Here is a 42,982-nt window from a genome sequence, read left to right on the forward strand (position 1 = left end):
CAAGGGGGGGGGGGCGGGGGACCCCCCCCCCCCCCCCCGGCGGCCCCCCCCCCCCCCCCCCCCCCCCCCCCCCCCCCCCCCCCCCACGTCTCTGGCGGCAATGTCGTGTACGCGTCATACTCCCGCGCATGGACCTGGACCTGAGCCGACGCAGCTTCCTCGCGGCCACCGCCGCCCTGTCCGCCACAGCCCTCCTGGGCACCCCCGCCCGCGCCCGCACCCGGGTGCTCGGCACACAGGACTGGATGGCCCGCTTCCCCGGCGACACCCCGCTGCGGACGCTGACCATCCCCGGCACGCACAACTCCGGCGCCCCCGCCGGCGGGCTGTGGGTCGCCTGCCAGAACACCGGCGTCGCCCAGCAGTTGAACAGCGGCATCCGCTTTCTGGACATCCGGTGCCGGGTCACCGGCGACTCCTTCGCCATCCACCACGGGGCCTTCTACCAGAACCAGATGTTCGGTGACGTCCTCATCGCCTGCCGCGACTTCCTCGCCGCGCACCCTTCCGAGACCGTGCTGATGCGCGTCAAGCAGGAGTACTCCGAGGACTCCGACGCCTCCTTCCGCCGCATCTTCGACCTCTACCTCGACGCCAAGGGCTGGCGCCCCCTCTTCCGCATCGGCGACGGCCTGCCGACCCTCGGCGAGGCACGCGGCAAGGTCGTCCTCCTCGCCGACAACGGCGGCCTGCCCGGCGTGCGGTACGGGGACGGCGCGCTGTTCGACATCCAGGACGACTACATGGCCGAACCCTTCGCCAAGTACCCCAAGATCGAGGCCCATTTCCGTAAGGCCGTCACCCAGCCCGGCAAGCTGTACGTCAACTACGTCTCCACCGCCGCGCTGCTCCCGCCCCGCTGGAACGCCGACCGGCTCAACCCGCGTGTCCACGGCTTCCTCGACGGGGCGGAGGCGAGCGGCTGGAAGGGCCTCGGCATCGTGGGGATGGACTTCCCCAACACCCGGGCCGGGCTCGTGGAGTCCCTGATCCGCCACAACGCATGAGTTTTCCCGGCCCGGGGTTCCCCCGGCAGGCGGTGAAAAACGTCATGGCGTACATCGGCCACTTCGGTTTGCGCCACCCGATCGTGGCCGGATAGCTATGTATGTGCACGTCCGGCCGGGGCCGAGGGGGAACCGGCCCCGGCCGGACGTCTCATGCCGTGTCCGGTGCCGACGGTGACGGTGACGAGGGTGCCGACGGAGACGGTGACGGTGGCGGCGGCGTCGGCGCCCCCGGCAGCCGGATCACCGCCCGCGTACCGCCGCCCCGCGCCGCCGTGAGCGCGACCTCGCCGCCCGCCTGCCGTACCGTCCGCGCCACGATCGACAGACCGAGCCCCGACCCGGGCAGACTTCGCGCCGACGGTGACCGCCAGAACCGTTCGAAGACGTGCGGCAGCTCCTCGGGCGCGATGCCCGGGCCGTGGTCCCGCACGGACAGCTCGCCGTCCACCAGCGCCACCTCCACCGTCCCGCCCGGCGGGGAGAACTTCACCGCGTTGTCCAGGACGTTCACCAGCGCGCGCTCGAGCCCCGCCGGCTCCGCCCGCACGTACCAGGGCCGCACGTCGTCCGCCACGATCACAAGCTCAGGGCCCCGCAGCCGCGCCCGGTCCAGCGCCGTGCCGAGGATGTCGTGGAGCCCGACCACCTCCAGCCGCCCGGGACCCGCCGCGTCGGGCCGGGACAGCTCCTGCAAGTCACCGATCAGCGCCGCCAGTTCCGTCATCTGTGCCTTCACCGACGCCATCAGGGCCCGCCGGTCCTCCGGCGGGATCGCCCGCCCCGTCTCCTCACTGCGCGCCAGCAGCTCGACGTTCGTCCGCAGGGAGGTCAGCGGCGTACGCAGCTCGTGCCCCGCGTCGGCGATCAACTGCGCCTGCCGGTCCCGCGAGGAGGCGAGCGCGGCCGTCATGGCGTTGAACGACCGTGACAGGCGGGCGATCTCGTCCTCCCCCTCGACGGGGATCCGCACGGTCAGGTCCTCCGTCCGCGCCACGTGCTCCACCGCCCCGGTCAGCCGGTCCACCGGCTTCAGCCCCGTCCGCGCCACCCACAACCCGGCGGCGCCCGCCCCGACGACACCGATGCCGGCCAGCACGGTCAGCACCAGCGCCAGGCGGCTGAGCGTCGCGTCGATCTCGGCGAGCGGCCGGGACACCGAGGCGGTGACCGGCACCCCGCCGACGGTGGTCCGGTAGCTGTGCACCCGCACCGGGGCCCCGCCGTCCGTCGTGCTGTCGTGCACCGAGTCCTCCAGCGCGCCGGCCAGCACGTTCAGGTCCTGCGGCTGCACCCGGACCGGCGGGTAGTACGGCGCGACACAGCGCCGGCCGCCGGGCAGCACCAGCTGGACGTAGGCGAAGTTCGCGCTCTTGGCCGACGGCTGCGGCGGCCGGACGGCGCACGCCCCGAACGCCTCCCGCAGCACCTCGTCGGGGGCGCTGGTGTTCCGCAGCGAGGTGTCCAGCTCGTCCCGCATCTGGGCGCGGGTGAAGAACCAGCACGCCACCGACACCGCCGCCACCGCCACCGCCACCGCCGTCGCGGTGAGCAGCGCGAGGCGCGAGCGGAGCGGGAGCGCGCGGAAGCGGCCGAACGGTCCGGTCACTCGACGGCCCCGCTGCGCAGCACGTACCCCACGCCCCGCACGGTGTGCACCAGCCGGGGCTCGCCCGCCGCTTCCGTCTTGCGCCGCAGATACATCACGTACACGTCCAGGGAGTTGGAGCTCGGTTCGAAGTCGAAGCCCCACACCGACTTGAGGATCTGCTCCCGCGTCAGCACCTGCCGCGGATGCGACAGGAACATCTCCAGGAGCGTGAATTCCGTGCGGGTCAGCTCCACGAGCCGCCCGCCCCGCGTCACCTCGCGCGTCGCCAGGTCCATGCGCAGGTCCGCGAACGTCAGCACGTCTCCCTCGGGCTCCGCGCCGCCCGAGGCCGCCGCGTACGAGCTGCGGCGCAGCAGTGCCCGGATGCGCGCGAACAGTTCGTCCAGCTCGAACGGCTTCACCAGGTAGTCGTCCGCGCCCGCGTCCAGGCCCGTCACACGGTCGCCGACCGTGTCGCGAGCGGTGAGCATCAGGATCGGGACGGTCGAGCCGGCGGCGCGGATGCGGCGGGCGGCGGTCAGGCCGTCCATGCGGGGCATCTGGACGTCGAGGACGACGAGGTCCGGGGCGTGCGCGTCCATCTTCGCGAGCGCGTCGGCGCCGTCGACGGCGACGTCCGTCCCGTACCCCTCGAAGGCGAGGCTGCGCCGGAGCGCCTCGCGCACGGCGGGCTCGTCGTCGACGATCAGGATGCGGTCGGCGTCAGTGTTCATGGGGTCAGCGTCGCACGCGTCAGGATCCCGACCGGAGGTTGTCCAGGTCGGCCTTGAGGGTGTTGACCGGGATGGCGAAACCGAGCCCGACGCTGCCGGCCGTGGAGCCGGTGGCGGCGCTCGGCGAGTACATGGCGCTGTTGATGCCGATGATCTCGCCGTTCATGTTGATCAGCGCGCCACCGGAGTTGCCGGGGTTGAGCGAGGCGTCGGTCTGGATGGCCTTGTACGTGGTCCTCGAGTCACCCGTGTCGCCGTTGAACTCCTGCCCGCCGAACTCGAAGGGCCAGCCCTGACGCGGGTCGGGCCGCTGCCCGCCGCCCTCCTTGGCCACCGTCACGTCGCGGTCGAGCGCCGAGACGATCCCGCTGGTGACGGTGCCGGTCAGGCCCTCGGGCGACCCGATGGCGACGACCTCGTCACCGACCCGGACCTTTCCGGAGTCGCCGAGCGTGGCGGCCTTCAGCCCGGAGGCGCCCCGGAGCTCGATCAGCGCCAGGTCCTTGCCCGGGTCGGTGCCGACGACCTCGGCGGGGTAGGACCTGCCGTCGCTGAGCCGGACCGTGATCTCGGAGGCGCCCGCGACGACGTGGTTGTTGGTGACGGTCTCCCCGTCCGCGGTGATGATCACCCCGGATCCGGTGGACTTGCCGGAGCCCGTCGTCGCGCTGATCTCGACGATGCTCGGCGACACCGCCCGGGCGACCCCGGCGACGCTGCCCTTGTCGGACCGGGACACGTTGGTGCCGGTCACCCCGCCGGTGCCGGCCGGTGCCGTGTCCGGGCGGGCCAGCTCCTGGACCAGCGCCGAGGCGCCCCCGCCGATCAGGGCGGCGGCGACGGCGACGGCGACCAGCAGTCCGGCGGGGCGCCCGGCACGATGCCGCACTGTCGGCGGGTACGCCGGGGGCGGCGGGTAGGCGAACGTCTGCTGCGGGTCACCGGGGGTGTAGTCCGTCATGGATACGACTCTGGGAGCCGTACATGAGAGCCGTCTGAGGACGCCCTGAGAGTCCGGGAAAAGTCTTGTACGCCCTCGATGAGGACGCGGGGGGCTACTGACCGTCGCAGCCGCAGGACCGGCGCACTATCAGCGCCGACGGGAACTGCTTGACGCGCTCCCGGCGCGACCCGGCCACCCGAAGTCCGTCGTCCAGGACCAGGTCCACCGCGGCGCGGGCCATCGCCGGACGGTCGGAGGAGACCGTCGTCAGCGGCGGGTCCGTCAGCGCGGCCTCCTTGACGTCGTCGAAGCCCGCCACGGCCAGGTCGCCCGGCACGTCCAGGCGCAGCTCGCGGGCCGCGCGCAGGACGCCGATCGCCTGGTCGTCCGTGGAGCAGAAGATCGCCGGCGGCCGGTCGGGGCCCGACAGGATCTTCAGGGCCACCTGGTAGGCGTCGTAACGGTTGTACGGGGCCTGGAACAGCCGGCCCTCCACCGAGCGGCCTGACTCCAGCATCGCGCGGCGCCAGCCCTCCTCGTGGTCGGCGACCGGGTCACCGACGGCGGGGGTGTTCTCGACGCCGCCGAGGCAGGCGACGTACTCGTGACCGTGCTCCAGGAGGTGGCGGGTGGCGAGCTGCGCGCCGCCGATGTCGTCCGTGACGACCGCGACGTCGTCGAGGGCCTCGGGCCGTTCGTGGAGCAGCACCACGCGCGCGTCCCACGCCTCGATCTCCTGGGCGGCCCGCTCGCTCATGCCCTGGCTGACGAGGATCAGACCGGCGACCCGCATGCCCAGGAAGGCCCGCAGGTAGTGGATCTCCCGCTCGTCGCGGTAGTCGGAGTTGCCGACGAGGACCATCTTCCCGCGGTCGGCGGCGGCCCTCTCGACCGCGTGCGCCATCTCGGCGAAGAACGGCTGCCGGGCGTCGGGGACGATCATGCCTATGAGGTCGGTGCGCCGCGAGGCCATGGCCTGCGCGACGCGGTCGGGCCGGTAGCCCAGCTGTTTGATCGCTGCGAGTACCCGCTCGCGCGTGGCCGGGGCGACCGGCCGGGGTCCGTTGTTGATGACGTAGCTCACGACCGCGGTCGAAGTACCCGCAAGTCGTGCCACGTCGTCCCGCGTCACCTTGGCCACGCGCGGCAGTCTACGCGGGGTGACCTACCTCTGGGCAGGTCGTACGGCGGCTTCCTCCACCTCTTCGGTGTCCTCCGTACGGGTGACGGCTGTCGCCTTGGCCGCCTTCGTCTCCTTCGTCCGGGCCTCCTCGGCCGCGCGCTCCACCTTCTCGGGCGTCACGAAGCGGTAGCCGACGTTGCGGACGGTGCCGATGAGCGACTCGTGCTCGGGGCCCAGCTTGGCGCGCAGCCGCCGTACGTGGACGTCGACCGTGCGCGTACCGCCGAAGTAGTCGTACCCCCACACCTCCTGGAGGAGCTGGGCGCGGGTGAAGACCCGGCCCGGGTGCTGGGCCAGGTACTTGAGCAGCTCGAACTCCTTGAAGGTCAGGTCCAGGACCCGGCCCTTGAGCTTGGCACTGTAGGTTGCCTCGTCGACCGACAGGTCGCCGTTGCGGATCTCCATGGGGGAGTCGTCGGCGGTGATCTGCTGGCGGCCCATCGCCAGCCGCAGCCGCGCCTCGACCTCGGCCGGACCGGCCGTGTCCAGCAGGACGTCGTCGATGCCCCAGTCGGCGGTGACGGCCGCGAGGCCACCTTCCGTGACGACCAGGATCAGCGGGCAGCCCGGCCCGGTGGAGCGCAGGAGCTGGCACAGCGACCGCACCTGCGGCAGGTCGCGGCGGCCGTCGACGAGGATCACGTCCGCGCCGGGGGTGTCGACGAGGGCCGGGCCCTCGGCGGGGGCCACGCGCACGTTGTGCAGCAGCAGTCCGAGGGCGGGGAGCACCTCCGTCGACGGCTGGAGGGCATTGGTCAGGAGCAGCAGAGAGCTCATCGCGCCCCCCGTACCCGGGTCGTCGTCCTATGGTCGTGCACGGTTCGCTGGCCCATAACGTCGGTTCCTCCTCGGTCCCTGCGAGGACGTTGCGGCACTGCTTCGTACGAGGCTCCCCGCGCCCTGAGAGCCTTTGTTCACCTGCCTGTAACAACGGGTGGAAAACACAAAAGGATCCGGGGGCTGCGTTGCCCGGATCCTCTGCGAAGCACAATAGCCCACATGAGATCCGAGGAAGAGGGCGCATTTCACATCGTGGATGTTCCCTCGCTCACGCCCCGCCCTCTGCGCGCAACGTTGCGTACATCCGACGGGGTCCGGATCGAAGCGGTCCATTCGCCGCTCGCGGCACCGCCTACGGACAGTGTCTCGGACACGGCGATCGTTGTCGCCCATGGCTTCACGGGCTCGGTCGACCGGCCGGCCGTGCGGCGCGCGGCGGCCGTGTTCGCCCGCCGGGCCGGGGTCGTGACGTTCTCCTTCCGCGGGCACGGCGGGTCGGGAGGCCGGTCCACGGTGGGGGACCGTGAGGTGCTGGACCTGGCGGCGGCCGTCACCTGGGCGCGGGAGCTGGGGTACGCGCGCGTGGCGACCGTCGGGTTCTCGATGGGCGGCTCGGTGGTCCTGCGGCACGCGGCCCTGTACAAGGACGCGGGCCGGGCGCGGACGGACGCCGTGGCGGCCGTGAGCGCTCCCGCACGCTGGTACTACCGGGGTACGGCTCCGATGCGGCGCCTCCACTGGGTGATCACCCGGCCCGCGGGGCGGCTGGTGGGCCGCTACGGGCTGCGCACCCGCATCCACGACCGTGACTGGGACCCGGTGCCGATGCCGCCGGTCGAGGCGGTGCCGCTGATCGCCCCGGTGCCGCTGCTGATCGTGCACGGCGACAGCGACCCCTACTTCCCGGTCGACCACCCGAGGATGCTGGCGGCGGCCGGGCCGGCCGAGCTGTGGCTCGAGGAGGGCATGGGGCACGCCGAGAACGCCGCGGACGACGCCCTGCTCGCCCGTATCGCGGACTGGCTGTCGGCGCCATAGCTCATGATGGATGCCGACGAGGCCGACGAAAGGAGTGCCGCTATGGCAGCGGGGACCATCCGCTACTGGGCCGCGGCCAAGGCCGCCGCCGGGATCGCCGAGGAGCCGTACGCCGCGGAGAACCTGGCCGAGGCGCTGGACGCCGTGCGCGAGCGGCACCCCGGCGAGCTGGTCCGGGTGCTCCAGCGGTGTTCGTTCCTGGTCGACGGTGACCCCGTCGGGACCCGGAGCCATGAGACCGTACGGCTTGCCGAGGGCGGCACGGTCGAGGTGCTCCCGCCGTTCGCAGGAGGGTGAACCCCACAGCATGAGCAGCGATCAGCAGTATCCGTACGGAAACGGGTACCAGGACCCGGACGTCGCGCAGACGTGGGAGGGCCAGACCTGGGACACGCAGTACCAGCCGGCCGTCCACCCCATGGCGTACCAGCAGCAGCCCGCCCAGCCGCCGGCCGCCGCCGACACCGCCCACCTCCCGGTGCAGGGGGCCGCGGGCCCCGGCGCGTACCCGCTGCCCCCCGAGGCTCCGTACGACACCCCCACCACGTCCCTGCGCCCGGTCGGCCAGGAGCCCGTCCCGGCCGCCGCTCCCGGCAGCGCGGCCCCCGGGAGCGCCGCGCCGCAGTACAGCGCGCCCACCACCGCGGGGCACGTGCGGCTGACCGACGCCCAGCGGGCCCGCGCCGAGGGCCGCTCGCCGATCATCGACCCGGGCATGCAGCCGGCCGTGCTGACCGCCGCTCTCGGCGGCCTCCTCGCCGCGGGCGCCGCCCTCGGGCCGTACGGTCTGCTGGTCCCGCTGATCCTGCTCCAGGCCGTCACCGCCGCCGGCTGGTTCCGGCTCAACGGCATGTGGCCCGCCCGCCAGGGCATCGCGCTCGCCTTCGCGGGCGGCCTCACCGCGGACGTGGCCCTGCTCGCCGCCGGCGAGGAGCACGCTCCGGCCGCGATCCTCGGCACGCTCGGCGTGTGGGTCCTCCTCGTGCTGGTGCTCCAGCTCCGCAGCCACGCGGGCTCCGACGAGCGGCAGTACGGCCTGATGGCCACCGTCGCCTCCTCCGCGCTCGCCGTCATGGCGGCCGGGCACCTGGCCGCCGCGTCCGACGCGGTCGTCGTGGGCGGTCTCGCGGTCGCCGTCACGGTCGTGGCCCGCGCCCTTCCGCTGCCCGGCGCCGCGTCGCTCGTGGTGGCACTGCTCGCGGCCGCGGGCGCCGGTGTCGCCGCCGGCGGGATGACCGGCCTGGGGACGCAGGGTGCGCTGCTGGGGCTGGGTGCCGGGGTGTGCGCCCTGGTCGGGCACCGGGTGGCCGCTTACGACTACCCCTCGCGTTTCGTCCACATGACGGCCGGGGTGGCGCTGCCGCTCGCGCTCGCCGCGCCCGCTGTGTATCTGCTGGGGCGTGCGCTGGCCTGAGTGACGCATGTGGGGGAAGGGGAACCAACGGGTAGCTTCGCGCGTCGATCATGACGTGACGGGGGCCGGTCGCCGACAGTGTGGGGGAACACCGAGCAATGCGAGCACTGCGAATACTGCTGATCACCGCTGTGATCCTCGGTGGTCTCTTCACCATCGCGGACCGCTTGGCGGTGAACTACGCCGAGGGTGAGGCCGCCGAGCGCATACGGGCCAACCAGGGCCTGACCGCCACACCGGACGTCTCGATCAAGGGCTTCCCCTTCCTGACCCAGGTCATGGGCAAGGAACTGGACCAGGTCGACGTCACCCTCACCGGCGTCGAGGCCTCGGCCGGCGGGCGCAAGGTCCGCGTCACCGAGATGAAGGCCGCCCTGAAGCAGGTGCGGCTGGAGAACAACTTCTCCACCGCCGTCGCCGCCTCCGCGTCGGGCACCGCCCGCATCTCCTACGCCGACCTGGGCAAGGCGTCCAGCGAGGACGTCACCGTCGGATACGGCGGCAAGGGCAAGGTCAAGGTCACCGGCTCGGTCGAGATCCCGGTGCTGGGCAAGGTCACCCGCAGTGTCCTGTCCTCGGTCAGCCTCGTCGGCGGCGACACCATCCGGGTGCGCGCCGACAAGGTACCCGGTGAGGGCCTCCCGGGGGTGGAGGAGCGGATCCGTGAGCGCACGGACTTCGACCGGCAGGTCGGCGGGCTGCCGGCGGGGCTGAAGCTGACGAAGGTCGAGGCGACGCCGGACGGCGTGGTGGTCACCGTCACGGGTGAGAACGTCGTGCTGGCGGGCTGAAGCGACCGCTGTGCCACCCTCGTAGGAGCTCCGTACGACCGCGGGTGCGACCCCTCGTAGGAACTCCGTACGGCCGTGGGTGACCCTCGTGGGAACCCCGTACGGCCCGTACGGCCGCGGGTGCAGTCCTCGTAGACCCCGTACAGCCGCTGGTGCGACCCGCGTAACACCCCCGTACCGCGACTGGTGCGACCCTCCCCACGGCCCGTACGGATTGATTCGGCCACATCGTGAGACGAGGGCGTCCGCTCCGCAGATGGCGAGCCCCGACGGTCCCCGCGCCGGGCGGCCGTCACCCTCTCGGGCGACTTCGCGTCCCACATCCCGGACGATCGTGTCTCACGATACGACACGCCGGTGACACGGCCGCCCGTCCGTCCCTACGATCGGCGTCATGAAGCGACAGGCGGACCTCACGAAGCGGCGGGCAGTAGACCTGTGCCGCGTCGCCGCCATGCTCTGTCGCTCCGTCTGAGCGGGAGCCCGACCTCCCGTATCCCAGGGCCCGTCGTCCATCGAGGCCCACCCCTGTGCCGCATCCCCGTAGACCCGTACCCCCGTACGCGACGACGCGAAGAGCAGCCGGCACCACCCCGCAACACCCCGCCGCACACTGCCCCGGAGGAGAAACAGCATGAGCCGCAGCGACGTCCTGGTAGACGCCGACTGGGTCGAGGCCCACATCGACGACCCGAAGGTCGTCATCGTCGAGGTCGACGAGGACACCTCGGCCTACGACAAGAACCACATCAAGAACGCCGTCCGGATCGACTGGAAGCAGGACCTCCAGGACCCGGTCCGCCGCGACTTCGTCGACCAGGAGGGCTTCGAGAAGCTCCTCTCCGCGAAGGGCATCGCCAACGACGACACCGTCGTCCTCTACGGCGGCAACAACAACTGGTTCGCGTCGTACGCCTACTGGTACTTCAAGCTGTACGGCCACGAGAGCGTCAAGCTCCTCGACGGCGGCCGCAAGAAGTGGGAGCTCGACTCCCGCGACCTGGTCGACGGCTCCGAGGTCCCCAACCGCCCGGCCACCGAGTACAAGGCCAAGGCCCAGGACACCTCCATCCGCGCCTTCCGCGACGACGTCGTGGCCGCCATCGGCAACCTGAACCTGGTCGACGTGCGCTCCCCCGACGAGTTCAGCGGCAAGCTGCTCGCCCCGGCGCACCTCCCGCAGGAGCAGTCGCAGCGCCCCGGCCACGTGCCGAGCGCCCGCAACATCCCGTGGTCGAAGAACGCCAACGACGACGGCACCTTCAAGTCCGACGAGGAGCTCAAGGCGCTCTACGCCGACGAGCAGGTCGACCTGTCGAAGGACACCATCGCCTACTGCCGCATCGGTGAGCGTTCCGCCCTGACCTGGTTCGTCCTGCACGAGCTGCTCGGCCAGGAGAACGTCAAGAACTACGACGGCTCGTGGACCGAGTACGGCTCCCTCGTCGGCGTGCCGATCGAGCTCGGCGCCAACAAGTAGTCCCGGACCTCCCGTCCTCCCCCTCCCCCGAAGACCCCTCAGGAGTACCCATGTGTGGAGCACAGGCCGGCGGCCCGGACGCTTCGACGATCAAGCCCGGTGAGACCACGATCCAGGGCCAGGTGACCAAGGACGGCGAGCCCGTCGTCGGTTACGTGCGCCTGCTGGACTCGACCGGTGAGTTCACCGCCGAGGTCCCGACCTCGGCGACCGGCCAGTTCCGCTTCTACGCGGCCGAGGGCACGTGGACCGTCCGCGCCCTCGTCCCGGGCGGCACGGCCGACCGCACGGTCGTCGCCCAGCAGGGTGGCCTGGCCGAGGTCGCCATCGCCGTCTGACGGCAACGGCACGCATACCGGCCGAAGGGCCGCACCTCCTGGGGGTTGGACGCTTACCGGGACCGAGGTGCGGCCCTTCGGTCGTTCCCGTCCTACGCTGGACGTATGTACGCCCGGCGTCGGCACGTCTACTTCGTGATGATGACGGTCTGCCTGGTGCTCTTCGTGGGCGCCTGGGCCGTCGTACGGCTGTGGTCGACGCCCGCCGCCATCGCGATGTGCTTCGTCGCCATGGTCATCCCCCCGGTCGCCGCGATGATCGCCAACCGGCGCGGGCCGGAGGACCGCTGGTGGGACGATCCGTCCGGCGACCCGACGTCCGACGAGTGGTGGGACGAACTCGACGGCAAGAAGCGCAGCGACTAGTACACGAGCGCCTGCGTACCGTCCGCCAGCGCCTCGCTGACGAAGACCTGAGCGCCCGCGATCCGCACGCCCTCCAGCACGTCCTTCTCGGTGATCTCGCGCCGCGCCGCGCACTGGGTGCACAGCGTGATGCGCCCGGCCGCCAGGATCGAGTCGATCAGGTCCGGCAGCGGTGCCGCGTGCGGCAGCTCGAACTCCGCCGCCCGCCCCGGCAGCGCGAACCACGAGGACTCACCGGTCAGCCACAGCGAGACCTCCACCCCGCTGGCCACGGCGACCGCGGCCACCGTGAAGGCCTGCGAGCAGCGTTCGGGGGCGTCGGCCCCCGCGGTCACCTTGATCACGAGCTTGTTCGCCATACGCCGCACTGTAATGCGCGGCGGGGAACCTCACACGGAGGGCCGCGCCCCCACCCATTACGCTGGGACTCGGCCCTTTCTTCGCCCACACCGCTCACCGAGGAGCACCCTGTGCTTGAGGCTTTCTTCTCCGCCCTGCTGATCCTGGTCTGCGTCGGCGTGCTCGGCTTCGCCGTCCTGACCGTGAAGAAGCTGTACCAGGGCCAGCGCTGACCACTCCTACAGATCGACTGAGCTGCTCATGATCGAGATCCCGTCCGACCTCAACCCGGACCTCGTCCCCCTCGCGTTCCTCCTGGGCACGTGGGAGGGCGCGGGCGTCTCCGACTTCCCCGGCGCCGAGAAGTGCAACTTCGGCCAGTCCGTGACCTTCAGTCACGACGGCCGGGACTTCATCGAGTACACCTCCCGCACCTGGGTCCTGGACGCCGAGGGCAACAAGGTCAAGCCCCTGGAGTCCGAGAGCGGCTACTGGCGCATCGACAAGGAGCGCAAGGTCGAGATCGTGATGGTGCGCGACCAGGGCATCGTCGAGGTCTGGTACGGCGAGCTCGCCGACCAGAAGCCGCAGATCGACCTGGTCACGGACGCCGTCGCGCGCACCGCCGCCTCAGGGCCCTACAGCGGTGGCAAGCGGCTGTACGGCTATGTGAAGGGCGACCTGATGTGGGTCGGCGAGAAGTCGACTCCCGAGGTCCCGCTGCGCCCCTACATGTCGGCCCACCTGAAGAAGGTCGTCACCCCCGAGCAGGTCGAGGCCTGGGCCAAGGACCTCGGTGATCTGCCGGACGACGGCATCGCGTTCTTCAAGTAGCCCTCGGGTTCCCCGGTCGGTGCTCCTACACTGGAGCGCGTGGTGAGCACCGACTGGAAGAGCGACCTACGGCAGCGCGGCTACCGGCTGACTCCCCAGCGCCAGCTTGTCCTGGAGGCGGTGGACGTGCTGGGGCACGCGACGCCCGACGACATCCTCGTCGAGGTCCGCAAGACCGCCTCCGGTGTGAACATCTCCACCGTCTACCGGACCCTGGAGCTCCTGGAGGAGCTGGGTCTGGTCAGCCACGCCCATCTGGGGCACGGCGCGCCCACCTACCACCTCGCCGACCGGCACCACCACCTCCACCTGGTGTGCCGGGACTGCACGAACGTCATCGAGGCGGACGTCGAGGTGGCCGCCGAGTTCACCGCCAAGCTCCGCCGCACCTTCGGTTTCGACACCGACATGAAGCACTTCGCGATCTTCGGGCGCTGCGAGGAGTGCACCGCGAAGGCGGAGGAGGCCCCGGCGGCCCCGGAGGGGGAGGCTTCGTCCGGCGGCGAGTCGTAGGCTGATCACATGCTGCGACAATCACCGACCAGCCCTCTGTTGTCCCTGCCCGGCGCCGTGCCCGCCGAGGGGCGGGACGAAGGTGTCGCCGCGCACTACGGCGACCTGTTCCGCGAGCAGCGCGCGCTCGCCGCCGGCCGGGGCCTGGTCGACCTGAGCCACCGAGGTGTCGTCACCGTCAGCGGCGCCGACCGGCTCGGCTGGCTGCACCTGCTGCTCACCCAGCACGTCAGCGAACTCCCCGCCGGCCAGGCCACCGAGGCGCTGGTCCTCTCCGCCAACGGCCACATCGAGCACGCCCTGTACCTGGTCGACGACGGCGAGACGGTCTGGGCGCACGTCGAGCCCGGTACGCAGGAGGCGCTGATCGGCTACCTGGAGTCGATGAAGTTCTTCTACCGGGTAGAGGTCGCCGACCGGACCGACGACATCGCCGTGGTCCACCTCCCGGCGGGTTCCATCGCCGACGTGCCGGAAGGCGTCGCCGTACGGGAGACCCCGCACGGCCGGGACGTGTTCCTGCCCCGCGGCGACCTGGAGACGTACGCCGAGGACCACGGGCCGCTCGCCGGGATCTGGGCCTACGAGGCGCTGCGCGTCGAGGCGCACCGCCCCCGGCTCGGTTTCGAGACCGACCACCGCACCATCCCGCACGAGATCGGCCTCATCGGCAGCGCCGTCCACCTCCAGAAGGGCTGCTACCGGGGCCAGGAGACCGTTGCGCGCGTCCACAACCTGGGGAAGCCGCCGCGCCGGATGGTCTTCCTGCACCTCGACGGCAGCGAGGTGCACCTGCCGCCGCACGGCACGCCGATCCGGCTGAAGGCGGACGGCGAGGAGGGGCGGCAGCTCGGGTTCGTCACCACGTCCGTACGCCACCACGAGCTGGGTCCGATCGCGCTCGCGCTGGTCAAGCGCAATGTGCCGGTGGACGCCGAGCTGATGGCGGGAAGCACCGCCGCCGCCCAGGAGACCGTCGTCGAGCCGTGACGTCGTCGAGCCGTGAGCCCCGGGGGACCGTGAGCCCCATGGGGCCCGTGGGGGTCCGACGGCGTGCGCCTCAGACCGTGCGCCTCAGACGTCGACGACGATCGTGAACGGGCCGTGGTTGGTGAGCGACACCCGCATGTCCGCCCCGAACCGGCCCGTCTCCACCGTCGCCCCCAGCTCCCTGAGCCGCGCCACCACCTCGTCCACCAGCGGCTCGGCGACCTCGCCGGGCGCCGCCGCGTTCCAGGTCGGACGGCGGCCCTTGCGGGCGTCCCCGTAGAGGGTGAACTGCGAAATCACCAGCAAGGGCGCATTCACGTCCGAGCAGGACTTCTCGCCCTCCAGGATCCGCACCGACCACAGCTTCCGGGCAAGCTGCGCCGCCTTGTCCGGTGTGTCGTCATGGGTGACGCCCACCAGGACGCACAACCCCTCGCCGACGATTTCGCCGACCGTCTCTCCCGCGACGACGACCTTCGCCCCGTCGACCCTCTGTACCACTGCACGCATACAGACCAACCTATCCGCGTCCGAACGGGTGCAGGCGCCTGCATTGACACTGGCACAACTGGCACCATGCCTCTCAGGCGGTGCTTCCCCTCGGCCCTTCGGGCCCGGGGAGACCTCAAGCACCGGTCGAGGGGACGGATTCCTATGAGCACATCTGGCGCCGGGCAGACGCCACATCCCGTATCGATGACCTGCGCCGGTGGCAGGGGGGCGATGCGGCCCCCGGTGCAGCGGAACGGAGACGCCGTCCTGCCGGAGACCCGGCAGCACGACCTCGCGACCATGCGGCTGCCGGAGCTGCGCGCGCTGCGCCGGGACTCCCACGGCGACGAGGCGGACCTGAGTTACGTACGGCGGCTCCTCCAGGGCCGGATCGACATCCTGCGCGCCGAGCTGGCGCGCCGGGGAGGCACGGAGGTCCCGGTCGTGGACCGGCTGTCGGAGATCCTCGCGGACACCCCGTCGCGCCACCGCTCCTCGGCCCGTCACGTGACGGTCACCACGCCCCGCGGCGAGGAGTACCGGCGGCTGGCCGCCGACATGCTGGCGGACGTCGAGCTGTCGGACCTGACCGCCCGAACGGACGAAGAGCTGCACGCCGCGATGGGGCGGCTCGCACGCTACGAACAGCAGGTCTCACGGCGCCGGCAGCAGCTCCAGCGGACCGCCGACGATTGCAGCGCCGAGATCGCCCGCAGGTACCGTGAAGGCGAAGCACAAGTAGACGACCTGCTCCGCTGAGTCCGTGGGGAGACAGGTCACCGTCCCGGAAGGCCGGCCGTCATGACCTCCTCCGCCACCGCCGTCATACCCCCGGTCCTCGCCGAGGTCGTCCGTTCCGGCTTCGTCGAGGGCCATCACCGGGGGTCGCTCGTCCTGCTGGCCCCGGACGGCACCGTCGAGATGTCGGCCGGCGACCCGACGGCGCCGGTCTTCCCGCGCTCGTCCAACAAGCCCATGCAGGCCGCGGCGCTGCTGCGGGCGGGCCTGGACCTGTCGGGGGAGCGGCTGGCGCTGGCCGCGGCGAGCCACTCGGGCGAGCCGTTCCACCTCGACCTCGCCCGCAAGATGCTCGCCGAGCACGGGTTCGCCGAGTCCGACCTGCGCACCCCGCCGGACCTGCCGCTGGACCCGGCGGAGGCCGAGGCGTACCTGGCCGCCGGCAACGCCCGCGAGCGGATCACCATGAACTGCTCCGGCAAGCACGCGGCGATGCTCGCCGCCTGCGCGCTGAACGGCTGGGACCCGGCCTCCTACCTGGACGCGCAGCACCCGCTCCAGCGGCTGATCCTCGACGAGGTCCAGGCCGCCTCCGGCGAGACCGTGCCGGCCGTGGGCGTCGACGGGTGCGGCGCGCCGCTGATGGCGATCAGCCTGGTGGGTCTCGCGCGGGCGTTCCGCTCGTACGTGCTCGCCGAGCCCGGGACGCCGCAGCGGCAGGTCGCCGACGCGATGCGCGCGCACCCGGAGTACGTGGCGGGGACGCGGCGCCCGGACACCTGGCTGATGCGGGAGGTGCCGGGGGCGCTGTCGAAGATGGGCGCCGAGGCGGTCCAGGCGGTCGCCCTGGCGGACGGCCGGGCGCTCGCGTTCAAGATCGATGACGGTTCGGGGCGGGCCATGGGCCCGGTCCTCGCCCGGGCGCTGGGGATCCTCGGCGTCGACGGGCCGGTGGTCGGCCGCATCGCCGACGCGCCGCTGCTGGGCGGCGGCGAGCGGGTGGGCGAGATCCGCGCGGCGTTCTGAGCGAGGGGCTCGCGGGCCGTCGGGCCGGGCGGGGGCCGGGCGGGGACGCGGGACCGGAGGGCGGGTCCCGAAATCCGGGTGCGCCCACCGGAGGGCGCCGCCTAGCGTGACGCCCATGAGCGTCGACGTCCGCACGGTCACCGAGTCCGAGTTCCCCGACTGGCTGCGCGCCCGCCGCGTCGGGTTCATGCAGCCGCCCGTGGTCCCTGACGAAGAGGTCGCGCAGAAGCGCCCGTACGTCGACTTCGCCCGTACCCAAGGGGCCTTCGACGACGGGCGCTGCGTCGCCACCTTCCGCTCGTTCGCGCAGGAGCTGACCGTTCCCGGAGGCGCCCGGGTCGCGGCGAGTGCCGTGTCGAACGTGACCGTCTCGCCGACCCACCGGCGGCGCGGGCTCCTCAGCCGCATGATGGCGACGGACCTCACGGCGGCCAGGGAACGCGGCGAGGCGCTCTCGACGCTGATCGCCGCCGAGTACCCGATCTACGGGCGGTACGGGTACGGTCCGGCCGCCTGGACCACCGAGTGGACCGTCGACGTACGGCTCGCCGGCCTCGACCCACGCTGGTCCGGGCCCGGCGACGGCGGCCGCGTCGACCTGGTCGACGCGGAGGAGATCCGCAAGCTCGGCCCCGGCCTCCACGACCGGCTCCGGGCCGTCCGGCACGGCATGGTCAGCCGGGACCAGCGCGTCTGGGACGTGGGCACGGGAGCCGCGCGCCTGCCCGGTCAGCCCTGGACGGAGCCCTTCTACGCGACGTACCGCGGGGCGGACGGGGAGGTGGAGGGGTACGTCTGCTACTCCACCGACGACACCTGGGAGGGCAAGCGGCCGCTGTGCTCCGCGACCGTGCGCGACCTGATCGCCGTGACCCCGGCCGCGGAGCGCGCGCTGTGGCACTTCGTCTGCTCCATCGACTGGATGACCACGGTCACCAGCGGTTTCCGCGCCCCCGACGACCTGTTGCCCCTGTTGTTGCCCGACCCCAGGGCGGCGCGCGTCACGACCCACGCCGACTTCCTCTGGGTGCGGATCGTCGATGTCGTACGGGCCCTGGAGGCGCGTGCGTACGCGGGGCCGGGCACCCTCGTGCTGGAGCTGCACGACCCGGGCGGCCCCGCGGGCGGCCGCTTCCGGCTGGACGCCTCGCCGGAGGGCGCGTCGTGCGCGCCGACCACCGCGTCGCCGGACCTCACCATGGACGTGGCCGAGCTGGGGACGCTGTACCTGGGCGACGAGTCGGCGGTACGGCTCGCGGCCCTCGGGCGGGTGGAGGAGTCGACGCCGGGTGCCGCGTCGACGGCGGACGTACTGCTGCGCACCTCGCGCCGGCCGTGGTGCCCGGACGTGTTCTAGGCGGGCACGGGGCCTGTGCGGACCACCGGTGATCTGACACCCTCGTCCTACCCCTGATCCCGACCCTCCGGGCGGCTGCTGTGCACGACGACCTCATCGACGCCATCGGCGGTACCGAGCACGTTCTCTTCGGCTTCGACGGACCCCTCTGCCGTCTCCGCGCCGCGGCGACGGCGTGGCCCACGCCGTATGCCGACCCACTGGTCCGCACCCTGCACGCGGTCGGCACCGGCCTCGCCGTCGTCGGTGACACCTCCCCGGCCGTGGTGCGGCGCTACCTCGCGGGCCGGGGTCTGGCCGGCTGCTTCGGCCGGCACGTCCACGACCGGGTCGACCAGGCCCTCGCCGCGCTCGGCGCGGCCCCCGGGGCGTCACTGATGATCGGTGCCACGCCCGCCGACGTGACGGCCGCCCGGGAGGCGGGCGTGCCGTTCCTGGGCTACGGCCGGGACGAGGGGCACGTGGAGGTGCTGCGCCGGCTCGGTGCCGAGCGGGTGGTGACGTCGCTGGAACCGGTGCTCACCGCCGTACGCGCCGCCGCACACCGTTCAGCGCGTACGTACACGGAACAGCGCCCCTGACAGGCCGGCCGCCACCGCGAGGAGCCCGGCGCACCAGGCGAGGGCGACGACGGGGGCGGTGCCGACCGGCTGGTCGAGGAGGAGGCCGCGGAGGGATTCGATCACCGGGGTGACCGGCTGGTGGTCGGCGAAGCCGTGGAGCCAGGCCGGCATCGTGTCGATGGGGACGAAGGCGCTGCTCGGGTAGGGCAGGAACATCATGAGGAAGGTGAAGCCGCTCGCCGCCTCCGGCGTACGGGCCAGCAGGCCCACCGCCGCGGAGAGCCAGGAGATGGCGAGCACGAAGGCGAGCAGGATGCCCAGTGCGGCGAGCCAGCCGGCGGCGGAGGCGGCGGGCCGGAAACCGATCAGGAACGCGACGCCGAGGACGAGCCCCGTCGACAGGAGGTTGCGGGCGGTGCTCGCGGCGACGTGCGAGGCGAGGATCGGGGTCGCGCCGACGTCCAGGGAGCGGAAGCGGTCGACGATGCCTTCCTTCATGTCCTCCGAGACGCGTACGGCGGTGGCCGAGGAGCCGAAGCCGGCGCAGAGCAGCAGGACGCCGGGGACGACGTACGTCACGTAGTCGGTGCCGGTGTTGATCGCGCCGCCGAAGAAGTAGACGAAGATCAGCATCAGCATCACCGGCAGGGCCAGCGCGGTGATGACGGCGTCGACGTTGCGGCGGCTGAGGCGGATGCCGCGGCCGGTCAGGGTCAGGGCGTGGGTGACGGTGTCAGACATGGGCCGGCTCCTTGGCCGTCAGGGCGAGGAAGACGTCGTCGAGGGTGGCGCTGTGCAGGCTGAATCGGGCGATGTCGGTGCGGTCCGGGTCGAGTTCGTCGAGCAGGGCGCGCACATGGGCGGCGGTGCCGTCCGTCGGGACGCCGAGGGTGAGGGTGTCGGGGGCGTGGTGGACGGCGTGCGGGGCGAGGCGCCGGTAGGCGGGCTCGTCGGTGAGGACGAGGTCGAGGCGGTGGCCCCGGACGCGGTTCTTGAGCTCCTCGGCGGTGCCTTCGGCGACCAGCCGTCCCGCGTTGATCACCCCGATGCGGTCGGCCAGCCGGTCGGCCTCCTCCAGGTACTGGGTGGTGAGCAGGACGGTCGCGCCGCGGGCCGCCACCTCGGCGACCACCTGCCACAGCTCCCGGCGGCTGCGCGGGTCGAGGCCGGTCGTCGGCTCGTCGAGGAAGACCACCCGGGGGTCGCCGACCAGCCCGGCCGCGAGGTCGAGACGCCGTCGCATGCCGCCGGAGTAGGTGCCCGCGAGGCGGCGCCGGGCGTCGGTCAGGCGGAAGCGTTCCAGCAGTTCGTCGGCGCGGCGGGCGGCCGCGGGGCGGGAGAGCCCGGCCAGCCGGGCCATCATGCGCAGGTTCTCCTCGCCGGTCTGCATGGCGTCGACGGCCGCGAACTGTCCGGTGAGGCTGATCGCGCGGCGTACGCGGGCGCGGTCGGCGGCGACGTCGTACCCGGCGACCCGGGCCCGGCCGGCGTCCGCCCGGGTGAGCGTGGCGAGGATGCGGACGGTGGTGGTCTTGCCGGCGCCGTTGGGGCCGAGCAGGGCGTGGACGGTGCCGCGCTCGACGCGCAGGTCGATGCCGTCCAGCACCGGGACGTCGTTGTAGGCCTTGCGCAGGCCCTGGGCCTCGATGGCCGGGTGCGGTGTCATGACGCTCCCCCTTCTGCGTATGCCATACGCGTTACTGCGTAAGGGTTACGCATTACTAGGATGGGCGTCAAGCAGAAGGAGGCCGGCGGATGAAGGACAGCGACGGCACGGGGCTGCCCGCGAGCCTCGAGGCCGCCTGGGGCCTGCGCGAACGTCCCGGCAAGGGCCCGAAACCCGGGCTGACCCTGGACCGGATCGTCGACGCGGCCGTCGGCCTCGCCGCCGCCGAGGGCCTCGGAGCCGTCTCCATGGGCCGCGTCGCCAAGGAGCTCGGCGCCTCGACGATGTCCCTGTACCGGTACGTCGGCGCCAAGGACGAGCTGTACGTGCTGATGGTGGACCGGGCCATCGGCGCGCCACCCCCGCCCCCCGCCCCCGGCACCCACTGGCGCGAGGCCCTCGCGACCTGGGCGTGGGAGCAGCGGGCGGCCCTCCAGCGGAACCTGTGGGCCCTGCGCGTCCCCATCTCCGGGCCGCCCGTGACACCGAACTCGGTGGCCTGGTGGGAATGGGGGCTGGTCGCACTCGCGGACACCGGGCTCGACGAGGGCACCAAGATCTCGGTGATCCTGCTGGTCAGCGGCTTCGTACGGAACGAGGCCGGACTCATGGCCGACCTCGACACCGCGATGCGCGCGACGGGGGAGAGCCCCCGGGAGGTCATGGCCCGCTACGGCCGCACCCTCCAGCGGCTGGCGGACCCCGCCCGCTACCCGGCCGTCGCGCGGATGCTCGCGTCCGGGGTGATGGACGAGCCGGACGAGCCGGACTTCGAGTTCCGCTTCGGGCTGGACCGGGTGCTGGACGGGGTCCAGGTCCTGGTGGACCGGGTCACACCGTGAGCACCACCTTGCCCAGCAGGCTCCGGTCCTCGATCGCCGTGTGCGCCTCGGCCGCCCGCTCCAGTGGGAACGTCCCGCCGATCACCGGCCGCAGCCGCCCGGCCGCCGCGTCCGCGAGCGCCCGCCCGGCCAGCCGGCCGTAGGCCTCCGGCGCCAGCTGCACGTCGCCGATGCCCAGCAGCCGCACCCCCCGCCGCTCCGCCTCGGCCGGGTCGACCTCCGCGAAGCCCCCCGTCGGCGCCCCGTGCGCGGAGAACCGTCCGCCGTCGGCCACGAGCCCGAAGGCCGCCAGGCCCACCTCGCCGCCCACGCCGTCCAGCACGACGTCCGCCCCCGCGGGGCCGAGGGCCTGCCGGGCGCGCCCGACCCAGCCGGGGGCGCGCGTGTCGATCACCACGTCGGCGCCCAGCTCCCGCACGAGGGCTGCCTTGCGCCCGCCGCGCGCGGTGCCCACGACCCGGGCGCCCGCCGCCCTCGCGAGCTGGACCAGCAGCGTGCCCATCCCGCCCGACGCCCCGACGATCAGCACCGTCTCGCCGGGCTTCGGCTCCGTCGCGTCCAGCAGGGCCGTGGCCGTCACTCCGTCGTGGACGAGGGCCGCCGCCTCGGTGAACGCCAGGCCGTCCGGTACGGGGATCACCGACTCGACGTCCACGACGGCCAGTTCGGCGTAGCCGCCGGTGAGGCCGAGCGAGGCGATCACGCGGCGCCCGAGCCACTCCGACCCGTCGACGCCCGCGCCGACGGCCCGTACCGTACCGGCGATGCCGCCGCCCGGGACGTACGGCGGTTCGACCGGGAACCACTGGGTGGCGGTCCCGGACCGCAGCTGCATCTCCAGGAAGATCGTGTCGACGGCGGCGACCTCCACGAGCACCTGCCCGGACCCCGCCACCGGTTCCGGCACGTCGGCCCGGACCAGGACCTCCGGACCGCCGAACCTCGTCGCGCGCACTACGCGCATCGCGCTCACACCCCTCCCGTCGGCGGACCTGGTCCGGAGTGTCCGGGGTCCGCGGGGACGAGTCTGGAACGTCAAGTGCGGTTGAGGTCAACAGGTGCGTAGGCTCGGCGGTATGAGCGGTGACATGGGGCTGCGCGAGCGCAAGAAGCAGCGGACGTACCGGACGATCTCCGACGCGGCGATCGGCCTCTTCCTGGAGAAGGGCTTCGACCGGGTCTCGGTCGCCGAGGTCGCCGCGGCCGCCGAGGTCTCCAAACCGACGCTCTTCCGGTACTTCCCGGCCAAGGAGGACCTGGTCCTGCACCGGTTCGCCGACCACCGCGAGGAGGCGGCACGCGTCGTCGCACAGCGGCCCGAGGGCGTCGGCCCGCTCCAGGCGCTGCACCGCCACTTCACCGACGGGCTCGCCCGCCGCGACCCGGTGACCGGCCTGAGCGACGACCCGGACGTGCTCGCCTTCCACCGGCTGCTGTACGGCACGCCCAGCCTGGTCGCACGGCTGTACGCCTACCAGGGAGCGGCCGAGCGGGCGTTGGCGGAGGCACTGGGGGGCGAGGGGGTCCGGGACCGTCTGGCGGCGGGTCAGATCGTCGCCGTACAGCGGATCCTGGCGGAGGAGAACTGGCGGCGGATCGAGGCCGGCGAGGCCGCGGACGCGGTGGAACCGGACGCGGTGGCCGCCGCCGACCTGGCCTTCCGGCAACTGGCGGCGGGGCTCTCCCGCTGAGCGGGCTCGCCGGCGGGGGCCCTTCCGCGTCCGGCCCGCCGGCGTGGGCTCGCCACCCGCGCCCCGGAACCGCCGCTCCCTCCTCCGGCAGCGGCGGCCCGGGCGCTCAGTGACCGGTCACCACATCACGGGCAGCCGCTCCGGGATCCGCTTCATGAACCCGGTGCGCCACACCAACTGCTCGACCGGAACGGCGAGCTGGAGGCCGGGCATCCGGTCGAGCACGGCCTCCAGGGCGATCTCCGCGTGCTTCTTGCCGAGCGCGGTCGCGGGGCAGTAGTGCCGGCCGCCGCCGAAGGAGAGGTGATCCGTGTTGTTCTCGCGGGTGAGGTCCACGGTGGTCGGGTCGCGGAACGCCTCCGGGTCGAAGTTGGCGCCCTCGACCAGCACGAGGACGAGCTCGCCCTTCTTCACCTCCACGTCTCCGAGCGTCACGTCCTCCGTGGCGAGACGCGGGAGGCCGTCGCCGATGGAGAGGTTGATCCTCAGCAGCTCGTCGACGGCCGCCGGGATCTTGCCGCGGTCGGCGAGGAGTTCGGCCTTCAGCTCCGGGTGCTGGATGAGCGAGACCAGAGCCATGGTCAGGAAGCCGGCGGTGGAGATGACCCCGGCGCCGAACATGGTCACCCCGACCGTCGCCAGCATCTCGTCGGTGAGGTGGTCGTAGTCCGGGTCCCCGCGCAGCGCGGCGAGCTCGGCCATCAGACCGGTCGTGGTGGGGTCGTCGAGCCGCTCGATCATGTAGGCGATGTCGCGGTCCCAGTTGAGCGCGGCGCCGGCGATCGGGCAGGCGGAGTTCATGAACGCGATGTCCAGGCTGCGCATCAGCCGGGGCGCGTCCTCCTGCGGGATGCCGAGGATGTGGCAGTGCATGGCGGCGGAGTACGGGTCGGCGAACTGCCCCCGCAGGTCCCCCGGCGCGCCCTCGGCGAGGATGCGGTCGACCAGGTCGGCGGCGGCCGACCGCATCCACTCCACCAGGCCGGGCGCCTTGGGGTTGAGCGCCTTGAGCACCGCCTTGCGCAGACCGGCACCGGTGATGTTGCCCATGTTGTTGACGACCTCGGGCGGGATCGTCAGTGCGTACTGGCGGGGCACACCCGGCGCCGAGGTCTCCTTGAGGCTGAAGCGCGGGTCTTCCAGGACCTGCTTGCACAGCGCGTGGGAGGACACCAGCCACGCCGCGTCACCGGCGATGGTCCGCACCCGCTTGACCGGGTGCTCCTTGCGCAGCAGCTCCACCTCGGCCGGGATCCGGTCGCCGCGCCAGGAGAAGGGGAAGTCGAGGAGCTCGTCGGGGAGGGTCTCAACGGACATCGGAGGGTTCTCCTTCAGCGGATTCCGAGGATGCTGCGGGGGTCACGATCGCGTGGCCCTGGTTGCGCGAGGCGCGCAGCCCGGAGCCGCGCGAGTAGAGCAGCTCGGCCATCGGCAGCAGCTGGTGGTAGCAATTGAGGGACGACGGCACGCCCAGGATGGCGGGGGTGTCCAGGAACAACGGCGCCTCGGCGCACACGTACTCGACGCACACCTCCCGCTGTCGCGCTGTCGGCGCCTTTCCGCCCAGGACCTTGGACGACAGGAAGGCGTCGATGAGCGCGTCGCAGGTCGCGCGGAAGTCCGGGTCCGTCGCCAGCCGGCTCCGCAAGTGCCGGTGGATCTCCCGGTACGCCGGGTTGTCCTGGAACGCCGACATGGGGTGGGCGCGCAGCCGCCGCCCGTTGGGGTCGACGGCCGCGACGGCATTGGTCACCTTGGCCCGTACGCCCCGCAGGTTCTTCACCGCCTTGCGGCGGGCGTCCTCGGCGGTGTAGCCGGACGCCTCGTACATCTCGGCCACATGGAGGTCGGTGTAGACGAAGTCCACCTGGTCGAAGTGGGCGGTGCCCCAGCGGGCCAGGTCGATGACGCGCTGGGCGGAGAAATAGCTGTTGCCGGGCGAGACGCCGATCACGGCATGGGCGCCCTCGGCGCAGATCACCTGGCAGTGGGCCGTGTACGGCTGGACGGTGAAGAGTCCGGAAACGGTGTCGGAAGGGGTGAAGGGCTGAATCTCGAAGACGGTCTCAGTCGTCAACTGGGAAGTCCTTCGCGTCGCTAGTCCCGATGGAGCCTCGTGCTCCAGGTGTGGCGACGACGCCGAGAAGTTAGCTTCCGACCACGGAGAGTGTCAACGCGGCGCCGTTCGTTACTCCTGTGTACACGCACATTTACGGTCAGTGTCATCAGGTATTCATGTTGAAACTCAATAAGAAATGTAACCCGGTTGCGTTATTCTGGTCGTATGACGTCACTCGACCAGGAACTGAGCAAGGAACGGACCCACCACGACACCTGCCGCGCCGCCCTGCACCGGATGGTCGACGGAGCCGCCGGCCATGTCGTCACCGGCGAGGACGTCTCCGCGTCGGGTGCCGACGCCGAAGCGCTCGGGTACCACCTCCGCAGCCGCGCCAAGGAACTGCGCGAGGAACCGCACGGCCCGCTTTTCTTCGGGCGCCTCGACCACCAGGACGGCCGGAGCCACCACATCGGCCGCCGCCGCATCACCGAGCACCCGGCCGCCCCGCCGCTCGTCATCGACTGGCGCGCCCCCGTCGCGCGGCCCTTCTACCAGGCGAGCGCCCGCGACCCCCAGGGCGTACGGGTCCGGCGGAGGTTCGGCTGGGCGTCCCTCGGCGACGGTGACTCGGCCGACCTGACCGGGCTGGAGGACGAGCACCTGACCACTGGGGAGTCCGGCGCGCCCAGCGCGATCCTGGCCGGGGAGATCGAACGTCCCCGCGTCGGGCCCATGCGGGACATCGCCGCCACCATCCAGCCCGAGCAGGACGACCTCGTACGCGCGGCGCTCACCGAATCCCTCTGCGTCCAGGGTGCCCCCGGCACCGGGAAGACCGCCGTCGGCCTGCACCGGGCGGCGTACCTGCTCTACACCCATCCGCAGCGCGTCCGGCGCGGTGGCCTGCTGATCCTCGGCCCGAACCGCACGTTCCTGTCGTACGTCTCCCAAGTCCTGCCCGCCCTCGGCGAGTCGGACGTCCGGCAGTCGACGATCGAGGACGAGATCGACCGGGGCCACGAGGTGCGCGCCCACGACTCGCCCGAGGCCGAGGTGGTCAAGCACGACGCCCGCATGGCCGACGTCCTGCACCGGGCTCTGTACGCGCGGGTCGGCCCGCCCGCCGAACCGCTGGCCGTGCCGGACGGCTCCTACCGGTGGCGGGTGCCGCTGGAGGAGCTGGCGGAGATCGTCGCCGGTGTCCGGGCGGAGGCGCCGCCCTACGCGGTGGGGCGCGAGCGGGTGCGCAGCCGGGTGGTGCGGGCGGTCCAGCTCCGGGCGGAGCGGCGGGCCGGGCCGAGGAGCGGGGCATGGGCGCGGCGGATCGAGCGGGCCCGCGAGGTGACGGCGTTCGTGGACACGTGCTGGCCGAAGGTCACGCCCGAGGAGGTCCTCGCCGAGGTGCTGGCCGACCCGCGCGACCCGGCGCTCACCGAGGCCGAGCGGGAGGCGATCCGGTGGCCGAGGCCCCCGCGCTCGTACCGGTCCGCCACGTTCAGCGCGGCCGACCTGGTCCTGCTCGACGAGCTCGCCGGTCTGATCGAACGCCCCGACGGCTACGGGCACATCGTGATCGACGAGGCCCAGGACCTGTCCCCGATGCAGTGCCGCGCGATCGCCCGCCGCGCGGACTTCGGGTCGCTGACCGTCCTCGGCGACCTGGCGCAGGGCACCACCCCGTGGGCGGCCCGCGACTGGGCGGAGCAACTGGCCCACCTGGGGCGGAAGTCGGTGCCCGTGGTCGCCCTGACGGCCGGGTTCCGTGTCCCCGCGGGTGTCGTCGCGCTCGCCAACCGGTTGCTGGGAGCCCTGGACGTGGACGTACCGCCCGGCCGGTCACTGCGTCGGGACGGCGAGGTGGCGGTCCGTGAGGTGCGGGACGTGCGGGAGGGCGTGGTGGGTGCCGTGCGTGCGGCGCTGACCCGCGAGGGCTCCGTCGGGGTGATCGCCACGGAGCGGGCGGCCGACGGGCTGCGCGCCGCGCTGGACGCGGCGGGCCTGGCCGCGCCGCGTGTGACGGTGCTGCCCGCCACGCTCGCCAAGGGCCTGGAGTACGACCACGTCGTCGTCGCCGAACCCGCCGACATCGCCGAGGCCGAACCGCGCGGGCTGAACCGGCTGTACGTGGTCCTCACCCGCGCGGTCTCCCGCCTCGACGTCCTGCACGCCCGGCCGCTGCCTACACCGTTGCGGCGGGCTTGAGCGCCTCGGCGCCGGCCTCGGGCAGGACGCGCGGCCGGCGCAGCACGGTGGACGCGACGGCGAGGGCGGCGACGAGGAGCCCCGTACCGACGGCGAAGGCCAGCCGGTAGCCGCCGGTCAGCGCCTCGGCCCGCCCGCTGCCGCTCGCCAGCAGGCTCTCCGTACGGGAGGCGGCAAGGGTGGACAGGACGGCGACGCCCAGCGCCATGCCGATCTGCTGGGTGGTGTTGAACAGTCCGGACGCCAGCCCGGCGTCCTCCTCGCCCGCGTCCGACATGCCGAGCGTGGTCAGGGCCGGGAGCGCGAGCCCGAAGCCGGCGGCGAGCAGCATCACGGGCAGCAGGTCGACGACGTAGTTCGCCTGGACGGGTACGCGGGTGAGCAGCCCGAGGACGCCGATCAGCAGCACCAGTCCGGCCAGCAGGACGTTGCGCTCACCGAAGCGGGCGTTGAGGCGGGCGGAGACGCCGAGCGACACCGCGCCGATCACGGCGGCGGCGGGGAGCATCGCGAGGCCGGTGGCGGCGGCCCCGTAACCGAGGACTCTCTGCAGGTAGAGCGCGACGAGGACCTGGAACGAGAACAGCGCGGCCACCATCAGGACCTGCACCAGGTTGGCCCCGGCGACGCTGCGCGAGCGGAGGATCCGCAGCGGCATGAGGGGGGTGGCGGCGGTGGCCTGGCGTACGACGAAGGCGGCGAGCAGGGCGACGGCGAGGCCGCCGAAGCCCAGCGTGTGCGCGGAGGTCCAGCCGTACGCCTCGACCTCGACGACCGTGTAGATCCCGAGCATCAGCCCGCCGGTGACCAGGGCGGCGCCGATGACGTCGGCTCCGGCGGCGAGGCCCCGGCCACGGTCGGCCGGGAGGGCGGGAACCGCGACGGCGAGGGCGGCGATGCCGATCGGCAGGTTGATGAAGAAGATCCAGTGCCAGTCGAGGGCGTCGGTGAGGACACCGCCGAGGACCTGTCCGAGCGAGGCGCCCGCGGCGCCGGTGAAGCTGAACACCGCGATGGCCCTGGCGCGTTCGCGGGGCTCGGTGAAGAGCGTGACGAGGATGCCGAGGCTGACGGCGGACGCCATCGCGCTGCCCGCGCCCTGGAGGAAGCGGGCGGCTATCAGTACGGCGGGCGATCCCGCCGTCCCGGCCAGCAGCGAGGCGGCGGTGAACACGCCCGTGCCGGCGAGGAACATCCTCTTGCGGCCGATCAGGTCGCCCAGCCGTCCGGCCAGCAGAAGCAGGCTGCCGAAGGCGATCAGGTAGGCGTTGACGACCCAGCTGAGGGCGGCGGGCGAGAAGCCCAGGTCGTTCTGGATGGCCGGCATGGCGACGGTGACGATGCTGCCGTCGAGGACGGTCATCAGCATGCCGGTGGCGATGACGCCGAGGGCGAGGGTGCGTGGAGCGAGGGACATGGCGGTCTCTCCTGTCATGGGACCCGACAGGAGAGACCGTAGCAGATAGTTTTGTTAGAGACGATCTATTGTGGAACTGTTTGCCGCTGCCTCGGGGGGGCTACTTCTCCCGCTGGCGTGCTCGCCGGGCGGGCCTCGGCCCCTCGACGGGGGTGGCCAGATACCCCTCGACCAGGTGGTTCAGTGCCCGCAGCAGGGCTGCGCGGTCGCCCTCGGGGAGGGCGGCCAGAGCGTCTGCGTGGACCTGGTCGACGATCTCCTGGCTGCGCCGCGCGACCCGTGCGCCCTCCTCGGTGACCGCGATGATCCGAGCGCGCCGGTCCGTGCTGGAGGGGCGGCGCTCGGCGAGACCGGCCTTCTCCAGGGCGTCCACCGTCACCACCATCGTGGTCTTGTCCATGTCGCCGATCTCGGCGAGCTGGATCTGGGTGCGCTCCTCCTCGAGGGCGTGGACGAGCACACAGTGCATGCGTGCCGTGAGCCCGATCTCCGCGAGGGCGGCCGACATCCGGGTGCGCAGGACGTGGCTGGTGTGGTCGAGGAGGAAGGAGAGGTCGGGTTCGGTGCGGGTGGGTGACATGGCGGTCATGACACCAGCGTAACCATTCGGTCCGTAACGGATTATCCGAAAGGAGACTGTGACGGCGCGGGGTGCCGCGACCGGGGGTGGACGTCCTGGCGCCCGGCCGCTTCAACGGCGCCCGGCCGCCTCAACGCCCGAGGCCGCTCAGCGGCGCCCGGCGGCGTCGGCGAGGATCGCACGGAGCCGAGCCCGGCACTCGGCGACGAAGGCGGGGAACGTCTCCCAGTAGTGGGAGATCCCGCTGACGCCCACCGCGACCGCCCAGGCGCGGGCCCGGGTCCAGGTCGCGTCGTCGAGGTGCAGGGCGTCCCAGTAGGCCTCCCGGGCCCGGGGCGGCAAGTCCCACACCGTGGAGTGCTCGGCGTCGGGAAAGCCGACCGAGAGTCCTCCGAAGTCGATGACCGCGTGAAGCCTGCCTTCCCGGACCAGGAGGTTGGTCGGCTTCAGGTCGCCGTGGAGCCACACATGAGGTGCGGAGGGCTCGGGCAGGGCGAGCGCGGCTCGCCACAGCCGTTCCAGAGTGTCGATGTCGAGCTCGGAGCCCACCGTGGCCCGGCAGTCGTCGAGGCACTTGGTGACCCACTGGTCGCACGGCTGCAAAGTGCCCCCCCGGTACCAACTGAGGCCGTCCGTGCGGGTCGCCCCCATGAGGTCGACGCGGTGGAGCTCCCTCACGACCACCGCCAGGTCCGCTCCGAAGGAGGCCCAGTCCCGGACGGTGTCCGGGCCGGCCTCCTCGCCGTCGATCCAGCGGTACACCGACCAGGCCAGCGGGAAGGCGTCGGTGGGCGTGCCGGCGTGGACGGGCTCGGGAATCGGACGGGTCAGGAGGGGCGCCAGCCGGGGAAGCCACTCCTGCTCCTTCCGTACGGCCCGTCCGTTGCCGGCGGTTCGCGGAAGTCGCACGAGCAGGTCCTGGCCCAGCCGGTACATGGTGTTGTCCGTGCCCGCGCCCACGAACGCCAACGGCAGGCCGGACCACTCCGGGCGCTGGGCCGTGAGCAGTGACCGGACCAGCGTCTCGTCGGCCGGGACCTCGTTCTCGTGAAGAGTCACCCAGGAAGTTTCCTCGCCGGACGGAACGGAAACCAGTGACTTTTTCCTCTCCGACCGGGTTCGCACGAGGTGAGAACGAGGCGTCCGCCCCCGGCGGGAACACTTTTGCAAGCGCCTGCTTGCAAAAGTTAGCAAGTGGGTGCACCATCGAGGCATGGCATCACTCAACGTCGGCAATCTCGGGGAGTACTTGCGCGAACAGCGGCGCACCGCGCAGCTGTCGCTGCGTCAGCTCGCCGAAGCCGCCGGGGTGTCCAATCCGTATCTGAGCCAGATCGAGCGCGGGCTGCGCAAGCCGAGCGCGGAGGTGCTCCAGCAGGTCGCCAAGGCGCTGCGGATCTCCGCCGAGACGCTGTACGTGCGGGCCGGGATCCTGGACGAGCGGGAGCGCGAGGAACTGGAGACGCGTGCCGTCATCCTCGCGGACCCGTCGATCAACGAGCGGCAGAAGCAGGTGCTGCTCCAGATCTACGACTCGTTCCGCAAGGAGAACGGACTCGATACGGAGACGAAGGGTGCCGATCACACCACCGAGGACGGCACCTCACCCGAACTCTGACTCTGCGATCCGGGAGGACCACAGTCGTGGCCATCATCGAAGAACTCCGCACGCCCCTCTACTTCGCCGCCGGTACGGCCGACCTCGCCGTACAGCAGGCCAGGAAGGTGCCCGGCCTGATCGAGCAGATCGCCGCGGAGGCGCCCGCCCGCATCGACGCGGTGCGCAACACCGACCCCAAGGCCGTGCAGGAGAAGGTGAGCGCCCAGGCCAAGGAGGCCCAGGCCAGCGTGCAGGCCAAGGTCACCGAGGTGCTCGGCTCCCTGGACACGGACCTGAAGAAGCTGGGCGAGACCGCCCAGCACCTGGCGCTGCGCAGCGTCGGCGTGGCGGCCGAGTACGCGGTCAGGGCCCGGGAGACGTACGAGAAGGTCGCCGAGCACGGTGAGCAGGCCGTGAAGCACTGGCGTGGCGAGGCCGCCGAGGAGATCAACGAGATCGCCATCGCCGTCGAGCCGGACCCGGAGCCCAAGCCCGCCGAGCCCAAGGCCGCCGAGCCGAAGCCCGCCGAGCCGAAGCCCGCCGAGGCCAAGGCGTCCGCCGCGAAGCGGACCGCCCCGGAGAAGAAGGCCCCGGCGCCGCGCAAGCCGGTGGCGAAGAAGACGACGGCGACGGACAACAAGTAACGCCGACCCGTCCCAAGGGGCCGGTCCCCTCTCCCCTCCCGTGAGCCCGTCGGCTCCGGGCCGGGCGGCGGGGCACCGGCCCCTCGGCGCGCCCCCCGCGGCACGTTTGCGCGGCACGCCTGCGCGGCACGCCTGCGCGGCGGCACGGCGGGCACATTCGGGGTGGCCGGGGCGTTGTACCGGTACCTTGGCCGCGAGGCGCTTCACTCACCGATTGGGCGGTGCTCAGCAATGTTGCTCGCAGGATTCAGCACGTTCCTCTTTCTGCTCAACCTCGCCATGCTCCTCATCGCCGTGGTCGCCCTGTTCATCGCGGCGACGGCACGTGAGGACGCGTACCGCGCCGCAGACAAGCAGACCAAGATGTTCTGGCTGATCATCCTGGGCGTCACGGTCGTGGTGAACCTCGTCGTACCGATGCTGTTCCTGCAGATCGCCGGGCTCGTCGCGTCGATCGTGTTCATGGTCGACGTACGGCCGGCCCTCCAGCAGGTGTCCGGCGGTGGCCGTGGCGGCCGACGCGGCGGCGGCTCCAGCAGCGACGGGCCGTACGGCCCCTACAACGGCGGCCGCTGAGCGCCTGAGCTCCCGGCCGGCTCCCGACCGTCAGCGGCGCCCCGGCGACCGGCGGCGCGCCGCACGGTCGGGGCGCGCCGCACGGTCGGCGGCCGTCCCCTCGCGGGCGAGCAGCAGCACGGCCACGTCGTCCGTCAGCTCCCCGCCGTTCAGCTCCCGCACCTGAGCCACCGCCGCCTCCAGCAGCTCCTCGCCGCCCAGGCCCTGCGACAGCTGGCGGTTGATCATCTCGACCATGCCGTCCTGGCCCAGCCGCGGCGATCCGGGACCCGCCGAGCGGCCCTCGATCAGGCCGTCCGTGTACATCATCAGGCTCCACGAGCCGCCCAGCTCCACCTGCCGCCGCGGCCAGCGGGCCCGCGGGAGCAGCCCCAGGGCGGGGCCGCCGTCCTCGTACGGGAGGAGCTGCGCGGCCCGGCCGTGGCGGGCGATCAGCGGCGAGGGATGGCCCGCCAGGCACAGTCCGGCGCGCCGCCCGTCCGGCGCGATGTCCACCGTGCACAGGGTCGCGAAGATCTCCTCGTTGTCCCGCTCGTGCTCCAGCACCTGCTGGAGCGTCGAGAGGAGCTCGTCACCGCACAGGCCCGCCAGCGTCAGCGCCCGCCACGCGATGCGCAGCTCGACGCCGAGCGCGGCCTCGTCCGGCCCGTGCCCGCACACGTCACCGATCATGGCGTGCACGGTCCCGTCCGGCGTGCGGACGGTGTCGTAGAAGTCGCCGCCCAGCAGCGCCCGCGAGCGCCCCGGCCGGTAGCGGGCCGCGAAGCGCAGGTCGGAGCCCTGGAGCAGCGGCGTGGGGAGCAGTCCCCGCTCCAGCCGGGCGTTCTCCTGCGCGCGCAGCCGCGACTCGGCCAGCTTCACCTGCACCGAGTCGGCCCGCTTGCGCTCCACCGCGTACCGGATGGCCCGGCTGAGCAGCGGCCCGTCGAGCTCCTCGCGGCACAGGTGGTCCTGCGCCCCTGCGCGTACCGCCGCGGCCGCCAGCTCGCCGTCGCCGGACGGGGTCAGCGCCAGGACGGCGTGGCGGGGCGCGAGGCGCAGCACGTGGTGCAGCGGTGCCAGCCGGTCGTCGTCCGGGCGGCAGGGGGCCAGGGCGAGGTCGACGAGTACGCAGTGCACGTCGTCGGTGAGGAGCCGCTCGGCCTCGGTGAGGTTGCGGGCGGTGCGGATACGGACCCGGCTGCCGGACGCGTCGACCAGCTCCGGAACGGTGAACGTGCCCGCCGGGTCGTCCTCGATCACCAGGAGGACGAGGTCCGTGCCGACGGCGGCGGTCTCGGCGACCGTGGCCGGGCTCGAGGCGCTCACCCTCTGTCGCGGTACGGGTACGGGCATCGGTGTCGTTTCCTTCCCTCCCCCCGAGGGCGCGGTGGCGCGTCGGTCGACGCACCACCCGACGGGGACCATAGCGGTCCTCGGCGGCCGAACGGAATGGTGATCGGCGAAGAGCCGATGGCATATGCCGCGCAGCGGGAGGTAGTTGGGCACCGCGTCATGACGAACGTCACGCGTCGTCTGTTGGCCCGGTCACATCCCGGGACGTATCCGGCAGGGGGCGGCGGAGTGCCGCACGTCTCACCTGTCCGGACGGACGACTCCGAGGATCGCCATCGAGCCGGCGCCCGCCACCGTCACGTTCCGTCCCGGCCGGGGCGCGTGGATGATCGCCCCGTCGCCGATGTAGAGGCCGACGTGACTGGCGTCCGCGTGGTAGATGATCAGGTCGCCGGGCCGCATGTCCGCGACGTCGATGCGGGGCAGCAGCCGCCACTGCTCCTGCGAGGTGCGCGGTATGCCCTTTCCGGCCGCCGCCCACGCCTGTGATGTCAGCCCCGAGCAGTCGTACGACCCCGGACCCTCCGCGCCCCACACGTACGGCTTGCCGAGCTGGGCCGTCGCGAACTCGATCGCCCGCTTCCCCTGCGGGCTCGCGCTGCCGCCGATCCCCTTGAGCACGCCGGAGCCGAGCCACGCCGTCTGGGCCCGCTCCTGCTCGTCCTGCTCCAGCCGCAGCAGCCGCGCGCGCTCGTCGGCCTCCAGCCGGGACTCCAGCTTCTCGGCTTCGGCGATCTTGGTCTCTATCTGCTTCTTCGTCCTCGCCTGCTGGATCCGGTTGGCCTCCAGCTTGGTCCAGTGCGCGCTGGCGTCCTTGGTGTACGCCTCCAAGTCGGCCTGCCGCTGCTTGAGTTCGGCGAGGAGGTCCTTGGTCGCCTTCTGGCCCTGCTGGAACCGGCCGACGCCGTTCAGGAACAGCTGGGGGTCGTCGGTGAGGACGAACTGCGCCTCGTCGGGTATGCCGCCGTTGCGGTACTGGGCGCGGGCGGCCGCTCCGGCCCGGTTCCTCAGGTCCTCGATCCGTGCCTGGCCGTCGACGATCGCCTGCGCCAGCTTCACGATCTCGGCCGACTGCTTCTTCGCCCGTTCCTCGGCGAGGTTGTACGCGTCGGTGGCGGAGGCGGCCTGCCGGTAGAGGGCGTCGATCTCCCGGCGGACCTCTTCCAGGCTCTTGCCCGAGGGGGGCGGGGGCGAGGCCGCCGGCGGGGGAGGGGTGGGTGCCGCGTATGCCGCCTGCACCGGTGACGCCAGCACGGTCAGAGCGCAGACCACGGTGATCGCGGCGGTGGCGCAGCGGCGTCGGTTCACGGACTCCCCCATCTCCCCATCTGATTTACCGTCAGTAACTTCGGGTGCCGATCGAGATGGTGCCATGAGGCCCGCGAAAACGACAGAGTCGCACCCACCAGGGAGGGACGAAAGATCACCCGCGGACGTTCCGCACGGGCCACGGGCGTTTTGTACGGGGCCGATTCAGTACGAGCCCGGCGCCAGCGCCGACCACCGCACCGTCACTTCGCCCTGGCGCCACCGCCGTCGGCCGTCCACCAGCGGCCAGTCGCCCGCCAGGTCCCGCGCCGTCCGGATCCACCGCTGCCGGGCGCCCAGCGAGGCGTACGGGGCCGCCGCCGCCCACGCCCGGTCGAAGTCCCGCAGGAACGCGTGCACCGGCTCGCCCGGCACGTTCCGGTGGATCAGCGCCTTCGGCAGGCGCTCCGCCAGGTCCGACGGCCGCTCCAGCGACCCGAGCCGCGTCGCGAACGTCACCGTCCGCGGCCCCTCCGGACCCAGCGCCACCCACACATGACGCCGCCCGATCTCGTCACACGTCCCCTCCACCAGCAGCCCCCCGGGCGCGAGCCGCGCGCACAGCCGCGCCCACACCGCCGCGACCTCGTCCTCGTCGTACTGGCGCAGCACGTTCGCCGCCCGGATCAGCGCCGGGGCGCCGTCCACCGGCACCTCGAAGCCACCGTGCACGAAGGTCAGGCCGTCGCGCGCGTACGGCTGGGCCGCCGCCACCCGGGCGGGCTCGATCTCGACGCCGACCACTCGGGTACGCGGGTCGGCGTCGCCGCGCAGCCGGTGCAGCAGCTCGACGGCGGTCCAGGGCGCGGCCCCGTAACCGAGGTCCACCGCCGTGGGCGGCAGCCCGCTGCGGCGCAGCGCCGCGCCGTGGACGGCGGCGATCCAGCGGTCCATGCGGCGCAGGCGGTTGGGGTTGGTGGTCCCGCGGGTCGGTGTGCCGACGGGGCGGGTCCCGGCGGGGCGGGTGGTGCGCGGGGCCATGGGGTCGAGGGTAAGGGCTCCGGAAACGTCCTCCCGGACGCGTAATGAATTGGCAAAGCGGAAATGCGGAGGGCCGGCCCGCTGTTGTCGCTGACAGGAGGGCCGTACGCACAGGCGCGCGCGTGTCCTCCGCTTGCCGTGCCCGCACACCGGAAGGACTGCCGACGTGAGCCAGTACGTGTCCCGGTTCGCCGGCAGTCTGGCGACGCCGCACCGGCTCGGCCCGCCGCACCGCCTCCGGCTGCCCGGCCGGTCGCGGGTACCGCGCCGGGTCGCCATGCTCAGCGTCCACACCTCCCCGCTGCACCAGCCGGGCACGGGCGACGCGGGCGGTATGAACGTCTACATCGTCGAGCTGGCCAAGCGCCTCGCCGCGATCAACATCGAAGTCGAGATCTTCACCCGGGCCACCGCCGGCGGCCTGCCCCCGGCCGTGGAGCTGGCGCCGGGCGTCCTGGTCCGGCACGTCGACGCGGGCCCGTACGAGGGGCTCGCCAAGGAAGAGCTGCCCGCCCAGCTCTGCGCCTTCACGCACGGCGTCATGCGGGCCTGGGCGGGACACCGGCCCGGCCACTACGACCTCGTCCACTCCCACTACTGGCTCTCCGGCCACGTCGGCTGGCTCGCCGCCGAGCGGTGGGGCGTCCCGCTCGTGCACGCGATGCACACCATGGCCAAGGTCAAGAACGCGGCGCTCGCGGAGGGCGACACACCCGAACCGGCGGCGCGGGTCATCGGCGAGACCCAGATCGTGCGGGCGGCCGACCGCCTGATCGCCAACACCGCCGGGGAGGCGGACGAGCTCGTCCGCTTCTACGAGGCCGAACCGTCGAAGGTCGCGGTCGTGCACCCGGGCGTGAACCTCGACCGGTTCCGCCCGGCGGACGGGCGGGCCGCCGCCCGCGCCCGGCTCGGACTGCCGGCCGACGCGTTCATCCCCGTCTTCGCGGGCCGCATCCAGCCCCTGAAGGCCCCCGACATCCTGTTGCGGGCGGCGGCCCTACTGCTCGACGAGGACCCCTCGCTGCGGTCCCGGATGCTCGTCCCGGTCGTCGGCGGGCCCAGCGGAAGCGGCCTCGCCAAGCCCGAGGGCCTGCAGAAGCTCGCCGCCCGGCTGGGCATCGCCGACGTCGTGCGCTTCCACCCGCCCGTCGGCCAGGAGCGGCTCGCCGACTGGTTCCGGGCGGCGTCCGTCCTCGTCATGCCCTCGTACAGCGAGTCCTTCGGGCTCGTCGCCATCGAGGCGCAGGCGGCCGGCACACCGGTCGTGGCCGCGTCGGTGGGCGGGCTCCCGGTGGCGGTCCGCGACGGCTCGACCGGCTTCCTGGTGCGGGGCCACAACCCCGCCGACTACGCGGCCGCACTGCGCCGCTTCGTCGTCGAGCCGTCGCTGACGGCCCGCCTGGGCGAGGCGGCGGCGCGGCACGCGGGGTCGTTCGGCTGGGACACGGCCGCCTCGGGGACGGCGGACGTGTACACCGCCGCCATGCACGAACACCGCCGTGGCGTACGCTCGCGTCATGGCTGACGCCCGGAAGATCATCGAGTCCGCGCTGACCGACGCCGAGTTGTCCTGGGAGTCCCCGGCACCCGGCTCGTACGTCGTCACCCTTCCCGGTACGCGCAAGCTGTCCACCACGCTCTCGCTGCGCCTGGGCCGCCACTCGCTGTCGCTGAACGCGTTCGTGATCCGGCACCCCGACGAGAACGAGGCGCGCGTCCACCGCTGGCTGCTGGAGCGGAACCTGCGGCTGTACGGGGTGGCGTACGCGGTCGACGGCCTCGGTGACATCTACCTGACCGGCAAGCTGCCGCTGTCCGCTGTCACCCCCGAGGAACTGGACCGGGTGCTCGGTTCGGTCCTGGAGGCGGCGGACGGGGCGTTCAACACGCTGCTGGAGCTGGGCTTCGCGACGGCGATCCGCAAGGAGTACGCGTGGCGGGTCTCGCGCGGCGAGTCCACGCGCAACCTGGACGCGTTCAGCCACCTGACCCGTCCGGCCACGTAACCCCGCGTCCGGCCGAGCCCCTCCCGAGCCGCCCGGCCCCCCTGCCCGCCCGGCTCCCCTGCCGCCCGGCCCTCAGGCCGCGGCGACCGTCTCCCCGGCGGGCGTCTTGGTGACCACGACCTCCGACACCGGGGCGTCCTCCTCCGGCAGGCGCCGCATCAGCAGCCAGTACCCGAGCGCGGACACCGTGCCCACCAGGGCGCACATGCCCCACAGCCACTCCGGGCCGAACCGGTCGATCATCCAGCCGGACATCAGAGGGGCGATCAGCCCGGCGACGGACCACGACATGGTGTAGACGCCCTGGTAGCGACCGCGTCCGTGCACCGGGGAGAGCCGTACGACCAGGCCCGTCTGCGTCGGGGCGTTGATCATCTCACCGAGCGTCCAGACGCAGACGGTCAGCGCGTAGACGCCGACCGATCCGGCGAAGGCGGTGGCGCCGAAGCCGTACCCGGCGAGCAGCGAGGAGACGATCAGCAGGGAACGCGGGTCACGGTGCTCGATGTACCGGGTGAGCGGGATCTGCAGGGCCACGATCAGCACACCGTTCACGGCGATGGCCGCGCCGAAGTCCGCGCTGGTGAAGCCGTCGGCGCCCATGGCGACCGGCAGGCCCACGTACCCCTGCTGGAAGATCAGCGAGATCAGGAAGGACAACCCGACCACACCCATGAACTTCCCGTCCCGCAGGACCGTCCCCAGGCCGACGTCCGGCTCCACGGCCTTGCCACCCTCCGTGGGGGCGGTCTGCTCCGGCCGCGACTCCGGGATCCTCACGAAGATCAGCACGGCGCAGACCAGCGTCATCGCGGCCTCACCGAGGAAACCGGCCAGGTAGCTGTACTCGGCGATGAAGCCCGCGCCGGCGGAGGAGATCGCGAAGCCCATGTTGATCGCCCAGTAGTTGAGCGAGAAGGCCCGCACCCGGTCCTCGGGCGGGACGATGTCGGCCATCATCGCCTGCACGGCGGGCCGTGAGGCGTTGGACGCGGCGCCGACGACGAAGGCGACGGCGGCGATGGCGAGCGGATGCTCCATGAACCCCAGGACGGCGACGGACACGGCCGTCGACAGCTGGGCGATCAGCATCGTGGGCCGCCGGCCCAGCCGGTCGGTCATCACACCGGCGCCCAGCGACGAGATCACGCCGCCGAGGCCGTGCAGGGCGGCCACGAGCCCCGCGTACGTCGCCGAGTAGCCGCGGTCCAGGGTCAGGTAGAGCGCCATGAACGTGGCGACGAACGCCCCCAGCCGGTTGACCAGGGTGCTCACCCACAGCCACCAGAACGCCCGGGGCAGGCCCGACACGCTCTCCCTCGCGGCACGTCCGACCGTCGCTATCGACATGAACCCATCCCCCGTAAGTGGCTGAACCAGCAGCGGCAACTTACGAGCCCCGGGCTGTCAGTGGCCAGTCAATTGACGCGAGCCGTCAACCGTCACGGCGTCCATTAATCTCGTACGCATGGCCGACGCACCGTACAAGCTGATCCTCCTCCGCCACGGCGAGAGCGAATGGAACGCGAAGAACCTGTTCACCGGCTGGGTGGACGTCAACCTCACCGAGAAGGGCGAGAAGGAGGCTGTCCGCGGCGGTGAGCTGCTCAAGGACGCCGGTCTGCTCCCCGACGTGCTGCACACCTCCCTCCAGAAGCGCGCCATCCGCACCGCGCAGCTCGCCCTGGAGGCCGCCGACCGCCACTGGATCCCGGTCCACCGCTCCTGGCGCCTGAACGAGCGGCACTACGGCGCGCTCCAGGGCAAGGACAAGGCGCAGACGCTCGCCGAGTTCGGCGAGGAGCAGTTCATGCTGTGGCGCCGCTCCTACGACACCCCGCCGCCGGTCCTCGCCGACGACGACGAGTTCTCGCAGGCGGGCGACGCGCGCTACGCCACGATCCCGCCGGAGCTGCGCCCCCGCACCGAGTGCCTCAAGGACGTCGTCGTCCGCATGCTGCCGTACTGGTACGACGGCATCGTCCCCGACCTCCTGGCCGGCCGCACCGTCCTCGTCGCCGCCCACGGCAACAGCCTCCGCGCCCTGGTCAAGCACCTGGACGGCATCTCCGACGCCGACATCGCGGGCCTGAACATCCCCACGGGCATCCCGCTGGTCTACGAACTGGACGCCGACTTCAAGCCGCTCAAGCCGGGCGGCACCTACCTCGACCCCGACGCCGCCAAGGCGGCCATCGAGGCGGTCAAGAACCAGGGCAAGAAGTAAGCACACCCCGCACGCCGAAGGGCCCCGTCCAGGACATGGACGGGGCCCTTGGTGAAACGCCCGACGGATCAGCCGCAGCAGCCGCCGCACTGGCACGGGGCGCCCGACTGGCAGCCGCAGCCGCAGCCGGAGCCACAGCCGCACGCACCCAGCACGGGCAGACGGAGCACTTCGACGGGTACTTCCAGCTCGCGGTCGGTCATGGGCGTATCTGCCATGGGTCCCTCCTCGAAGGCGCACGTTCCAAGGCGTACGTCGCCTCTTCCCATTGCATGCCCGCCCGGCAGGGCGCATCAACGGCGCACAGACGTGCGACGCCCTCTCCCGGCGTCCCGGGGCGGGCGCCCGACGCGCCGCCGCTACGCGCCCTCGACCGGCGCCTCCGCCTGCTGGAGCTCGTCCGCGTGCTCGCCCGTCACCAGGTAGACGACGCGCTTGGCGACCGAGACCGCGTGGTCGGCGAAGCGCTCGTAGTAGCGGCCCAGCAGGGTGACGTCGACCGCCGTCTCGATGCCGTGCTTCCAGCGGTCGTCCATCAGGTGCTGGAACAGCGTCCGGTGCAGACGGTCCATCTCGTCGTCGTCGTGCTCGAGCTGGAGCGCGAGGTCGACGTCCTTGGTGATGATGACCTCCGCCGCCTTCGCCATCAGGCGCTGCGCCAGCTGCCCCATCTCCAGGATCGTGGCGTGCAGGTCCCGCGGCACCGCCGGGTCCGGGAACCGCAGCCGCGCCAGCTTGGCGACGTGCTGGGCCAGGTCGCCGGAGCGCTCCAGGTCCGCGCTCATCCGCAGCGAGGTCACCACGATCCGCAGATCCGTCGCGACGGGCTGCTGGCGGGCCAGCAGGGCTATCGCCCGGGCCTCCAGTTCGTGCTGAAGGTCGTCGACCTTCTGGTCGGCCGCGATCACGGCCTCCGCCAGCTTCAGATCCGCGTCGAGCATCGCCGTCGTGGCGCGACCGACCGCCGACCCGACCAGCCGGGCCATTTCGACCAGGCCCTCGCCGATCGAGTCCAGTTCCTCGTGGTACGCGTCCCGCATGGATGTCCCTCTCTCAGTGCGACCATCAGGGGTCCGGGTGGGCTCGGACCCCCACGGTCCCACGGTCCGAGTCCAAAAAGTCCGGGGCCTCCCTCTCAAGTGAACCGTCACTTTCCCCTCGGTGAACTCTGGGCGACGACTGTTCGAGCGCGCCCCCCGATGGCTGGGAGAGTGTCCGCGGCCACGCATAACCTGGACGCATGGACGTGAACGCGGCGGTCGCCGCAGTGGCCGCGATCGCCGGAGCGTGCACCGGCGTGATCGCCATGCTGGCGTTCCGCTGGAGCGAGCGCGACCAGGCGAGACCCACCCGGACCTCCCTGCACACGGACGCGGTACTGCCGCCCGGTGTGGACACGGTCCTGTCCGTGCTGCGCTCCTCCGCCGTCGTGCTCGACGAGAGCGACTCCGTCGTCAAGGCCAGCTCCGCGGCGTACGCCCTCGGGCTCGTCCGCGGCGGCAAGCTCGCCGTCGAACCCATGCTCCACATGGCCCGCGACACCCGCCGCGACGGTGAGATACGACAGGTCGAGCTGGACCTGCCCCGGCGCGGCACCGGCCGCGGCGAGGCCCTCGCCGTCTCCGCCCGCGTCGCCCCCCTCGGCTCCCGCCTCGTCCTGCTCCTGGTCGAGGACCTCACCGAGGCCCGCCGCATCGAAGCCGTACGCCGCGACTTCGTCGCCAACGTCAGCCACGAGCTCAAGACCCCCGTCGGCGCCCTGTCCCTGCTCTCCGAGGCTGTCATGGACGCCTCCGACGACCCCGAGGCCGTCATGCGCTTCGCCGGCCGCATGCAGATAGAGGCCACCCGGCTCACCAACCTCGTCCAGGAGCTCATCGACCTCTCCCGGGTGCAGAACGACGACCCGCTGGAGGACGCCGAGCCCGTCCGGGTCGACGAACTGGTCGCCGAGGCCATCGACCGCTCCCGGCAGCCCGCCTCCACCAAGCAGATCACCATGGCCGCAGGCGGCACCGCGGACCTGCACGTCTGGGGACACCGCGGCCAGCTCGCCGCCGCCCTCGGCAACCTCGTCGAGAACGCCGTGAACTACTCCCCGGCCCACACCCGCGTCGGCATCGCCGCCCGCCGCGTCACCGCGCCCGGCGGCGACCTCATCGAGATAGCGGTCACCGACCAGGGCATAGGCATCCCCGACAAGGACAAGGAGCGCATCTTCGAGCGCTTCTACCGCGTCGACCCCGCCCGCTCCCGCGCCACGGGCGGCACGGGACTGGGCCTCGCCATCGTCAAGCACGTGGCCGCCTCCCACGGCGGGGAGGTCACCGTCTGGAGCACCGAAGGCCAGGGCTCCACCTTCACGCTCCGCCTCCCCGAGGCCGGCGCCGGACGGGACCGCGCTTCCCGGTCCCACCACGACCACCCCCAGCACCACCACTCCGAGACCACCACCGAACCGCTCACAGCCCCGGAGGTCCTTCCGTGACCCGAGTGCTCGTCGTCGAGGATGAGGAATCCTTCAGCGACGCCCTGTCCTACATGCTCCGCAAGGAAGGCTTCGAGGTCGCCGTCGCGACCACCGGGCCCGAGGGGCTGGATGAGTTCGAGCGCAACGGCGCCGACCTCGTCCTGCTCGACCTCATGCTGCCCGGCCTGCCCGGCACCGAGGTCTGCCGCCAGCTCCGCGGCCGGTCGAACGTCCCGGTCATCATGGTGACCGCCAAGGACAGCGAGATCGACAAGGTCGTGGGCCTGGAGATAGGAGCCGACGACTACGTCACGAAGCCCTTCTCGTCCCGCGAGCTGGTCGCCCGCATCCGCGCCGTGCTGCGCCGCCGCGGCGAGCCGGAGGAGGTCGCCCCGGCGGCCCTGGAGGCCGGGCCGGTCCGGATGGACGTGGACCGTCACGTCGTCACGGTCGCGGGCGGCAAGGTCGACCTGCCGCTGAAGGAGTTCGACCTGCTGGAGATGCTGCTGCGCAACGCGGGCCGGGTGCTGACCCGGATGCAGCTGATCGACCGGGTGTGGGGCGCGGACTACGTCGGCGACACCAAGACCCTCGACGTCCACGTCAAGCGCCTGCGCGCCAAGATCGAACCCGACCCGGGGGCCCCGCGCTACCTGGTCACCGTCCGGGGCCTGGGCTACAAGTTCGAACCGTAGGCCGCAGCCCGGACGCGGAGCCCGTGCCCGCCGGCTCGTGGGCGTACGTACGGGAAGGGGGGGCCCCCCGACCGGTGGGGGGGCCCCTCCCCCCCCTGGACCCTGTCCGAAGCATCCACGGGGAGGGGTCCATCTATGTACGGCGGCTTGGTACGCGGGA

48 protein-coding genes are annotated in these 42,982 nt (G+C 72.4%); 27 read left to right on the forward strand and 21 right to left on the reverse strand.

Features of this window, described 5'->3' with window-relative positions:
* Positions 1 to 128: 128 nt before the first annotated feature.
* Positions 129 to 1,007 carry a phosphatidylinositol-specific phospholipase C gene (locus ACZ6C1_RS27200; protein ID WP_469244114.1) on the forward strand — a complete coding sequence of 293 codons (879 nt, stop codon included), beginning with the start codon at positions 129 to 131 and terminating at the stop codon, positions 1,005 to 1,007.
* Positions 1,008 to 1,158: 151 nt separating this feature from the next.
* Here ACZ6C1_RS27200 and ACZ6C1_RS27205 read toward each other — a convergent pair whose 3' ends face one another.
* From ACZ6C1_RS27205 to ACZ6C1_RS27225, 5 genes are all read right to left on the reverse strand, one after another.
* A complete protein-coding gene (locus tag ACZ6C1_RS27205) occupies positions 1,159 to 2,616 on the reverse strand; it encodes a sensor histidine kinase (RefSeq protein ID WP_469244116.1) in 1,458 nt (485 codons plus the stop codon).
* Positions 2,613 to 3,332: a response regulator transcription factor gene (locus ACZ6C1_RS27210; protein WP_469244118.1), complete on the reverse strand. Its 720-nt coding sequence runs from the start codon at positions 3,330 to 3,332 to the stop codon at positions 2,613 to 2,615. The genes ACZ6C1_RS27205 and ACZ6C1_RS27210 overlap by 4 nt, the downstream gene beginning before the upstream one ends.
* A 19-nt stretch (positions 3,333 to 3,351) precedes the next feature.
* Positions 3,352 to 4,293, reverse strand: a complete 942-nt coding sequence (locus ACZ6C1_RS27215; RefSeq protein ID WP_469244120.1) for a S1C family serine protease — start codon at positions 4,291 to 4,293, stop codon at positions 3,352 to 3,354.
* 94 nt (positions 4,294 to 4,387) lie between these two features.
* Positions 4,388 to 5,416, reverse strand: a complete 1,029-nt coding sequence (locus ACZ6C1_RS27220; RefSeq protein WP_469244122.1) for a LacI family DNA-binding transcriptional regulator — start codon at positions 5,414 to 5,416, stop codon at positions 4,388 to 4,390.
* Between the two features lie 24 nt (positions 5,417 to 5,440).
* Positions 5,441 to 6,235, reverse strand: a complete 795-nt coding sequence (locus ACZ6C1_RS27225) for a response regulator transcription factor (protein ID WP_469244124.1) — start codon at positions 6,233 to 6,235, stop codon at positions 5,441 to 5,443.
* Between the two features lie 222 nt (positions 6,236 to 6,457).
* Between ACZ6C1_RS27225 and ACZ6C1_RS27230 the strand changes: the two genes are divergently transcribed.
* From ACZ6C1_RS27230 to ACZ6C1_RS27265, 8 genes are all read left to right on the forward strand, one after another.
* On the forward strand, positions 6,458 to 7,276 hold the full coding sequence (locus ACZ6C1_RS27230) for an alpha/beta hydrolase family protein (protein ID WP_469244126.1): 819 nt from the start codon (positions 6,458 to 6,460) through the stop codon (positions 7,274 to 7,276).
* Between the two features lie 42 nt (positions 7,277 to 7,318).
* A complete protein-coding gene (locus ACZ6C1_RS27235) occupies positions 7,319 to 7,573 on the forward strand; it encodes a MoaD/ThiS family protein (protein WP_073757168.1) in 255 nt (84 codons plus the stop codon).
* Entirely contained in the window at positions 7,509 to 8,690 is a 1,182-nt protein-coding gene (locus ACZ6C1_RS27240) for a hypothetical protein (RefSeq protein WP_469244128.1), read from the forward strand. Before ACZ6C1_RS27235 ends, ACZ6C1_RS27240 begins: the two co-directional genes overlap by 65 nt.
* A 98-nt stretch (positions 8,691 to 8,788) precedes the next feature.
* Positions 8,789 to 9,481 carry an LmeA family phospholipid-binding protein gene (locus ACZ6C1_RS27245; protein ID WP_469244130.1) on the forward strand — a complete coding sequence of 231 codons (693 nt, stop codon included), beginning with the start codon at positions 8,789 to 8,791 and terminating at the stop codon, positions 9,479 to 9,481.
* 394 nt (positions 9,482 to 9,875) lie between these two features.
* Positions 9,876 to 9,956: a putative leader peptide gene (locus ACZ6C1_RS27250; RefSeq protein WP_350497993.1), complete on the forward strand. Its 81-nt coding sequence runs from the start codon at positions 9,876 to 9,878 to the stop codon at positions 9,954 to 9,956.
* 159 nt (positions 9,957 to 10,115) lie between these two features.
* Entirely contained in the window at positions 10,116 to 10,961 is an 846-nt protein-coding gene (locus ACZ6C1_RS27255; protein ID WP_469244131.1) for a sulfurtransferase, read from the forward strand.
* Positions 10,962 to 11,011: 50 nt separating this feature from the next.
* On the forward strand, positions 11,012 to 11,299 hold the full coding sequence (locus ACZ6C1_RS27260) for a DUF1416 domain-containing protein (RefSeq protein ID WP_064067594.1): 288 nt from the start codon (positions 11,012 to 11,014) through the stop codon (positions 11,297 to 11,299).
* Between the two features lie 105 nt (positions 11,300 to 11,404).
* A complete protein-coding gene (locus ACZ6C1_RS27265; protein ID WP_469244133.1) occupies positions 11,405 to 11,665 on the forward strand; it encodes a DUF3099 domain-containing protein in 261 nt (86 codons plus the stop codon).
* Here ACZ6C1_RS27265 and ACZ6C1_RS27270 read toward each other — a convergent pair.
* Complete coding sequence (locus ACZ6C1_RS27270) at positions 11,662 to 12,024, reverse strand: DsrE family protein (protein WP_382668726.1); 363 nt, start codon at positions 12,022 to 12,024, stop codon at positions 11,662 to 11,664. The two genes, ACZ6C1_RS27265 and ACZ6C1_RS27270, sit on opposite strands and share 4 nt — an antisense overlap.
* A gap of 241 nt (positions 12,025 to 12,265) precedes the next feature.
* On the opposite strand from ACZ6C1_RS27270, the gene ACZ6C1_RS27275 reads away from it, so the two are divergent.
* The 3 genes from ACZ6C1_RS27275 to ygfZ are packed head-to-tail and all read left to right on the forward strand — an operon-like array spanning position 12,266 to position 14,341.
* Complete coding sequence (locus ACZ6C1_RS27275) at positions 12,266 to 12,838, forward strand: heme-binding beta-barrel domain-containing protein (protein ID WP_064067591.1); 573 nt, start codon at positions 12,266 to 12,268, stop codon at positions 12,836 to 12,838.
* 39 nt (positions 12,839 to 12,877) lie between these two features.
* On the forward strand, positions 12,878 to 13,351 hold the full coding sequence (locus ACZ6C1_RS27280; RefSeq protein WP_469244135.1) for a Fur family transcriptional regulator: 474 nt from the start codon (positions 12,878 to 12,880) through the stop codon (positions 13,349 to 13,351).
* A 9-nt stretch (positions 13,352 to 13,360) separates the two neighbouring features.
* Positions 13,361 to 14,341, forward strand: coding sequence for a CAF17-like 4Fe-4S cluster assembly/insertion protein YgfZ (ygfZ, locus tag ACZ6C1_RS27285; protein WP_469244136.1), 981 nt, complete (start codon positions 13,361 to 13,363; stop codon positions 14,339 to 14,341).
* A gap of 84 nt (positions 14,342 to 14,425) precedes the next feature.
* On the opposite strand, the gene dtd is transcribed toward ygfZ, so the two are convergent.
* Complete coding sequence (gene dtd / locus ACZ6C1_RS27290) at positions 14,426 to 14,851, reverse strand: D-aminoacyl-tRNA deacylase (RefSeq protein ID WP_469244138.1); 426 nt, start codon at positions 14,849 to 14,851, stop codon at positions 14,426 to 14,428.
* A gap of 144 nt (positions 14,852 to 14,995) precedes the next feature.
* Between dtd and ACZ6C1_RS27295 the strand changes: the two genes are divergently transcribed.
* The 4 genes from ACZ6C1_RS27295 (at position 14,996) to ACZ6C1_RS27310 (ending at position 18,535) form a co-directional block, all read left to right on the forward strand.
* Complete coding sequence (locus tag ACZ6C1_RS27295; RefSeq protein ID WP_469244140.1) at positions 14,996 to 15,592, forward strand: RsiG family protein; 597 nt, start codon at positions 14,996 to 14,998, stop codon at positions 15,590 to 15,592.
* Between the two features lie 42 nt (positions 15,593 to 15,634).
* A complete protein-coding gene (locus ACZ6C1_RS27300; protein ID WP_469244142.1) occupies positions 15,635 to 16,597 on the forward strand; it encodes an asparaginase in 963 nt (320 codons plus the stop codon).
* A gap of 115 nt (positions 16,598 to 16,712) precedes the next feature.
* Positions 16,713 to 17,954, forward strand: coding sequence for a GNAT family N-acetyltransferase (locus ACZ6C1_RS27305; protein ID WP_469244144.1), 1,242 nt, complete (start codon positions 16,713 to 16,715; stop codon positions 17,952 to 17,954).
* Between the two features lie 80 nt (positions 17,955 to 18,034).
* Positions 18,035 to 18,535: an HAD family hydrolase gene (locus tag ACZ6C1_RS27310; RefSeq protein ID WP_469244146.1), complete on the forward strand. Its 501-nt coding sequence runs from the start codon at positions 18,035 to 18,037 to the stop codon at positions 18,533 to 18,535.
* On the opposite strand, the gene ACZ6C1_RS27315 is transcribed toward ACZ6C1_RS27310, so the two are convergent.
* Together ACZ6C1_RS27315 and ACZ6C1_RS27320 are read right to left on the reverse strand one after the other, a co-directional pair.
* Positions 18,503 to 19,258 carry an ABC transporter permease gene (locus ACZ6C1_RS27315; RefSeq protein WP_469244148.1) on the reverse strand — a complete coding sequence of 252 codons (756 nt, stop codon included), beginning with the start codon at positions 19,256 to 19,258 and terminating at the stop codon, positions 18,503 to 18,505. The genes ACZ6C1_RS27310 and ACZ6C1_RS27315 overlap by 33 nt on opposite strands.
* Positions 19,251 to 20,183 carry an ATP-binding cassette domain-containing protein gene (locus ACZ6C1_RS27320; RefSeq protein WP_469244150.1) on the reverse strand — a complete coding sequence of 311 codons (933 nt, stop codon included), beginning with the start codon at positions 20,181 to 20,183 and terminating at the stop codon, positions 19,251 to 19,253. Before ACZ6C1_RS27320 ends, ACZ6C1_RS27315 begins: the two co-directional genes overlap by 8 nt.
* Before the next feature lie 89 nt (positions 20,184 to 20,272).
* On the opposite strand from ACZ6C1_RS27320, the gene ACZ6C1_RS27325 reads away from it, so the two are divergent.
* The gene (locus ACZ6C1_RS27325; RefSeq protein WP_469244152.1) at positions 20,273 to 21,025 is read left to right on the forward strand and encodes a TetR/AcrR family transcriptional regulator; all 753 of its coding nucleotides are present in this window, start codon (positions 20,273 to 20,275) and stop codon (positions 21,023 to 21,025) included.
* Here the strand turns inward: ACZ6C1_RS27325 and ACZ6C1_RS27330 are convergent.
* Positions 21,015 to 21,989 (reverse strand): zinc-binding dehydrogenase, encoded by a 975-nt coding sequence (locus ACZ6C1_RS27330; RefSeq protein WP_469244154.1) that lies wholly within the window; start codon positions 21,987 to 21,989, stop codon positions 21,015 to 21,017. The two genes, ACZ6C1_RS27325 and ACZ6C1_RS27330, sit on opposite strands and share 11 nt — an antisense overlap.
* A gap of 112 nt (positions 21,990 to 22,101) precedes the next feature.
* On the opposite strand from ACZ6C1_RS27330, the gene ACZ6C1_RS27335 reads away from it, so the two are divergent.
* Positions 22,102 to 22,716 (forward strand): TetR family transcriptional regulator, encoded by a 615-nt coding sequence (locus ACZ6C1_RS27335; protein ID WP_469244156.1) that lies wholly within the window; start codon positions 22,102 to 22,104, stop codon positions 22,714 to 22,716.
* A gap of 117 nt (positions 22,717 to 22,833) precedes the next feature.
* Here ACZ6C1_RS27335 and ACZ6C1_RS27340 read toward each other — a convergent pair whose 3' ends face one another.
* Complete coding sequence (locus ACZ6C1_RS27340) at positions 22,834 to 24,033, reverse strand: cytochrome P450 (protein WP_469244158.1); 1,200 nt, start codon at positions 24,031 to 24,033, stop codon at positions 22,834 to 22,836.
* Positions 24,023 to 24,793, reverse strand: a complete 771-nt coding sequence (locus tag ACZ6C1_RS27345) for a cyclodityrosine synthase (RefSeq protein WP_469244160.1) — start codon at positions 24,791 to 24,793, stop codon at positions 24,023 to 24,025. Before ACZ6C1_RS27345 ends, ACZ6C1_RS27340 begins: the two co-directional genes overlap by 11 nt.
* Positions 24,794 to 25,000: 207 nt before the next feature.
* On the opposite strand from ACZ6C1_RS27345, the gene ACZ6C1_RS27350 reads away from it, so the two are divergent.
* Complete coding sequence (locus ACZ6C1_RS27350; protein WP_469244162.1) at positions 25,001 to 26,980, forward strand: HelD family protein; 1,980 nt, start codon at positions 25,001 to 25,003, stop codon at positions 26,978 to 26,980.
* Here the strand turns inward: ACZ6C1_RS27350 and ACZ6C1_RS27355 are convergent.
* The 3 genes from ACZ6C1_RS27355 to ACZ6C1_RS27365 all read right to left on the reverse strand — a co-directional run bounded on the left by ACZ6C1_RS27355 (position 26,958) and on the right by ACZ6C1_RS27365 (position 30,036).
* A complete protein-coding gene (locus ACZ6C1_RS27355; protein WP_469244164.1) occupies positions 26,958 to 28,397 on the reverse strand; it encodes an MFS transporter in 1,440 nt (479 codons plus the stop codon). The two genes, ACZ6C1_RS27350 and ACZ6C1_RS27355, sit on opposite strands and share 23 nt — an antisense overlap.
* 100 nt (positions 28,398 to 28,497) lie before the next feature.
* The gene (locus ACZ6C1_RS27360; protein ID WP_469244166.1) at positions 28,498 to 28,986 is read right to left on the reverse strand and encodes a MarR family winged helix-turn-helix transcriptional regulator; all 489 of its coding nucleotides are present in this window, start codon (positions 28,984 to 28,986) and stop codon (positions 28,498 to 28,500) included.
* Positions 28,987 to 29,124: 138 nt separating this feature from the next.
* On the reverse strand, positions 29,125 to 30,036 hold the full coding sequence (locus tag ACZ6C1_RS27365; protein ID WP_469244168.1) for an aminoglycoside phosphotransferase family protein: 912 nt from the start codon (positions 30,034 to 30,036) through the stop codon (positions 29,125 to 29,127).
* 154 nt (positions 30,037 to 30,190) lie between these two features.
* On the opposite strand from ACZ6C1_RS27365, the gene ACZ6C1_RS27370 reads away from it, so the two are divergent.
* The 3 genes from ACZ6C1_RS27370 to ACZ6C1_RS27380 all read left to right on the forward strand — a co-directional run bounded on the left by ACZ6C1_RS27370 (position 30,191) and on the right by ACZ6C1_RS27380 (position 31,797).
* Positions 30,191 to 30,595 carry a helix-turn-helix domain-containing protein gene (locus tag ACZ6C1_RS27370; RefSeq protein ID WP_366129006.1) on the forward strand — a complete coding sequence of 135 codons (405 nt, stop codon included), beginning with the start codon at positions 30,191 to 30,193 and terminating at the stop codon, positions 30,593 to 30,595.
* 26 nt (positions 30,596 to 30,621) lie between these two features.
* A complete protein-coding gene (locus tag ACZ6C1_RS27375; protein ID WP_469244170.1) occupies positions 30,622 to 31,221 on the forward strand; it encodes a hypothetical protein in 600 nt (199 codons plus the stop codon).
* A 231-nt stretch (positions 31,222 to 31,452) separates the two neighbouring features.
* Positions 31,453 to 31,797 carry a DUF2516 family protein gene (locus ACZ6C1_RS27380; protein WP_351820164.1) on the forward strand — a complete coding sequence of 115 codons (345 nt, stop codon included), beginning with the start codon at positions 31,453 to 31,455 and terminating at the stop codon, positions 31,795 to 31,797.
* Positions 31,798 to 31,827: 30 nt separating this feature from the next.
* Here ACZ6C1_RS27380 and ACZ6C1_RS27385 read toward each other — a convergent pair whose 3' ends face one another.
* From ACZ6C1_RS27385 to ACZ6C1_RS27395, 3 genes are all read right to left on the reverse strand, one after another.
* The gene (locus ACZ6C1_RS27385) at positions 31,828 to 33,132 is read right to left on the reverse strand and encodes a PP2C family protein-serine/threonine phosphatase (protein WP_469244172.1); all 1,305 of its coding nucleotides are present in this window, start codon (positions 33,130 to 33,132) and stop codon (positions 31,828 to 31,830) included.
* A gap of 240 nt (positions 33,133 to 33,372) precedes the next feature.
* Positions 33,373 to 34,440, reverse strand: a complete 1,068-nt coding sequence (locus tag ACZ6C1_RS27390) for a C40 family peptidase (RefSeq protein ID WP_469244174.1) — start codon at positions 34,438 to 34,440, stop codon at positions 33,373 to 33,375.
* Between the two features lie 165 nt (positions 34,441 to 34,605).
* Complete coding sequence (locus ACZ6C1_RS27395; protein WP_469244176.1) at positions 34,606 to 35,421, reverse strand: class I SAM-dependent methyltransferase; 816 nt, start codon at positions 35,419 to 35,421, stop codon at positions 34,606 to 34,608.
* A gap of 166 nt (positions 35,422 to 35,587) precedes the next feature.
* Between ACZ6C1_RS27395 and mshA the strand changes: the two genes are divergently transcribed.
* Positions 35,588 to 36,949, forward strand: a complete 1,362-nt coding sequence (gene mshA / locus ACZ6C1_RS27400) for a D-inositol-3-phosphate glycosyltransferase (RefSeq protein WP_469244180.1) — start codon at positions 35,588 to 35,590, stop codon at positions 36,947 to 36,949.
* The gene (locus ACZ6C1_RS27405; protein ID WP_469244183.1) at positions 36,942 to 37,430 is read left to right on the forward strand and encodes a type III secretion system chaperone family protein; all 489 of its coding nucleotides are present in this window, start codon (positions 36,942 to 36,944) and stop codon (positions 37,428 to 37,430) included. Before mshA ends, ACZ6C1_RS27405 begins: the two co-directional genes overlap by 8 nt.
* Before the next feature lie 72 nt (positions 37,431 to 37,502).
* Here the strand turns inward: ACZ6C1_RS27405 and ACZ6C1_RS27410 are convergent, their stop codons facing one another.
* Positions 37,503 to 38,780, reverse strand: coding sequence for an MDR family MFS transporter (locus ACZ6C1_RS27410; protein WP_469244185.1), 1,278 nt, complete (start codon positions 38,778 to 38,780; stop codon positions 37,503 to 37,505).
* Between the two features lie 118 nt (positions 38,781 to 38,898).
* Here ACZ6C1_RS27410 and ACZ6C1_RS27415 point away from each other — a divergent pair, with 118 nt between their 5' ends.
* Positions 38,899 to 39,657: a phosphoglyceromutase gene (locus ACZ6C1_RS27415; RefSeq protein WP_469244187.1), complete on the forward strand. Its 759-nt coding sequence runs from the start codon at positions 38,899 to 38,901 to the stop codon at positions 39,655 to 39,657.
* A gap of 68 nt (positions 39,658 to 39,725) precedes the next feature.
* On the opposite strand, the gene ACZ6C1_RS27420 is transcribed toward ACZ6C1_RS27415, so the two are convergent.
* Both ACZ6C1_RS27420 and phoU read right to left on the reverse strand, forming a co-directional pair.
* Positions 39,726 to 39,875: a hypothetical protein gene (locus ACZ6C1_RS27420; RefSeq protein ID WP_469244189.1), complete on the reverse strand. Its 150-nt coding sequence runs from the start codon at positions 39,873 to 39,875 to the stop codon at positions 39,726 to 39,728.
* Positions 39,876 to 40,016: 141 nt separating this feature from the next.
* Positions 40,017 to 40,697, reverse strand: a complete 681-nt coding sequence (phoU, locus tag ACZ6C1_RS27425; RefSeq protein WP_469244191.1) for a phosphate signaling complex protein PhoU — start codon at positions 40,695 to 40,697, stop codon at positions 40,017 to 40,019.
* A gap of 200 nt (positions 40,698 to 40,897) precedes the next feature.
* On the opposite strand from phoU, the gene phoR reads away from it, so the two are divergent.
* Entirely contained in the window at positions 40,898 to 42,145 is a 1,248-nt protein-coding gene (gene phoR / locus ACZ6C1_RS27430) for a two-component system sensor histidine kinase PhoR (RefSeq protein ID WP_469244193.1), read from the forward strand.
* Complete coding sequence (phoP, locus tag ACZ6C1_RS27435; protein ID WP_064067557.1) at positions 42,142 to 42,822, forward strand: two-component system response regulator PhoP; 681 nt, start codon at positions 42,142 to 42,144, stop codon at positions 42,820 to 42,822. Before phoR ends, phoP begins: the two co-directional genes overlap by 4 nt.
* The last annotated feature ends 160 nt before the right edge of the window (positions 42,823 to 42,982 follow it).

The sequence above is a fragment of the Streptomyces sp. NPDC041796 genome (assembly GCF_055590785.1).

Excerpts from the sequence above, each read along its gene's own strand:
- ACZ6C1_RS27395 (WP_469244176.1), bottom strand. The coding sequence starts at position 35,421 with ATGGCCCCGCGCACCACCCGCCCCGCCGGGACCCGCCCCGTCGGCACA.
- ACZ6C1_RS27260 (WP_064067594.1), top strand. The coding sequence starts at position 11,012 with ATGTGTGGAGCACAGGCCGGCGGCCCGGACGCTTCGACGATCAAGCCC.
- ACZ6C1_RS27235 (WP_073757168.1), top strand. The coding sequence starts at position 7,319 with ATGGCAGCGGGGACCATCCGCTACTGGGCCGCGGCCAAGGCCGCCGCC.
- ACZ6C1_RS27300 (WP_469244142.1), top strand. The coding sequence starts at position 15,635 with ATGACCTCCTCCGCCACCGCCGTCATACCCCCGGTCCTCGCCGAGGTC.
- ACZ6C1_RS27410 (WP_469244185.1), bottom strand. The coding sequence starts at position 38,780 with ATGTCGATAGCGACGGTCGGACGTGCCGCGAGGGAGAGCGTGTCGGGC.
- ACZ6C1_RS27315 (WP_469244148.1), bottom strand. The coding sequence starts at position 19,258 with ATGTCTGACACCGTCACCCACGCCCTGACCCTGACCGGCCGCGGCATC.
- ACZ6C1_RS27295 (WP_469244140.1), top strand. The coding sequence starts at position 14,996 with ATGAGCACATCTGGCGCCGGGCAGACGCCACATCCCGTATCGATGACC.
- ACZ6C1_RS27355 (WP_469244164.1), bottom strand. The coding sequence starts at position 28,397 with ATGTCCCTCGCTCCACGCACCCTCGCCCTCGGCGTCATCGCCACCGGC.
- ACZ6C1_RS27325 (WP_469244152.1), top strand. The coding sequence starts at position 20,273 with ATGAAGGACAGCGACGGCACGGGGCTGCCCGCGAGCCTCGAGGCCGCC.
- ACZ6C1_RS27340 (WP_469244158.1), bottom strand. The coding sequence starts at position 24,033 with ATGTCCGTTGAGACCCTCCCCGACGAGCTCCTCGACTTCCCCTTCTCC.
- ACZ6C1_RS27420 (WP_469244189.1), bottom strand. The coding sequence starts at position 39,875 with ATGGCAGATACGCCCATGACCGACCGCGAGCTGGAAGTACCCGTCGAA.
- ACZ6C1_RS27385 (WP_469244172.1), bottom strand. The coding sequence starts at position 33,132 with ATGCCCGTACCCGTACCGCGACAGAGGGTGAGCGCCTCGAGCCCGGCC.
- dtd (WP_469244138.1), bottom strand. The coding sequence starts at position 14,851 with ATGCGTGCAGTGGTACAGAGGGTCGACGGGGCGAAGGTCGTCGTCGCG.
- ACZ6C1_RS27305 (WP_469244144.1), top strand. The coding sequence starts at position 16,713 with ATGAGCGTCGACGTCCGCACGGTCACCGAGTCCGAGTTCCCCGACTGG.
- ACZ6C1_RS27380 (WP_351820164.1), top strand. The coding sequence starts at position 31,453 with ATGTTGCTCGCAGGATTCAGCACGTTCCTCTTTCTGCTCAACCTCGCC.
- ACZ6C1_RS27335 (WP_469244156.1), top strand. The coding sequence starts at position 22,102 with ATGAGCGGTGACATGGGGCTGCGCGAGCGCAAGAAGCAGCGGACGTAC.
- ACZ6C1_RS27405 (WP_469244183.1), top strand. The coding sequence starts at position 36,942 with ATGGCTGACGCCCGGAAGATCATCGAGTCCGCGCTGACCGACGCCGAG.
- ACZ6C1_RS27370 (WP_366129006.1), top strand. The coding sequence starts at position 30,191 with ATGGCATCACTCAACGTCGGCAATCTCGGGGAGTACTTGCGCGAACAG.
- ACZ6C1_RS27255 (WP_469244131.1), top strand. The coding sequence starts at position 10,116 with ATGAGCCGCAGCGACGTCCTGGTAGACGCCGACTGGGTCGAGGCCCAC.
- ACZ6C1_RS27245 (WP_469244130.1), top strand. The coding sequence starts at position 8,789 with ATGCGAGCACTGCGAATACTGCTGATCACCGCTGTGATCCTCGGTGGT.
- ACZ6C1_RS27215 (WP_469244120.1), bottom strand. The coding sequence starts at position 4,293 with ATGACGGACTACACCCCCGGTGACCCGCAGCAGACGTTCGCCTACCCG.
- phoR (WP_469244193.1), top strand. The coding sequence starts at position 40,898 with ATGGACGTGAACGCGGCGGTCGCCGCAGTGGCCGCGATCGCCGGAGCG.
- phoU (WP_469244191.1), bottom strand. The coding sequence starts at position 40,697 with ATGCGGGACGCGTACCACGAGGAACTGGACTCGATCGGCGAGGGCCTG.
- ACZ6C1_RS27240 (WP_469244128.1), top strand. The coding sequence starts at position 7,509 with ATGAGACCGTACGGCTTGCCGAGGGCGGCACGGTCGAGGTGCTCCCGC.
- ACZ6C1_RS27265 (WP_469244133.1), top strand. The coding sequence starts at position 11,405 with ATGTACGCCCGGCGTCGGCACGTCTACTTCGTGATGATGACGGTCTGC.
- ACZ6C1_RS27230 (WP_469244126.1), top strand. The coding sequence starts at position 6,458 with ATGAGATCCGAGGAAGAGGGCGCATTTCACATCGTGGATGTTCCCTCG.
- ACZ6C1_RS27415 (WP_469244187.1), top strand. The coding sequence starts at position 38,899 with ATGGCCGACGCACCGTACAAGCTGATCCTCCTCCGCCACGGCGAGAGC.
- ACZ6C1_RS27320 (WP_469244150.1), bottom strand. The coding sequence starts at position 20,183 with ATGACACCGCACCCGGCCATCGAGGCCCAGGGCCTGCGCAAGGCCTAC.
- ACZ6C1_RS27330 (WP_469244154.1), bottom strand. The coding sequence starts at position 21,989 with ATGCGCGTAGTGCGCGCGACGAGGTTCGGCGGTCCGGAGGTCCTGGTC.
- ACZ6C1_RS27270 (WP_382668726.1), bottom strand. The coding sequence starts at position 12,024 with ATGGCGAACAAGCTCGTGATCAAGGTGACCGCGGGGGCCGACGCCCCC.
- ACZ6C1_RS27225 (WP_469244124.1), bottom strand. The coding sequence starts at position 6,235 with ATGAGCTCTCTGCTGCTCCTGACCAATGCCCTCCAGCCGTCGACGGAG.
- ACZ6C1_RS27210 (WP_469244118.1), bottom strand. The coding sequence starts at position 3,332 with ATGAACACTGACGCCGACCGCATCCTGATCGTCGACGACGAGCCCGCC.
- ACZ6C1_RS27275 (WP_064067591.1), top strand. The coding sequence starts at position 12,266 with ATGATCGAGATCCCGTCCGACCTCAACCCGGACCTCGTCCCCCTCGCG.
- ygfZ (WP_469244136.1), top strand. The coding sequence starts at position 13,361 with ATGCTGCGACAATCACCGACCAGCCCTCTGTTGTCCCTGCCCGGCGCC.
- ACZ6C1_RS27200 (WP_469244114.1), top strand. The coding sequence starts at position 129 with ATGGACCTGGACCTGAGCCGACGCAGCTTCCTCGCGGCCACCGCCGCC.
- ACZ6C1_RS27350 (WP_469244162.1), top strand. The coding sequence starts at position 25,001 with ATGACGTCACTCGACCAGGAACTGAGCAAGGAACGGACCCACCACGAC.
- ACZ6C1_RS27250 (WP_350497993.1), top strand. The coding sequence starts at position 9,876 with ATGAAGCGACAGGCGGACCTCACGAAGCGGCGGGCAGTAGACCTGTGC.
- ACZ6C1_RS27360 (WP_469244166.1), bottom strand. The coding sequence starts at position 28,986 with ATGACCGCCATGTCACCCACCCGCACCGAACCCGACCTCTCCTTCCTC.